Source organism: Staphylococcus sp. TCBT05 (assembly GCF_055179755.1).
This window is the reverse complement of the sequence record NZ_JBUQDQ010000038.1, coordinates 115,343-173,013: the sequence shown is the minus strand read 5'-3', so window position 1 is coordinate 173,013 and position 57,671 is coordinate 115,343. Positions and strand designations below refer to the sequence as shown.

Below are 57,671 nucleotides of genomic sequence, written 5' to 3'. Positions count from 1 at the left end.
TTTTTATCTATTGAAATTTGACTTAAGACACGCGCTTTTGCATCCTCTAAACTTAAATCATTACGTTCCATTAAACGCTCGATTTGTATACTTTCAGATGTATATACCAACCAAACTTCATCGACAGTATTCTGCAATTCATTTTCATAAAGTAATGGAATATCCATAATTACATTATAACCTTGTTCTAAATAGGCCTCTTTTTCTTGTTCCATAATTTCATGGACGATTGGATGGACGATTTCATTGAGTTCTAATCTCTTTTCAGGATAATTAAAAATAAGTTCTCCAACATATTGTCTATCCATCTCACCATTCTCTAAAATCGCTTCCTCACCAAAGTGCTCACGAATTTGAGCGAGACCTGTCGTTCCTTTTTCTACTGCCTTTCGTGATGCAACGTCAGCGTCGACAATTTTAAAACCATGTATAGTTAATAATTCAGATACAGTTGATTTACCTGTAGCAATACCACCAGTTAATCCTATGACTTTTGGCATAATACTCACTCTTCCTTTACTTTTGGCATGTCGGACAAAAATGACTGTTTCTCGTTGCGATAACTTGTGTTTCTATATCAGTACCACATACTTTACATTGCTTTTGTTTATATACATTTAAATGTAGTTGCATCGTACCTTTACTACCATCTGCATGTAGGTAATCTGATATGCTTGTGCCTCCATTTTTTATACCCACTTCTAGGACTTCTCGAACATAATAAAACACCATTTCTCGCTCTTGATGTTTTAAATCTTTTGATAACCTAGCAGGATGTATACCAGCCCTAAATAACGCTTCACAAGCATAAATATTTCCACAACCTGAAATGACTCTATGGTCTAGTATCATCTGTTTAATTGGTTTATTTTGATACAGTTTCTTATCAAACCATGACAAATAATGACTTAACGCACCATCTTCAAATGGTTCAGGCGCTATTTCTAAAAATGAAGGATAGGCATCAAATGAGGCCACATTTCTAATTTCTCCAAATCGTCGTATATCTGAATACACAAGCAACTTGCCATTTGCTAGTTTAAACACAACATGCCAATGCTTTCTATAATTCGTGTTTGTAATATCTTCTATTTTGTCTACAACAAAGAATCCACCAGCCATACCTAAATGACTGATTAAAATACGATGCTCATGCTGTTTTTTAAGATAGAAAACAATATATTTACTTCTGCGTTCTACCTTCTCAATTATAAATTGTTGCGTGAACATTTGGAACGTATCTAATTCCATTCCTTTGATAATCGTTTCTTTATTTGCTGCCTTACCTTCTTTTACTTTATTTGAAAAGTGTACACCTACAATTTTCTGATCGACAACAAATGGTTCAATTCCTCTTTTTACGTGTTCAACTTCTGGTAATTCCGGCATTATTGTACCAACTTTCTATTTTGCATCATACCACGTCTTGCCATAACTAGATTCTACTTTCAATGGCACATCTAAATCTAATGCATTATCCATAATATCTTCTATAAATTTCTCAAATTCTGATACTTCATTTTCAGGAATTTCGAAGATTAATTCATCGTGTACTTGCAATAATAACTTCGCATGAAAATCTGTATTATCAATTGCTTTAGCAAAATTCACCATCGCTAATTTAATAATATCAGCAGCACTACCTTGAATTGGTGTATTCATTGCTGTACGTTCAGCGAAACTTCTTAAATTAAAGTTACGGCTCGTAATATCTGGAATATAACGACGTCTATGCAATAGTGTTTCCACATAACCATTCGCTTTACAATCTTTAACAATATCTTCCATATATTGTTTCACGCCTGGAAAGCTATCTAAATAATCATCAATAAATTGCTTTGCTTGCTTTCTAGTAATTCCTAAACTTTGACTTAAGCCATAATCACTAATGCCATATACTATACCAAAGTTTACAGCTTTCGCCTGTCGACGCATCATAGCATCAACCTCATTAGGTTCCACATTAAATACTTTCATTGCTGTTGCAGTATGAATATCTTCATCATTGATGAATGCTTGCATCATACTTTCATCTTGTGTGATATGTGCTAAAACACGCAATTCAATTTGCGAATAATCCGCAGAAAATATAACGTTATTTTCATCTGTAGATTTAAATGCTTTTCTAATTTTCCTACCTTCTTCTAGGCGTACAGGAATATTTTGTAAATTCGGATCAATTGAAGATAATCTACCTGTTTGAGCTAGGGTTTGATTAAATCTTGTATGAATGCGCTGATCTTTACTAATTACTTTCTGTAATCCTTCAACATAAGTTGATTGTAATTTAGCCAATTGTCTATATTCTAAAATATACTCGATGATAGGATGTTCGCCCTTCAATTGTTCCAATACATCAACAGCCGTAGAATAACCCGTTTTTGTTTTTTTAATAACTGGTAAATGTAGATTTTCAAATAATACTACGCCTAACTGCTTAGGTGAATTGATATTAAATGATTCTCCTGCCGCATCATAAATATTTTGAATTAATTCATCTAATTTACTTTGAATTTCGCTTTCCATCGTTTGTAAATCATTTACATCGGTATAAATACCAATTTCTTCCATTTGACTTAAAATTTCTGCCAATGGTAACTCTAAATCAAATAGTAATTCTGCTTGATTATACTCAGTCAGTTGTTCAAGCATTAATGGATATGATTGGTTAATTGCTTCAGTAATGGTAGCGATGTAATGATTAAGCACATCATCTTCTGGTATCGAACGTTTCTTACCTTTACCATAAATAGCAACACTCTCTTTTACATAGTGTTGACCATAATGAGTTACGACAGAATTCACATCGTCTATCGTTCTCGATGGATCAATGATGTAACTTGCCAACATTGTGTCAAATGTAATATTTTTCAAATCGATATTTAAACGATGCGCTGTGATATACGATTTTTTAGCATCATAAACCACTTTTGCAGTTTGACCATTTTCTAACCATTGAACGAGTTCTTTATGTTTATCTATGTCATTTGCATCAATTACTACATGATGTGAACCATCATAAAATCCAAATTTCATAATATCATCTTTCAAATAGTTTGTACCATCAAGTTCAAAATGAATATTCGCTTCCTCTAATGTAGCAAAATCTATTTGATCAAAATGATCTACTACTGAAATATCCTTTTCTTCGACATTACTATTATCGCTATCCACATCAATTTGTTCTAGTAATTGTTTAAACTCTAATTTCTTGAACAATTCTACTTTGGCTGTTTCGTCTAATTCATCAGGTAGCTTTGTATCACTAACCTTCACTTCTATAGGACTCTCACAATTAATCGTAGCCAATGCCTTACTCATAATTGCATCATCTTTACTATTCTCTAGCTTTTCTTTTAATTTCTTACCTGATACTTTATCAATATGTTCATAAACATTCTCAACAGTAGAGAATTGCTTAAGTAACTTGATTGCTGTTTTTTCACCTACGCCAGCAACGCCAGGAATATTATCTGATGTATCTCCCATTAAACCTTTCATGTCTATGATTTGGTTTGGAACTAAACCGTCATATTTTTCGGCAATAAAGTCTGGTGTATAGTGATCTACATCTGTCACTCCTTTTTTCGTATAATAAATTGTAACATTATCCGTTGCCAGTTGTGTTAAATCTCGGTCACCAGTAACAATGATTGTTTGAAAACCTGATTGATCAGCCTCTTTACTCAAAGTTCCTATAATGTCGTCAGCTTCGTAATTATCAAGCTCATAACGCTTAATTTGATAAGCATCTAATAGCTGTCGAACATATGGAAACTGCTCACTTAATTCTGGTGGGGTCTTTTGACGACCGCCTTTGTATTCTCCATAAGTTTCATGTCTAAATGTCGTCTTGCCAGCATCAAATGCCACTAAGAAATGTGTAGGTTGTTCTTCTTTAATTATTTTCTCAAGTAACATCGCAAAACCATATAAGGCATTGGTGTGTATACCTGCCTTATTTTGTAAAAGTGGTAACGCATAAAATGCCCTAAAGCTAAGACTATTACCATCTATTAAGACTAGTTTATTCAATATATTAACCTCCAACACATATTTACCTACTATTTTATCACAAATACAGACTTAAACCGTATTGATTCGCAGCAATTTAACATAACAAAATGCGCCATTTAATTATCATAATAAAAAGGACTAATCTTTTATGAGATTAGTCCTAAAATACATGCGACAGTGGTTGTTATCACTTCTGCGCTATAATCAAATTATTTAATAATGATGATATTATACAGTCATCATTGGTCTTGATTTGTTTCAAAAAAGGTCACTCTAAACGTAGAACCTTCGTTTAACTTACTAAACACATTAATTCTACCATTGTGTGCTTCCATAATATGTTTAGTGATAGATAAACCTAAGCCAGTTCCACCTGAATCTCTACTTCTCGCTTTATCAACTCTATAAAACCTTTCAAAAATATGCTTCTGATCTTCCTCACTTATTCCCATGCCAAAATCTTGCACTTCTAAGATGCGTTTATTCATGTCTTTATACACTTTAACAATGACTTGACTTGAATCTAAAGAATAACTTATTGCATTAGACAGAAGATTAATAGCCACTTGAGAAACCTTGTCTTTGTTAGCATCTATTACGATATCTGGTTCAATTTCATCAATAATGGATATATTTTTATCTTCTGCTATGGTTTGCATATTTTGAATCGTTGATTGTGCAATTTCAGAAAGACTAACTGGTTCTGTTTCAATTTCTGTCTGCTGTTCTACATGTGACAACTCGAGTAAATCAAACACTAAAGTTTCGATACGATCTGATTCTTTAGAAATAATATTTAAGAAATCAGTTAATGTTTGTTTATCATTCATCGCGCCATCTAATAAAGTTTCTGCAAATCCTTTAATTGATGTAATTGGTGTCTTTAGTTCATGAGAGACATTTGCGACAAATTCACGGCGTAAGTTTTCTAATTTTTTCAGATTTGTAATATCATGTAGTACTAGCACCATGCCATAGAGATGCTTTTTTGATTTCGATAATATCGGCACACAAGCAGTATCAAAATATTTTTGATGTACTTGATTTAAAGTTAGTTCTACTTGATCATATACTGGCTTTTCAACTCTAAACGCCTCAGTAATTAAGCTTTGAATTTTACCATCAATAAAATCGCCATAACTTTTATGTTCTACTGCTTCATCCGGTGTGAACACCTCATAATAAGCGCGGTTAGCTACGACAATTTCACCGTATTTATCAATCATCAAAATTGAACTTGGAATATTTTCCACTGTAGTTTTCAATCTGTTTGACTGTAATTTTTGCTTATGATTTAACAGTTGTAACTTACGAGCCAATTCATTCGTTGTGACAAACAACTCTCTTGTTTCTTTTACATTACTTTCTGGAACACGCACATGATAATAGCCTTCAGCTAATAAATTGGTTGCATAAGTCACTTCATTAATCGGCCTAATATATGTACGATTAATACTTCTTACAACAGCAAACATAATAACTAATACGAATAAGCCAATCAAACCAATATATTTCCAAATCTTAATTTGCAAATCTAAAATATAATTATTAATACCACTAATATAAATCTGTTTATCTTTAATATCCGTATGGAACGTAAATCGACGATCATTATCCACTTTATCGTAAATCAAAGTGGATGGATTCGCTTCATTAAAGATTTCTTTATTAATCTTTAATCCTTTTTGTGTAGTGAAAAGTACACCATCTTCATCTTTTATTTCGACAGTTAATTTTTCATTTTTCGCAATATTAACTATCTCAGATTTCTTTTCTTGGTTGTACAAACTTAATAAGTGTTGAGCTTGATGTTCCAAATCTCCATTTTGGCTATTTGAAACCGTATTATAAACAACATGTGAAATAATTGCACCCAAAGCTAAAAAGCTTAGAATCACAATCGTACACAATAGAAATAAGAGTCGTTGATGGAATTTCAACATTATACCTTAGGTCTTTCCAATTTATACCCTAAACCACGAACTGTTTTTATTAGTTTAGGCTGCTTTGGATTTTCTTCTAACTTATCTCTTAAATGACTAATATGTACGTCCACAATTCGAGAATCACCCGCAAATTCATAATTCCAAACTGAGTTCAGCATATGTTCACGTGTGATAACACGTCCTTGTCTTTCGATTAAATACAATAATAGCTCAAACTCTTTAGGGGTTAATTCTAATAATACGTCATCTCTATATACTTCAAAGTACTCCGGTCTAATTCGAATAGAACCAATGATAATGTCTGATTCATCATTTTCTACTGTCTTCGCTTCGTTAATCATTGCAGAGCGTCTTAAAATAGCTTTTACACGTGCTACTACTTCTCTTGGTGAGAATGGCTTTGTCATATAATCATCTGCACCAAGTTCTAGTCCTAACACTCTATCAAATTCATCATCTTTCGCCGTTAACATAAGTATTGGCACAAGATTTTTATCTGATCTTATTGTTTTACATACTTCAATACCATCTTTTTTTGGAAGCATGACATCTAATACGACTAACTCTGGGTTTGTAGTGTTAACTTTTTCCAATGCTTTTTCACCATCATAAGCAACATCTACTATGTATCCTGCTTGTTCTAAATTATATTTTAACAAGGTTACAATAGATTGTTCATCATCTACTACAAGTACTTTTTGTGACATAATGTACCTCCAAATTTATGTTTACAAGTTGATTATAACTTAATTTTAAATAAAAATAACATAGTTCTAACGATATTTACATAATCTTTACATTGAGCTAATATTAGCAAATTATTAAGCTAGTATAAAGTTCAGATAATTATAATATAAACTCTCTGTTATGCTATTTTTGATTATTGTCTTTTATTATTCCTTAAAATCATCTTCATAAAACCTTAACATTAAAAATTGATTATTTTATTCCAGATAAATGTACCCACTTTTCAAATAGCACCATCTATAACCACTTATCCAGCGTATAGTTTCAAACAGTTATTACAATTAGATTACTATAATGCTCAAGGTATTATATATCAGATAAAAAATTTATATAGGTACGTTACTTTACCTTCAAACTAATAGCATATTGTACACTTCAACAAGACAAGGGTTAATATAATGTGCTGTAGTCTACGGAATAACTAACCATTTTCAAAAAAAACGCCAACTTCTATCTCACAATAGAAATTGACGTTTTACATTTAGACAGAGTTAATTATACTCCAATCTCATTATTTAAATTATAAGTTTTTAATTAATTCGTCACCAAATTCTGAAGTAGAAACCTCTTTAGCCCCATCCATTAAACGAGCAAAGTCATAAGTAACTACTTTAGAAGCGATTGTTTTTTCGATTGATGCAGTAATCTTATCTGCAGCTTCTTGCCAACCTAAGTGTTCTAACATTAATGTAGCACTTAAGATTTCTGAAGAAGGGTTTACTTTATTTAAATCTGCATACTTTGGAGCAGTACCATGTGTAGCTTCAAAGATTGCATGTCCTGTTTCATAGTTAATATTTGCACCAGGTGCGATACCAATACCACCAACTTGTGCTGCTAATGCATCTGATACATAGTCACCATTCAAGTTCATTGTAGCTACTACGTCGTGATCTGCTGGACGTGTAAGAATTTGTTGTAAGAAAATATCAGCAATTGAATCTTTGATGATAATTTTGCCATCTTTTTCAGCTTGTTCTTGAGCAGCGTTCGCTTTATCTTTACCTTCTTCTTCAACAATTTTGTCATATTGTTGCCAAGTGAACACTTTATCACCAAATTCATTTTGCGCTAAATCGTAACCCCATTGTTTAAATGCACCTTCAGTAAACTTCATGATATTACCTTTATGCACTAATGTTACTGATTTACGGTTATTATCTAATGCATATTGAATCGCAGCACGTACTAAACGTTCTGTACCTTCTTTAGAAACTGGTTTCACACCAATACCTGATGTTTCAGGGAATCTAATATTTTTAGCACCCATTTCGTCTTGTAAGAAATCGATTAATTTCTTCGCTTCTGGTGTACCTTCTTTAAATTCAATACCAGCATAAATATCTTCAGTATTTTCACGGAAGATTACCATATCTGTATCTTCAGGACGTTTAACAGGAGAAGGTACTCCTTGGAACCAACGTACCGGACGTAAACATGTAAACAAGTCTAATTCTTGTCTTAAAGCAACATTTAATGAACGAATACCTCCACCAATTGGTGTAGTTAAAGGACCTTTAATTGCTATTAGATATTCACTGATTGTATCTAAAGTTTCTTGAGGCAACCATTCGCCTGTTTCATCATATGCCTTTTGTCCTGCCAATACTTCTTTCCATTCAATTTTCTTTTCACCGTTATAAGCCTTTTCAACAGCAGCGTCGATAACACGACTTGCAGCTTTCCAGATATCTGGTCCGATACCGTCACCGATAATGAATGGAATAATTGGATTATTTGGTACTGTTAAACCTTCGTTTGTTTTAATTACTTTTTCTCCTGCCATGTGTAAAACCTCCGTTAATTTTAATTATTTAGTGATTGAATCCTATGCTAACTAAATTACAACCAATGTTGCAAATAAATAGTAAAACAAATTACTTAATTACTATGAACTTATCTATTTTCAATTGGTTCATAAGTTCTATTTGTTTCACCAATATAAGATGCTCTAGGACGCATAATTCTATTATCTCTGTACTGTTCTAAGATGTGTGCAATCCAACCAGATGTTCTACTTACCGCAAAAATAGGTGTGAATAAATCATGTTCGATGTTCATACTATGATAAACAGTAGCACTGAAGAAATCGACATTAGCGATTAATCCTTTTTCTTTTTTCATTTTGTCAGCAATTTTAACTGAAATATCAAACAATTGACTTTGTCCTGTTTCTGAAGTAATCTTTCTACTCATTTCTTTCAGGTATTTCGCTCTAGGATCTCCATCTTTATAAACACGGTGACCAAAGCCCATTACCTTTTCTTTATTTTTAATCTTGTTATCTATGTACTCATCAACCTCGTCAATTGATTTCACTTCAGATAACATGCTCATTACACGCTCATTTGCACCACCATGTAATGGGCCTTTTAACGAGCCAACAGCGGCAACAATACCTGAATACATATCTGATAATGAAGATACTGCACATCTAGCAGTAAATGTTGACGCATTTAACTCATGGTCAGCATGTAATACGAGCGCTTTATTAAACGCTTCAATTTCAATATCAGTTGGCAATTCCCCTCGTAACATATATAGGAAGTTTCCAGCATAGTTTAAATCTTTATTTGGTTTAACAATTTCTTTATCTTGTCTCACACGAGCATAAGCTGTTACTAACGAAGCGATTTTAGCTTGTATACGTACGGCTCTTTCCATTGTTTGAGACTCATCTTCGTCTTCAGCATGTGAATCGAAGTGTGCAATATATGATACTGAAGTTCTTAAAGCAGTCATTGGGTGTACATTGCCAGTTGCATATTCTTTAAAATGATTATAAACTCTCGGATTTAAAGTCATATACTCATAGAGTTTATCTTTAAGTTCTTGTAATTCTTCTTTATTAGGTAATCGATAATGCCATAATAAATAAATTACTTCTTCAAATTCAGCATTTTGAGCTAAGTCATCAATATCATAGCCAGCATATGTAAGTTGGCTATCAATAATAGAACTCACTTTAGTCTCAGCTGCAATTACCCCTTCTAAACCTTTTTGTAACTCTGCCATATATAAATTTCCCCTTTTCTATTTCATTATGAAATGGCTTTCACAAATCATTATATCCAATCCTGTCATTTTTGTGAACAACTTAGGATTGATTTAAAACATCTTCAATTCCATAACATAAGAAATATTCATTTATTTATATGCCTATAATTGCTAAAACCTATAAATGGTTATATATCCATTTTAATATGTAAGTTGACACACATCAATTTTTATAACTTTTTAATTCGTTATCATGGTTAATAACAAATTATTAATGTATTTTTAAACTTCTGCTTCATTTAATGTTTATAAAAATAGTTGTTTTATTTTTAATAGCATAGGATAATAATAGTTAGCTAAATAAAGGAGTTATTAATATGGGGAAAAATCAATTACAAAGAGAACTAAGTAATCGTCACATTCAGCTTATTGCAATTGGGGGAGCAATAGGAACTGGACTATTCCTTGGAGCTGGGCAAACTATTGCATTAACCGGACCTTCAATATTACTAACATATATCATCATTGGTTTTATGTTATTTATGTTTATGAGAGGTTTAGGTGAAATTTTAGTAGCAAATACGAATTTCAAATCGTTTGCCGACGTTACTAACGAATACATAGGTTCATTTGCCGGATTCGTTACAGGTTGGACTTATTGGCTTTGTTGGATAATAACAGGTATGGCCGAGGTAACAGCCGTAGCAAAATACGTCAGTTTCTGGTTCCCAAATGTTCCAAACTGGTTAAGCGCTTTGTTTTGCGTACTAGTGTTAATGTCTTTAAATTTATTAAGTGCCAAATTATTCGGTGAATTAGAATTTTGGTTTGCGATTATAAAAATTATTACAATTATCGCGTTAATTGTTGTTGGTGCTATCATGATAATCATGGCTTATAAGACACAATTTGGTCATGCTTCTCTAACTAATCTATACAACAATGGTATCTTCCCTAAAGGCATGAGTGGTTTTGTTATGTCATTCCAAATGGCACTTTTCTCATTTGTCGGAATCGAACTTATAGGGGTTACCGCTGGGGAAACAAAGGATCCTAAGACTACCTTACCAAAAGCAATCAACAGTGTACCTTTACGTATATTAGTATTCTACGTTGGTGCTTTAGCAGTAATTATGTCTATTATTCCTTGGGCACAAATTAATCCTGAAGAGAGTCCTTTCGTGAGATTGTTTGCATTAATAGGTATTCCATTTGCTGCTGGTATTATTAACTTTGTAGTATTAACAGCTGCAGCATCTTCATGTAACAGTGGTATCTTTTCAAACAGTCGTATGTTATTCGGACTTTCAAAGAAAGATCAAGCACCACCAATTTTAAGTAGTACTAATAAAAATGGTGTTCCACATATTGCGATTTTCGCATCATGTGCACTATTATTAATTGCAGCATTACTAAATTATATTATTCCAAATGCTACTTTAGTGTTCACATACATCACTACGGTATCAACTGTATTGTTCATCGTTGTATGGGCATTAATCATTGTGGCATATATTAATTATCATCGTCGTAATCCTGAAGCACATAAAAAGGCCACTTTCAAATTACCTGGTGGTAAATACATGGGCTACGCGATATTGGTATTCTTTGTATTAGTATTTTGTCTATTATTTGTAAATGCTGATACTAGAATCGCGGTGTTCTTAACACCTATTTGGTTCATTATTCTATGTTTAATGTATCTTAGATATAAAAAAGTAGAAAAATCTCAATAACAACCATTTACGAGTTGCATAAATACATAGATAGCCATTAAAGCATTGATTCTAGAGTATTTAAAAATTTAGCGGGCAACTTTGTTATTATTGTTATTTAACTTAGTAGTTTGAAGGTTTTTGTCTCAAACGCAATAAAAGAGAGCTATTCCGTGATGGAATGGCTCTCTTTTTATTTAACAATTTTTTTGTTTATATTGGGAAAATTTCAATTTGTATTGAGTCATTATACTTATCACATATACAAAACATAACTACACTAGAAAATAAAACAATTTGTGCGATACCATTTTTAGGGATAAGCATTGCAGTTTGCACTGGTATAGTTAATTGCTACCTATCATAATTTTTATACATAAGGTAACTCGCTAATTTGGTTTAATGAAGTTTATTAAATCATACGGTAGTGTCTTATTTTTGTAGTATTCACAAGTAAGAACTGCATATGGCTTGCAAGGCATCTGAGATTGTTGGATGCGTGTCGAGATCTTGGTTCGATCTAGATCCAGCCCCTAGGTGAGCGAGCAGTAACAATACAGAATATTAATACATATAACAAGCCCATCAAAGATCAAAAATCTATGATGGGCTTAATGCTGGGTATTCATGTCCCAGACGCTAATTATTAATTTATGTCAATCAGAAATTATAGTACGTTAGCGTATCCTTCAAAAATCTTACCGTGATTTGCATCTACAGTAACTAATACATCATTTTGAATTTCAGATGTAGCATTTTCAACGCCTACTACTGTTGGTATACCTTTCTCTAAACCGATGATAGCACTTGGAGAAGTAATACCATTCTCTTCAGTAATTAAACCAATTGCTTTTTCAATATAAGGAACCAATGTTTCATCTACAGAAGAAGTTACAATGATTGAATCTGACAGGTCTTTACCTTCTAATTCACTTGCATTATTAACAACTAATGTATGACCAACTACTGAATTTCTACCAACACCTTGTCCTTTAGCAATTTCGTCACCAACTAGATGTAATTTCATCATGTTTGTTGTACCTTGTTCACCTGTAGGTACACCCGCAGTGATAATGATTAAATCACCATTTTTAACACGTTCTGTTTCTACAGCAGTAGCAACAGCATTGTTTAATAGTGCATCAGTTGTCTTACGACCTTCTTTAACAACTGGGTGAATACCCCATACTAAAGCACATTGGCGTGCAGTTTCTGCATTTGGCGTAACAGCAATAATATCTGATTTTGGACGGTATTTAGAAATTGTGCGTGCAGTTGAACCACTTTCAGTTGCAGCTACAATTGCTTTAACGCTTAAGTTTAATGCAGTATGTGCAACAGATACACCAATTGCATTAACTAGTGAAGTCTCTACTAATTTTGTACGGTCAGATAATAATTTCTTATAATCTTGAGCTGCTTCAGCTGAAACCGCAATGTTTCTCATTGTTTTAACAGCTTCTTCTGGATATTGTCCTGCAGCAGTTTCACCAGATAACATAACTGCGTCTGTACCGTCATAAATAGCATTGGCAACGTCACTTGCTTCGGCACGTGTCGCACGTGGATTACGTTGCATTGAATCTAACATTTGAGTTGCGGTAATAACAGGCTTACCTAATTTATTACATTGTCTAATTAAATCTTTTTGAACCATTGGAACTGATTCTGGTGGAATTTCAACACCCATGTCACCACGAGCAACCATTAATCCGTCTGCAACTTCCAAGATTTCTTGAATATTATCAATACCTTCTTGGTTTTCGATTTTAGGAATAATACTAATATTTGTATTATTTTGTGCTTCTAATAATTTACGGATATCTAACACATCGCTTGGTCGACGAACGAAACTTGCAGCGATAAAGTCAACACCAACACGGATACCGAAGTTAATGTCATCTGCATCTTTATCTGTGATACCTGGTAAACTTACTTTAACACCTGGTAAGTTAACACCTTTTTTATTTTTTAGTTCTCCAGTATTTAATACGTCACATAGAACTTCGCCATTTGCTTTGTCAATTTTCTTAACTTGTAATTCGATTAAACCATCATCTAATAAAATATATGAACCTTCTTCAACATCATTGATTAGGTTGTCATAAGTTACTGAGAATTTTTCAGGCGTACCTTCTACTTCTGTCATGCTTACGATAACTTCTGAACCTTTTACAAGTTCAATCACGCCATCTTTCATGTTGTGCGTACGAATTTCTGGGCCTTTAGTATCTAATAAAATAGCTACTGTTTTACCTAATTTTTTAGATACTTTGCGGATTGTATCAATACGTGCTTTATGCTCATCATGATCACCATGTGAAAAGTTTAAGCGTGCAACGTTCATTCCTGCTTTAATTAATTTCTCCAACATTTCTTCTGATTCAGATGCTGGCCCTATAGTACAAACAATTTTAGTCTTTCTCATTATTAATGCCTCCCAGTATTTTTAAATAGATAATTCATTTGTTAATTCAAATGTTTCATAATCAAATTCATGATCATTCGATTTGAATATTTCATCAAATGGTGTGTCAACTAACACATTATTACGGATACCTACACCGACTGCAGATTTACCTTGTAATAATAAGTCAACTGCATACCCTCCCATACGTGAAGCTAACACTCTGTCAGCACCACTTGGGCTTCCACCACGTTGAATATGTCCTAGTACAGATACACGTGCATCGACGTTAATATATTTCGTTAATTCTTTCGCACAAGCTTCACCAGACATACAGCCTTCTGCTACCATTACGATTGAATGTTTTTTACCACGTTTAATACCGTGGTCAATTTTTTCTGCAACATCTTTGATGTCAGTTTCTACTTCTGGTACTATAATTGTTTCTGCACCAACAGATAAACCAGCCCATAAAGCTAAATCTCCACAGTCTCGCCCCATGACTTCTATGATGAAAGTACGTGCGTGACTTGATGCTGTGTCACGAATCTTATCAACACATTCGATAATAGTGTTTAGCGCAGTATCAAAACCAATTGTAAAGTCTGAACCATTAATATCATTATCAATTGTTCCAGGCACACCAATTGTTTGAATTTCTTGGCATTCTTCACTGATACGTTGAGCACCTCTGTAACTTCCGTCACCGCCGATAACTACAAGCCCTTCAATACCTCGTTTACGTAAATTTTCTATACCTTTTTTACGTACTTCAGGTTCTTTGAATTCAGGACATCTTGCTGAATACAAGAATGTACCACCACGTTGGATTGTATCACCTACTGAACCAAGTTCCAATTTCTCGATTTCATCGTTCAACAACCCTTGGTAACCTTGGTAAACACCATAAACTTCAATGTTATTGTAAATCGCTTTACGAACGACAGCTCTAACCGCTGCATTCATACCTGGTGAATCTCCACCACTTGTCAACACTGCAATTTTTTTCATGACGACATACCTTTCTAACTTGAATTTCTTACTCTAAAAATACCATAAATTTGTGGTACGTGCCATTAAAATAAGGCATTATGACTAATGTAAACGTTTTTAATCGAGGTATAGAATGAAATCATTATAGAAAGCGTTTGCTCATTTTTCACTATTATCAAATTTTTAATCCTAATATGTATCTACCTTTTTGTACTGTATTTTAAACAGTTATCCAAGTTTAATAATGCCAATCATAATAAGTATTGAACATTATTCAGCATATTTAAAATTAATAAGTAATTCATTAATTGATTTGCTCATTTTTACATCATTTTAATATGGCATTATAATGCAATACGTAATATTTTGGTGAGCCAACAATACGAAATAGGGAATAAAAAGAAGCATTCAGATAAATTGAATCCAATCACCTGAATGCTATTTTTCTAAATTTTATGTCCCAAATTTCTGTTTATTACTTTCGGCAAAATTATCTGTGATTAAACAAATCATCGAGCCCATTGTGTCGTATTTACTCAGTAAAAGAACCAATATTTCTAAACTTCTGATATCGATCTTCTATAAGTGCTTGTTCATCCAATTCCGTCAATTCAGTAAGGTGCTTTTCAAATGCTGACTTAATATTCAATGCTTGAGCTTTTACATCTTGATGCGCTCCACCGATTGGTTCTTTAACGACCTCGTCTGCAATATTTAATTCATGTAAATCATCAGCTGTGATTTTCATTGTTTCCGCAGCAATTTTTGCTAAATTACTATCTTTCCACAATAATGCAGATGCCCCTTCTGGTGATATAACTGAATATGTACTATTTTCAAGCATTAACACACGATTTGAAATACCTAAACCGAGTGCGCCACCACTTCCGCCTTCACCGATAACAATTGATATAACAGGTACAGAAAGTGCTGCCATTTCGACTAAGTTTCTAGCAATAGACTCACTTTGTCCTCGTTCTTCTGCAGCTTTTCCTGGATAAGCACCCTTAGTATCAATAAAAGTAAAGATTGGGCGATTAAATTTTTCAGCTTGTTTCATTAATCTCAAGGCTTTACGATAACCTTCTGGATGAGCCATCCCAAAATTTCTATAAATATTGTCCTTAGTATCTTTACCTCGTTGTTGACCAATAACAGTAACAGGTTGATCGTTGATATAACCGATTCCACCTATCATCGCTGGATCATCACGGAAATTTCTATCCCCATGCAATTCTATAAATGAATCAAATATATAAGGAATATAATCCAGTGTTGTCGGTCTTTCTTGTAGACGTGCTAATTGAACTCGATCCCAAGGTTTTAAATTTGTATAGACCTTCTCTGTCTCACGTTCAAGTGATGCTTCAAGCATTTCGATTTCCTCTTGCAAATCTACATCGTTTTTTTCTTGTGATTCTTTTAATGATTCAATTTTATTTTTTATTTCAAAAAGTGGCTTTTCAAAATCAAGCATTCTTTTTCACCTCTTGATGCAGTTTCAAAATACTAGACAATGTTTGTCTCATTTCTTTTCTATGTACAACCTTGTCTAACTGCCCATGTTCTAATAAGAACTCAGCAGTTTGGAAATCATCAGGTAGCTTCTCATTTATTGTTTGTTCTATTACACGGCGGCCTGCAAAACCAATCAATGCTTTAGGTTCGCTGATATTAATATCACCAACAGATGCAAAGCTCGCAGAAACACCACCAGTAGTTGGGTTTGTTAAATATGAAATATATAATAAACCTGCATCGGCATGTCGTTTCAATGACACACTAGTCTTACCCATTTGCATTAATGAGATAATACCTTCCTGCATTCTGGCTCCACCACTTGCTGAAAATAAAATAAATGGAAGTCGATTATCGGTACAATATTCAATAATTCTACATATCTTTTCACCAACAACTGACCCCATGCTACCCATTCTAAAGCGAGCATCCATAACAGCAACGCCATAAGCAACACCATCAAGTTTAGCTGTTCCAGTTACTACAGCTTCATTGAGTTCAGTTTTTTGTTGGTCTTTTTGAATTTTTTCTTCGTAGCTTGGAAAGTCTAATGGGTTTGCAGAGGTCATGCCTTTATCAAACTCTACAAATGTACCTTCATCCGCAATTGCTTCAATTCGCTCATATGCTGTCAATGCAATATGATGATCACAGTTAAAGCAAACATTAAGATTTTCAGACAATTCTTTAGTATACATGATTTTCTTACATTTAGGACATTTCGTCATTATACCTGCTGGTACGTCACTTTGTTTTGAATCAGATACAGTTACATACTTTTTCTTTTTACTACTTCTATTGAAAAAATCTTTAAACATTGGTAAACCTCCACATAACCATTGCTACTTTCCCATATATAACCATTTAATACGTTTGAAATAAGCAATTATGATTATTATTTATCTAAATCTGTTAATTTCATTGTCTTATCATAAATTGATTCAGGATCGACATCAACTCTTGCGACACCTGATTCCATTGCTGCTTTTGCAACTTCTCTTGCAACAGACGGTGCAACGCGTTTATCAAACGGTCCTGGAATACAATAATCTGCATTCAATTCATCAGGCTCAATTAAATTAGCAATCGCTTCTACGGCTGCTTGTTTCATTTCTTCGTTGATATGTGTTGCTTCTACATCTAAAGCACCTCTAAAGATACCTGGGAACGCTAATACATTGTTAATTTGGTTTGGATAGTCAGAACGACCTGTTCCAATCACTTTTGCACCTGCTGCTTTAGCAATATCCGGTTTAATCTCAGGATTAGGATTTGCCATTGCGAAGATAATTGGATCATCTGCCATAGATTCTACCATTTCTTTTGTTAATAAATCGGCCACAGAAACACCAATAAATACATCTGCATCTTGAATGATGTCGTTTAAGCTACCATCTTTTTTATCTCTGTTAGTCCATTTAGCAACATAAGCCTTAGTATCATTCATACCATAGTCTCGACCTTCATAGATCGCACCTTTAGAATCGCACATAATCATATCTCGTACGCCATAAGAATATAATAGTTTAACGATTGCAATGCCTGCTGCGCCTGCACCATTTAATACAACTTTAATGTCAGATAGGTCTTTATCAACTATTCTTAATGCGTTAATCATACCAGCGACAGTAACGATAGCTGTACCATGTTGATCATCGTGGAATACCGGGATTTTAGTTTCTTTTTTAAGGCGTTCTTCTATCTCAAAGCAACGTGGCGCTGAAATATCTTCTAAGTTAATACCGCCGTAGTTTGGTTCTAAAAGTTTCACTGTATTCACTATTTCGTCTGTATCCGTAGTATTTAAAGCAATTGGTACACCGTCAATTCCTGAAAAGCTCTTGAATAGTACAGCTTTACCTTCCATAACTGGAATACTTGCTTCTGCACCAATGTTACCTAAACCTAATACAGCCGTACCGTCAGTTACTACTGCTACAGTATTTCCTTTCATAGTATATTCAAATACTTTACGAGGGTCCTCATGTATTTCCTTACATGGTTCAGCTACACCTGGTGAATACGCTAAACTCAACTCTTCTTTATTTGTAACTTTAACTTTAGGTGCTACTTCTAATTTACCTTGATTTTCTCTATGCATTTGTAAAGCTTCGTCTCTTAATGTCACGTGAATCTACCCCTTTACATTCATTTAATATAATGATTCGTCATATATATTTTTATTACACTATAACGCAAATTACAAATGATATCGTTACCAAATCGTAAAAAATTTGGCGGGTTATTGATTGTAATAAAAACATATAGATATTTATTATTTAATCGTTTGATTTTTTAATTTTTTAAAAATTAAAACTGATGGTCAATATTACTCAACCATCAGTCAACTATACCATAGTTTAAAGGGTGAATAAAGTTAAATTATTCTTATATCCCATGGTGATAGCTTTTTCAACAACAGTGCAATTTGGTTGTTTTCAATAGAAATATGTCCAATTGTTTTTAATTGTTTTGTTGATTCATCATAATAATTTACCGGTATCTGATTATGTTCAGTCTGAGACAATATTTGTTGAATATCCGTAAGGTCATTTACATTTCTGATGACTATTTGTTGTGCATGGTTTAATTTCTCTGATTCAAAATGCTCAATACTTTCAATATGTTGAATAATTAACTGACGTTTATTATTACGTTGTTCGAATTTACCTCTTACTACATAGGTTGCACCATCAGCTATGTCGGTTTCAAACCTTTTAAAGGTATCTGGAAACATCACACCATCTAGCGTATTGATGCCATCATTGAGGACTACAAAGGCCATATTTTGACCCTTTTTAGTACGTATTCTACGACTACTATCAATTTGTATAAAAATCGGCTGATTGTCTCTAGCATTATTTAATTTAAAAATACCTAAATATTGTTTTTGTTCAAACGCCTTTTCAACAGGGTGGGTGGAAACGTAAAATCCCAGGTATTCCTTTTCATAATCACTTAATACTTGATCTTCGAGTTCCTCTGTTTCTGCATAGGAGGCTTTAGGTGTTAACACGTCAAATATAAATCCATCTTGTTCAACATTAGATACATCATCTAAAACTTGATCAATTGATTGAAGTAGCGTCGCCCTATTTTTACCTAAATCATCAAAAGCACCAACTAATATTAATGCTTCGAATAACTTTCTTGTCTTGATTCGCTTTGGAATTCTTCTTGCAAAATCAAAAAAATCTTTAAATTGTCCATTAGCATGGCGTTCATCGACAATCAATTTCACACTTTGATATCCCACGCCTTTAATCGCACCAATAGACAAATAAATACCTTTTGTTGTTGCTTTATAGAACCAATGACTATAATTGATATTTGGACTTAGTATATTAATATTTTGCTGTTTGGCTTCATCGATAATTTGGGCTGTTTTCTTTTCACTCCCAATCGTATTACTTAAGATATTTGCATAGAAATAGTTCGGATGATGTACTTTTAAATAACTCATGATATAAGCAATTTTTGAGTAACTCACCGCATGCGCACGTGCAAAACCATAATCAGCAAATTTCAGTATTAAATCAAAAATTTGTTTACTTAAACTTTCATCATAGCCATTTTGCAGCGCACCATCTACGAAATGCTTACGTTCTTTTTCTAATACTGCACGATTTTTCTTACTCATCGCACGCCTTAAAATGTCCGCTTCACCATAATTAAAGTTTGCAAAAGTACTAGCGATTTGCATTATTTGTTCTTGATAGATAATAACTCCAAAGGTCTTTTGTAAGATTGGAGCTAAATCTTTATGCAGATATATAACCTTTTCTGGGTTATGTCTTCTAGATATATAAGTTGGAATTTCTTCCATAGGACCTGGTCTATAAAGTGAAGTAACTGCAACAATATCTTCAAAATGTTCTGGTTGTAATTTTTTCAAAACATTACGTATACCATCTGACTCAAGTTGGAATATACCTGTTGTATCTCCTCGCGATAATAATTCAAAGACCTTTGGATCATCAAAAGGGATATCTTCTATATTGATTGTAATATTTTTGTCTTTTTTCACTTGATTCACAATTTGATGAATAATAGATAAATTACGCAAGCCGAGGAAATCTATTTTCAATAAGCCTATACGCTCTGCTTCCGTCATCGTCCATTGTGTTAATAAACCATTATCACCATTAGTAAGTGGTACATACTCATATAAGGGATGATCATTTATTATAATTCCCGCAGCATGTGTTGATGTATGTCGAGGAAGCCCTTCTAACTTTTTACTTAAGTCAAACCAACGCTCATGTCTATGATTTCTATGTACAAATGCTTTAAATTCAGGTATTTCATATGCTTGATCCAAAGTAATTCCAAGTTTATGAGGTATAAGTTTAGAAATTTCATTTAATGTTATTTCATCAAAGCCCATGATTCTACCAACATCTCTTGCCACAGCTCTTGCTAATAAATGTCCAAATGTAACGATACCCGCCACATGGTGTGGACCATATTTATCTTGTACATATTGAATCACTTCATCTCTTTTTGTATCTTCAAAGTCTATATCGATATCAGGCATTGTCACACGTTCAGGATTTAAAAAACGTTCAAATAGCAAGTTATATTGAATTGGATCTATCGTTGTTATATTTAATAAATAACTAACTAATGACCCTGCTGCAGAACCACGCCCAGGCCCTACAAAGATATCATTCGCTTTAGCAAAGTGTATTAAATCACTTACGATTAAGAAATAATCTTCAAATCCCATACCAGTGATAACATCATATTCATGCTTTAATCTTTGTTGATACTCAATAGATTGCTTATCGTTTAGTGTCAGTTTATCTAATTGACTTGATAGCATAGACCATAAATAAGCTTTAGAACTTTGTCCATTCGGCGTAGCGAATTTTGGTAATAGTGATTGATGATATTGTAATTCTGCAGTGCAAAGTGTTGCAATTTTTTGTGTTCGATGCCATACATCCTTATCAATTTCTAATGATGAAACTTCTTCATTATTGAATAAATGTTCATTATAATCTGGCGCAGCATGAACTAAATCAATTTTAGTATTATTTTTGATTGCTGATAATGCAGCTATAGTTTCATTGTCTTCTCTATTTAAATATCGCGAAGATTGCGCCCATACAATTGGCAATTCAAATGTTGTTATGCTCTCTTGGTTCACATAAACATTTTCAAATTCAACTAGCGTTTCTACAATATTTTGATGTGCTTCATCTACTTTTTTTAAAATAATAATAAAATCCGCTGCATATTTCTTTAACCATTCAACTGGCGTTTCTTCTTTATCTTTCATTTTAATGGCTGAAGAAAGCATGTAAAGGTTCTGCAGGCCTTGTTCATTCTTCGCAAGTACAACGGTTTCTAATGAAGTTAAACCATCAGTTAAATATATCGTCATACCAAAAATAGGTTTGATATTTGCTGCAATACAAGCATCATAAAATTGCGGTAAACCATATAATACATTTGTATCTGTTATCGCTAAAGCAGAATACCCCTCTTTAACGGCTTTAGTAACCACATCATTAATTCTCAAACTAGAATTTAATAAGTCGTAAGTTGTGTGAATATTTAAATGGGCAACCATCAGCAAATACCTCCTAAACTGTTATAATTTATTATTTAATGCGTCGGCTAATTCATTAAATCGATCCCAATCAGCAACTGATACACCAGAAGCATTTGGATGACCACCGCCTCCAAAGTCGCTAGCAATATCATTGATTACAATACCTTTAGAGCGAATGCGACATCTGATTTCAGAGCCTTCATCCACACCAAACACCCAAATTTTCAAGCCTTTAATGTCAGCAATCGCATTGACAAATAATGATGCTTCATTTGGTGCAATATCAAATTGCTCTAGTACCTCTTTTGTAATGATGACCTTACAAAAACCTTTATCATTTAAATCGAAATTTTGTAAAACATAGCCTTGGAATGGCAATAAGGCTGGATCCTTTTCACCTAATTTATTCAGTTCTTCATTATGACTAAACGGAAACTGTAATAAGTGACTAGCTACTTCTAGCGTATGCGACGTTGTATTATTAAATAAGAAACGTCCTGTATCTCCTACGATACCTAAATATAGCAATCTAGCTGTTGCGGCATCTATCAATGATATATCGTTAAAATGATTTATAAAATCAAATATAATTTCACTTGTAGAAGATGCTTGATCATTAACATAATTTAAGTCACCGTATTGATCCACTGCGGGATGGTGATCAATTTTAATAAGGTACTGACCTAAATCAAATCGTGTATCACTAATACGTGGCGCATTTGCAGTGTCACAAACAATGACTAATGCTCCTTGGTAATCTTCATTTGTTAACGTATCAAACGTACCAATAAAGTCTAATGATGGTTCAGCTTCTCCAACAGCATAAATATTTTTCTCTGGAAACTTTAACTTCAAGTAAGACTGTAAACCTAATTGTGAACCGTATGCATCAGGGTCTGGTCTAACGTGTCTATGAATAATTACAGTGTCACTTTCTTGTATTTTATTCATTATTTCATTAAATTCTGTTGTCATTTCTCTCTCTTCCTTTTCTAAAATGGATTTTTTCTGCATTAATCTATCATTTGGCAAATAATCATCGCTTTAGCAACTTGTTGTCCTTCATTCGACATCTTAACCTCTAACTTCGCGAAGTTTCTACCAACATCTAACATGTCATACTGTACCGTTAATTCTGATTCGATTTGTACTGTTTTAATATATATAATATTCAAACTCTCAATCATCACTTCTAGTTTTTTTAGTTTTCGAATTTCGTATCTAATTGTTTCTTCAATAATTGCAACAAAAACAGCTTTACTTAATGTACCAAATTGGTTCGTTAATAAAGGTGTTATCTGAACTTGTATGCCTTCTCCACCAATGGTAATGTGCTTAGCAATTTGGTCGTTAATTGTTTCCCCTACTTGAGGTTGTCTGCTCAATAATTGCATTGCAGTTAATACATCTTTTCTCGTAATAACCCCTATCAACTTTTTACTTACCGTTGTTACAGGCAATAATTCGATACCTTCCCAAATCATCATATGCGCACAATTAGCAACCGTGGTCGACAATTGAACATTGATTGGTGATTTAGTCATATAATTAGCAATCGTATCTTGTTCATCCATCTTAATAATTTCCTTACTGGTTACGATACCAACTAAACGCCAATCTTCATCAATCACTGGAAAACGAGTATGACCAGTTTTCTTAGCTTTATCTTTATAATCAGCCAAAGTCATATGATCAAATATAACTGTATCACCTTGTACGGACTTTACAATATCTTCAACGACCAAAATTTCCTTACGAATCATTTGGTTATACATAGCTCTATTGATAATATTTGCTACTAAGTAAGTATCATAATTCGAAGAAATAATCGGTAAATCATGTTCGTCAGCATATTTAATAATCTCATTCGAAGTGCTAAATCCACCAGTTATCAACACGGCACTTCCTCTTTCCAATGCTGCTAACTGGACATCCTTTCTATTACCTACAATAAGCAAGGTATGTGCACTTAAGTACTTAATTACATCCTCTATCTCCATCGCGCCGATTGCAAATTTTGACAATGTTTTTATTAATCCATTACGCCCGCCTAATACTTGTCCATCAATTATCTTTACTATTTCACCAAAGGTCAATTGTTCGATTTGCTCTCTTGATTTCTTTTCAATACGTACAGTACCTACTCTATCAATCGTTGCAACCAGCCCTAGTTGTCCTGCGTCTTTGATTGCACGGTAAGCAGTCCCCTCCGAAACATTTAAGTCCTTTGCTATTTTACGAACAGAAATTTTCTGCCCGATAGCGAGTGATTCAATATAAGATAATATTTGTTCATGTTTTGTCATGTGAATAACCTCATTTATTTTTGAACCGTTTCTCTGATATTATAACTTTTTATATATAAAAATGCGATGTAACAATTCAAAATATAGTGATTTATAATAAATTTTAGTCTCCTTTGGAGTAAAGTTGGCATTAAAATTCTATTTTGCCATATTTATATGTAAATTATTATAATTTAATTGCAATTATGATTAGTCTTTTATTAAAATACTATTTAAGGAGGGATGAACGAATGTTCAAAAATATTTTACTCGGTGTAGATACAACACTTAAAAATGAAAAAGCTTTAGAACAAGTTTCAAAATTATCAGGCGAAGGTACTATTGTAACGATTTTAAATGCAATTAGCGAACAAGACGCACAAACTTCAATCAAATCTGGTGTACATCTAGATAAACTTGTTGAAAAACGTAGTGAAGGTTTAGAAAGTACACGTAATGCCCTAGATGATTATGGCATAAACTATGATGAAATTATTGTACGTGGTAATGCCAAGGAAGAATTAGTCAAACACGCAAATAGCGGTAAATACGAAATCGTCGTCTTAAGTAACCGAAAAGCCGAAGATAAGAAAAAATTCGTCTTGGGTAGCGTAAGCCATAAAGTTGCTAAACGAGCGAACATCCCTGTACTCATTGTAAAGTAATATTAAAAAGTCTGAAGTTCTACAAAGTTCTTCAGGCTTTTTATTTTTGTTGATCATACCTCATATTATAAATAAGCTTCCCTGCAACGTTAGCACAGTTACGGTAACTCTTTACATACAACCCCTTTAACGACACATAATATCCATTACTTAAAAAATCCAATAACCATAAATTATTGTTTAAGTAACGTTTAGGAATAATATTCTATTTTCTTTAGACACAAAAAATAAGCTATGGAGAAATCGTATATATACGATTTCTCCATAGCTTATTAATTAATTAAAATTTTACAGCTTCACCAGGTTCTAATATTTGTACTTCACCAACTGAGACTGCTGCTTTAAACTCGTTTGGATCCTGTTTGATTAAATCAAATGTATTATAGTGAATTGGAACCGTCACTTTCGGTTTAATAAATTCATTTATTGCATAACTTGCATCGTCGATACCCATAGTGAAATTATCACCGATGGGTACGAAGCAAATATCTACTGGATGACGATCCGCAATTAATTTCATATCACTAAATAGACCTGTATCACCTGTGTGATAAATCGTCTTACCTTCAATTTCTAATACTACGCCCATTGGCATACCTAAATAAACTGGTATTCCATTATCATCAGTTAGACTTGAACTATGAAATGCTTGTACAAATTTCACGCTACCAAATTCAAATTCAGCTTTACCACCAATATTCATCGGTCTGACATTTTCCACATTTTTATTTGTAGTAATATAATCAGCTAGTTCAGCAGATCCAATAACAGTAGCATGATTTCTATTGGCTAGTTCAACAGTGTCACCAAAATGATCACCATGACCATGCGTTAAAATAATATAATCAACCTCTAACGTACTAGGATCTAAATCTGAAAGCTCGTTTCCTGTAATAAATGGGTCAACGATTACCTTCTTACCATTAGCTTCAAAATATATTGTTGATTGTCCATGAAAAGATAATTTCATAATAGTTAAATCCTCCCAATTGTCTATTTGAAATTACTATACCACGTGAACGTATTTTTATAACACAAGTCTAACCTAAATGCTCACTATATAATGTAGATTTTCCTGAAAAAACATTAAAGTTTTGAATTCCACAAGAAACTAACATAAAATTGTAATGAGCATGAATACAGGAGGATGATTTAATTTATGAAATTAGAACAAATTACAACCGAATTACAGCAACAGCAAGCTGATGCAGCATGGATTACCACACCATTGAATATTTTTTATTTTACAGGCTATTTAAGTGATCCTCATGAGCGTTTATTAGCATTATTAATTAAGAATAATGGTGATCAAATTTTATTTTGCCCACAACTAGAAGTTGACGAAGTAAAGAACTCTCCTTTCGAAGGTGAAATCATTGGTTATTTAGATACTGAAAATGCTTTAGATAAACATCATGAAACGTATAATAAATTGCTAATCGAAGCACATCACTTAACAGTACACCGTCAACGTGAATTAATTGATGCATTTAATGTCAATCAATTTGGTGATATTGATCAAACAATCAAAGCACTACGCAACGTTAAAAGTGACAGTGAAATCACAAAAATTAAAAAAGCATGTGAACTTGCAGATAAGTGTATTGAAATTGGCGTAGCATACTTATCAGAAGGTGTTACAGAGCGTGAAGTTGTCAATCATATTGAAAATGAAATTAAGCGTTATGGTGTAAATGAAATGAGTTTCGATACGATGGTCCTATTCGGCGATCATGCAGCGTCACCACACGGTACACCTGGAAATCGTAAGCTTCAACAGGATGAATTTGTGTTATTTGATTTAGGTGTCATTTATGATAATTATTGCAGTGATATGACACGAACAGTCCAATTTGGAACTCCAAGTAAAGAAGCGCAAGCTATCTATGATGTGGTATTAAAGGCTGAACTAGAAGCAATCGCCGCAATTAAACCTGGTGTCACGATTAAAGATGTTGATGCAATTGCTAGAAATATTATAAGCGAAGCGGGTTATGGCGAATATTTCCCTCACAGACTTGGACATGGTTTAGGCTTAGAGGAGCATGAATATCAAGATGTATCTAGTTCAAACAACAATCAATTCGAGGCTGGTATGGTAGTCACTGTGGAGCCTGGTGTATATGTACCTGGTGTTGCAGGAGTACGTATTGAAGATGATATCTTAGTTACAGAAGACGGTTATGAAATTTTAACAGGATATGAAAAATGATTAAAGAAGCTGTAGTAGAAACGATTCAACAAGTTGAAGAAGCTATTGCAAATGGCGCTAACCGTATTGAATTATGCGATAATTTAGCAGTGGGTGGTACAACACCAAGCTATGGTATGACAGAAATTGCGGCTGAAATTTGCCATATCAATCATGTTGAACTGGCAGTGATGATTAGACCACGTGGTGGTAATTTCGTCTATAGTCTATATGATATTGAAATTATGCAGCGTGATATCAAAGCATTAAAGTCACTCAATGTAGATTATTTTGTATTTGGATGTCTAACAGAAGATTACACACTTAATGAATGGCAAATGAAGACTTTAAAGCAACTTGCCGCACCGGTTCAATCAGTTTGTCATATGGCTTTCGATGAGATTCACCAACGAGGTCAAATCAAAGCATTACACCAATTAATCGATTTAGGATTCACACGTTTATTAACTCATGGCGGTCCTGCTGGAACTAATATTTTCGATAATTTAAATCATTTAGGAAAATTAGTCGTCAATTCTGGCGGAAAAATTGAAATTATGCCTGGAGGAGGCGTAACGAAAGATAATGTTCAATCTTTACTCGACGCTTTCCCCTTCCAAGAAGTACATGGTACTAAAATAGTTTAAGGGTATCCTATAAACTATTTGCAAAACGTCTTAAAATAACTCATAACAACAAAAAAACAGGTCATCACTAACGATTGTATATAACCTCTAAGTGATGATCTGTTTATTTATTATCAATCCATGTCAATTTATTATAAAGCTTATTTTAAGGCTGCATCAATTGCACTGTATGACATATCAAATGCCTCTGCCACGCCTTTGTTTGTCAACTGTCCATTAATAGTATTTAAACCTAATGCCAATGCTGGGTTATCTTGTAGAGCCTTTAAATAACCTTTACCAGCAAGCTGTTGTGCATATGGTAATGTAGCATTATTTAATGCAATCGTTGATGTTCTTGGAACTGCACCTGGCATATTTGCCACAGCATAATGGACAACACCATGTTTTTTATATGTTGGCGCATCATGTGTAGTAATATGATCCGTAGTTTCAAAAATACCACCTTGGTCAATGGCAATGTCAACAATTACAGCCCCGTCTCTCATACCTTTAACCATTTCTTCAGTTACCAAGTTTGGTGCTTTTGCACCTGGTATTAATACTGCTCCGATAACTAAATCACTATCTTTAACACAATTCTCTATATTTAAAGGATTTGACATGATAGTATGCACTCTACCATCAAACAAATCATCAATTTCTTGTAAACGTTTTGGATTTACATCTAAAATTGTAACATCTGCACCAAGTCCTAATGCAATTTTAGCTGCATTTGTTCCGGCTTGTCCGCCACCAATAATAGATACACGGCCTTTAGATACACCCGGTACGCCACCTAATAAGATACCCATACCGCCTTTATATTTTTGTAAGAACTCTGCACCAATTTGAGCTGACATACGTCCCGCTACTTCACTCATTGGTGTCAATAGTGGCAATGAGCGATCAGGTAATTGCACAGTTTCATACGCAATACCTACCACTTTATTGTCTAATAACGCTCTTGTTAATTTTTCTTCGTTTGCCAAATGTAAATAAGTGAATAAAATTAGCCCCTCTTTAAAGAATTGGAATTCTTCTTCCAATGGTTCTTTAACTTTCATCACCATATCTACGTCCCATACTTCGGATGGTTCCTTAACAATTTTAGCCCCTGCTTCTGTATAGTCAACATCTTCAAAATATGACCCCAAACCTGCAGATTGTTCAACTATTACAGTATGTCCTTGTTCAACTAAAGCGTGAACACCACTTGGTGAAAGACTCACCCTGTTTTCATTATTTTTTATTTCTTTTGGAATACCAATAATCATTACATCCACCTCCAAATTTATAGTAACGCGTATCTTATGAAAGCGCAATCATAGTTTAGGGAATTTTTACAACATTTAAATTGTGTTAATATTCTGTAAATGGTGGTATACTATAACCAAGAAGAATTAAGGAGGTAATTGTGATGCTAACTTATAAAAATATTTTAATTGCTGTAGATGGATCACATGAAGCTGAATGGGCATTTAACAAAGCTGTAGATGTTGCAAAACGTAACGACGCGAAACTAACAGTCGTAAATGTAATTGATTCTAGAACTTACTCATCATATGAAGTATATGATGCACAGTTCACTGAGAAATCTAAGAACTTTTCCGAAGATCTTCTCAACGGCTATAAGGAAGTCGCTACAAACGCAGGTGTCGCAAATGTGGAAACACGCTTAGAATTTGGTTCACCTAAAGCTATTATTCCTAAAAAATTAGCTGCTGATGTAGATGCAGATTTAATTATGTGTGGTACATCAGGACTCAATGCTGTTGAACGTTTTATCGTAGGATCTGTATCTGAAGCAATTGTTCGCCATTCACCTTGTGATGTATTAGTCGTTAGAACTGAAGAAATCCCAGAGGACTTCCAACCACAAGTAGCAACTGATGAATTCAGATCACAATACCAAGCTCGTTAATATTGATTGTATATTACTTTGTTGGTCATTAGACGCGCAGTAATATAATCTCAAATATTTTCTAGATAAATGCCTAAGTTATAATTACTTAGACAAATGAAAATCGACAATTTCTATTGATATCACATAGAAGTTGTCGATTTTTTATTCATTAAAGATATAACTTAAATCACCCTACTAATTTCAAAAGCTAACATTCAAACTAAAAATTTCACGTCACCTACACTGTAAATTTCTCAAACCTGAAGTTGCATTAATATGAAAATTATCATATTAATCCAATTGATAAATTATCTTCATGTTCACTTCATAAATCTACTTTATGATAGATTTAACTTAAAAATGAAAGGATGAAGCGCATGCGCAATTTAAACAAATTAATCATTTCTAGTATTACAATTGGTATGATCTCAATTACAACTCTAAACTCCCCTACATACATAGATGCTCAATCTCAACAAAACCATTCAGTTGAACATTTGAAATGGATAGATACAACAACCATACCTCACAATCAATCATACAAAGGCACAACTGTTGGTGGTTTATCAGGTATCTCGTACGATGCTAAAAACAACAATTGGTATCTAGCAAGTGATGACCGTTCAGAAAAGAGTCCGGCAAGATTTTACGAAGCAAAAATTAATTATAATCAACATGGCTTTAAGCACACAAAATTCACTAATGTACATACATTTAAACAACCTGATGGTTCAAGCTATCCAAATAAAAATAAATACCAACACCAAGAGAATCAGGCAGTGGCAGACATAGAATCAGTTAGAATAGATCCAATAACACAAAACATATTATATACGAGTGAGGGTGACCGTTCCTTAGGCTTAAACCCCTTTATAAGAGAAGCTGATTCAACCGGTCAGTTTCTTGCTGACATACCTATTACAAACAATATAAAAATGGATAAAGATAATAAACATGGCTTTAGAAATAACCTTGCGCTAGAAGGCAGCACATTTTCAACAGACGGGCAGTCAATTTGGACTTCAATGGAAGGTTCACTGCTACAAGACGGACAAATATCAACTACACGTTCTGGATCGTTTTCACGAATTACTCAATATAATCGTAATGGTGAGTTAATATCAGAATATGCATACCCTCTCGATGCTGTACCTGGTAATCCTGGTGCAAATAAGACAGCAGAAAATGGCATTTCCGAAATGCTAGCGATTAATAATCATGAATTTTTAGCATTGGAACGTGCAAGTGTCCAATCAGCTGACGGAGCATACCATAATTATGTACGTATTTATAAATTTGACACTAAAAATGCTACTGAAATAAAAAATATGGACTCAATTAAGGATAAAAAAATCAAACCTGTTCATAAACAACTAGTTGCCAACCTAAATGAACAGGACATTGGTAAGATTGACAACATTGAAGGTATGACATTTGGCAAGCAATTACCAAATGGCAATGACAGTCTAGTACTTGTGACAGATAATAACTTTAATCAATCACAAAAAACTGAATTAATTGCTTTTGAAGTTCAACCAGAAGATAAATAAAACTAATTGTGTAATTTTAACAATTCAATATTTATGATAAATTTATAATTTCACAAAAAAGTAGTCACCCTATAGACAATATAGAGTGACTACTAATATGTTATGAAGCGTTTATCATATTAATTTTCTCTAGGTAACTATTATTTAACGTTACCAAATTCAACAACATCTCTTGCAATCATAACTTCTTCATTTGTAGGAATTACAATGACTTTTACTGGAGAATGTGGATAGTTGATAAAGCCTTCTTCACCGTGGATACCTTCATTCTTCTTAGCGTCCCAGTAAACTCCCATAAATTCCAAACCTTCTAATACTTTGGCTCTTACTGGATCAGAATTTTCACCGACACCTGCAGTAAAGACAATAACATCTACGCCATGCATACGTGTCGCATATGAACCAATATATTTATGAATTCGAGATGCAAATACGTCTAATGCAAGTTGCGCTCTTTCTTTACCTTCTTTAGACTCTTCAATGATGTCACGCAAATCACTAGAAGTTCCAGAAATACCAAGTAATCCTGATTCTTTGTTCAATGTGTTTAATACTTCTTCAGCACTCTTACCTGTTTTTTCCATAATAAATGGAATTAAAGCAGGGTCGATATTACCTGAACGCGTACCCATAGTTACACCTGCTAATGGTGTGAATCCCATTGATGTATCTACAGATTCCCCGCCATCGATAGCAGCAATTGATGCACCGTTCCCAATATGACAAGAAATAATACGCAATTCTTCTAATGGTTTACCTAGTATTTCAGCTGCACGTTGAGATACATATTTATGGCTCGTACCATGGAAACCGTATTTTCTAATGCCGTATTCTTCATAATATTGATATGGCAAACTATAAAGGAATGATTTTTCAGGCATAGTTTGGTGGAATGAAGTATCAAATACAGCAACATGTGGAATTTCTGGTAACAATTTACGGAAAGCACGAATTCCCATTAAGTTTGCAGGGTTGTGTAATGGTGCCAATTCGCTTAATGATTCGATTTGCTTTTCTACTTCATCAGTAACATATACTGATTCAGGGAATAGCTCTCCACCATGTACAACACGATGACCTGTACCATCTATATCATAAATACTGTCGATAATACCATGCTTTTTAAAGCTTTCTAACATAATATTTACGGCATCTTCATGATTCGCGATATCGTTTACTTCTGTAATTTTTTCTCCATTGACTTCAATAGTAAAAATAGAGTCCTTTAAACCAATTCTTTCGATAAGTCCTTTAGTAACAAGATTTTCGTCCGGCATTTCAATAAGTTGAAATTTCAATGATGAACTACCAGCGTTAATGGCCAAAACTAATTTTGACATAAACATAATGCCTCCAATTTTAATTAAGTTTTTTATATCCATATCTATTTAATCATTAATACAGGTTGAATTCAAGAGTATTACAGTTTAATTTTCAGGGTGATTTTGCTCCATCCATGCATTCAAATCTTGTAAAAATGCCTGGAACTGTTGTGGGTTTTTAAAGTCAGGTATATTGGCAAGCAATACTTCTACAGGTTTCGTGATTTGAGCTTCTTTCTTCTGTAGCACTAATATTGATTTACGTGCATTTTCATTTTTAAACAATGTTGCAGGTAAATTTAAAAATGCTTGCATTTCTGTTTCTGTTGCAATGAAATTCTGTAACTGTTTCACATTATCACCTTCAAAGATATTGCTCGGTACTACTAAGAAAGCGTAACCTGATTGTTTCAATGCAGTTACTGCTTGTTCTATTAATAAATGATGAGAATAACTATGCCCCTCTTTAAAGCCCAGTGCCATTTCTTGGCTTCGATCATCAACTGGATAATAACCAATAGGTAAATCCCCAATAACGACGTCTGCATCTTCAAAAGGCAGTGGCATAATTGCATCTTGTGGGTAAACATCAAATGGTATTTCTAAGAAATTAGCTAAGTGAACGCTCACTCTTGATAATACTGGATCTACTTCAACTAAATGATGCATTAATGTATGATCAGATAACACTTCATGTACTGAAGCACTTAAATGACCTGCTCCACTTGCGATATCTGCGATGTGCATTTCTTCATTTTTCTTTAAAAAACGTTGTGCTAAAAATCCAAGAATCAAACCAATAGAGTCAGGTGTGATTTGGTGGTTCGCTTGTATATCTTCTTGTTGTAGTAAGCTTAGATAAGAAAATTGAAATGCCTTTCTACGATCTTGTAATGTAGCCTGTTCTAAAAGGTCTCTATTATTTCTATATATATCTTCCATAGCTAGCCCTAAGTTTTCAATAAAGCTTTGACCATTTTCCTCATTTAATGATTTTGCCTTTTCGTCAAGCGCTTTAAATAATTTTTCCATTATTGTTACTGTTTCTTCTTGTGCCATTTAATAGTCCTTTCTAAAAAAACTGTCCATAATTCGTTTGAAATAAGTTAATAACTAACTCATATTACCAAATAATTATGGACAGTATGCTTTATAATGTCAATGATACTGTTTGATTGTTAAACTACAGTTACTAAGTTAAAAGTTTTTCAATCACACATTTATTAAATTATAAGTTTTTATATGCTGCTAATGCAGATTCGAAATCAGGGAAATCAGTTCCTTCTGGAACGATTTCAGTATAAACAACTTTATTATCTTTATCTAAAACGAATACTGAACGTGCTAATAAACGTAAGTCATCCATTACTACACCATAATTTTTACCAAATGAAAGATCTTTATGGTCACTTAAAGTAACTACGTTATCTAAACCATTAGCTGCACACCATCTTTTTTGTGCAAATGGTAAATCAGCAGAAATCGTTAATACAACACCTTCTTCTTGTGCTGCTTCTTCGTTAAATTTACGTGTTTGTTGATCACATACACCTGTATCTATAGATGGCACAACACTAATTAATTTCTTTTGGCCATCATAAGTTGATAAATTCACCGCATTTAAGTCGTTGTCTAATACTGTAAAGTCCGGAGCCACATCTCCTTCGTTTACTTGTGAGCCTGATAATGTCATTGGTTCTTGTTTAAATGTAATTTGCGTCATTTGTACGCCTCCTATAAATAAGTGCTTTCCTTTACATTATAACTTTTTATAGTCTTGAAATAAAATTTTCTGATTTAAAATCGTTTATAATTACTTTAAATAATACAAATCATTCATTTTTTCAAAATAAATGTCACTTTATCATTATCCCAATTATATAATAACTCATATTGAATAACGATTAATGCGTTCATTTTACGCAACATCAAACTCCAACTATCTTACAAGATTTTTTATGTTAATTGAAATAATTTAATACATATAAACAGTGCTACTAACAACAAAGACCGCATCATTAACAATACATGTTAATGATGCGGCCATCCCCTATTTATATTGAATTGATATCATTAGAACTTATGACATTTGTGTAATATAATCATAAATATTTTTAATAATTAAAATGGCAGTTACAACTATAAATAATCCTTTTACATAGCCTACACCTTTTTTAATAGCAAATTGTGCGCCAACATAAGACCCTGCAATCATGCTTACTGCCATAATCAAACCATAAAAATAATCAACTTCATGTAGACAAATAAACAAGATGAGTGCACCTAGGTTCGAAGCAAAATTAAGTACTTTTGCATTACCAGCTGCACCTAAAAAATCAAAGCCAAACATTAATAAAACAAATAACATAAACGAACCGGTACCTCCACCGAGGAAACCATCATAGAAACCAATTAAACACATAAGTGAAACAAATAAAATGGCCTTACCTAGACTAAGTTTCGTAAATGTTCGTACACTGCCCCAGTCCTTTTTCACTAATGTGTATATCATCACTAATGTTAACACTACAATTACAACCGGCTTTAAAAGTTCAGCAGGTAGAAATGTAGCAACACTTGCCCCAATCATTGCCATGACAAAAATAATCGGGAACAGTTTAGCAACTATCTTTAAATCTACTTTACCAGAGCGCAAAAATCTAAATGCGCTCGTCATCGAACCAAAGGCACTGGCTAATTTATTCGTACCCAACGCCATTGAGGGTTGCATTCCGACTGCTAATAATGCAGGGATAGAAATCAGTCCACCACCGCCCACAACAGCATCTATAAATGCTGCTAAAAATCCTAATAATATCACTATAATTACTATTGATACATTCCACTCTAACATTTGATTACCCCTTTATATTCATGATTTCAAAACAGTTTACACTTTAGCTACCTAAGCTTGACGTACATATTTCATGAATTAAAATAAATCGTCTGCCAGTGCTTGTGTTTCTGTATCTTTATCACTTTGATAATCTTTAGTTATAGTTAGTGTTTCAATACCATCCACCGCTTCTTGAACAAGTGGTTCAAAATCAAAGCCATCTTCATACTTTTCAACTTTATCAAAATCAGGTTCAGTAACAGGATTCTTTGGCGTGAAAATCGTGCAACAATCTTCAAATGGTTGAATTGACACGTCATAAGTGCCAATTGCTTTAGCCTTTTTAACAATTTCTTCTTTATCCAAAGTTAACAATGGACGTAATACAGGCGTAGAAGTGACATGATTAATTGCATACATACTCTTTAACGTTTGACTTGCGACTTGCCCTAAATTCTCACCATTTACGATAGCATTAGCATCAATTTGATGTACTAATTTATCAGCAACACGCATCATCATTCGTCTTGTAGACGTCATTGTATAACGTTCATGAACCACTTTATTTACTTGTTTCTGTAATGTGGTGAATGGCACAATATGCAATTTGATAGGACCCACATGTGCAGATAAGATACGTGTCAGTTCAATAACCTTTTCCTTTGCTTTCTCACTTGTAAACGGCGGACTATGAAAGTGAATCGCTTCAATCGTAACACCGCGGCGCATGACTTCCATACCTGCAACCGGAGAATCAATACCACCAGATAACATCAATAATGTCTTTCCACCAGTGCCAACAGGCAAGCCGCCCGCCCCTGGAATAACTTCATCATAAATATACACTGCGTCTAAGCGTACCTCTACCTTTATCGTATGGTCTGGGTTGCGAACATTGACAGATACATGTTCAGCCCCTTGTAATACAGCGCCACCAACTTCTCGTTGTATTTCATAAGTATCATATGGAAATTGTTTATCTGAACGTTTCACGTCAATCTTGAAAGTGTCACCGTCATTATATCCTTTAGCAAATTCAATTGCTTGCTCCTTAATAGCATCCATAGTTTTGTCTATTTTTAGGACTGGACTGATAGAATATATGCCAAAGACTTTCGATAGCCTTTGACTCATTTCTTTAATATCTGCACCTTCTTCTAGTTCGATATACATTCTATCTCTATTAGCTTTCACTTTATACCCTTGTAATGGCATTAATGAACGCTTTACATTTGAACGTAATTGATTGACGAACATCTTACGATTTGCACCTTTTAATGTTAATTCGCCATACCTTACTAATAAATGATCATATATCATTTTAACAACTCCCTTACTTCTTCATATACTGCTTTAAATTTATCTTTAAAGGTTTCAATATCATTGTCTGTCGTATTAGCGCCTAATGATATTCGAATACTTCCTTCGATTTGAATTGCTGGTATACCCATTGCCAATAGTACTTCATTTAAACTTGATTTCTTAGACGAACATGCACTTGTTGTTGATAACATAACATTGTGTTTAGAAAAGGCATTCACTAATACTTCACCTTTAACACCTGGGAACCCAATATTTATGATATGTGGTGCAGCTGCACTTGGTGAATTAATGATTACATTGGGAAAGTTCTGTATATAAGCCTTGATCTGTTCATTGTATTGATTGAGTTGTCTATTTAATGATTGCGTGTGCTGTACAGCATATTTCAAGGCTTTAACAATAGAAATATCGACTGGTAAATTAACTGTCCCACTACGCAAGCCATATTCCTGACCTCCACCTTGCATGACAGGTATGATTTCATGTCTATTACGAACAAATAGTACACCTTGTCCTTTTAGACCATTAAACTTATGCCCACTTAAACTCAAAGTATCCACACCATCAAAAATTAACGGCACTTTGCCGACTGCTTGCACTGCATCTACATGTAAATGTGCTTTAGGATATGCACTGACAATATCTACAATTTCTGTAATTGGTTGTATTTGTCCCATAATATTATTGACATGCATACAAGTCACTAAGCCTACCTTATCATTCATTAAACTCTGTAAATGTTTAAGGTCTATTTGACCTTCTTTAGTAACATCAACATATTTAATCGTAAAGCCTTCTTCTTCTAAAGCACGGACCACTTCTAATACTGAAGGATGTTCCAAAACCGAGGTTATAATTTCATTTGCAAATAATTTTTTCTTACGTGCAACACCTTGTAGTGCAATATTATTTGATTCTGTCGCGCCACTTGTAAAAATAATATCAAATTCATTATCTAAATTAAACAATGATTTGATTTGTGCCTTAGCTTGATTTAATAATTGTTCTGCTTGTAAACCAGCCTGATGTGGACTATTAGGATTAAAATATAGCGATTGATTCACCTTTAAAAATGTATCTAAAACATCTTGATTTGGTTTGGTCGTAGCAGCATTATCAAGATATATCACAACGTTATCCTCCTCAATTAATTTATTACTTATCATGGAATTGGTAATATTTATAACCTAGAATATAATTTATCTTACAAATTAAACATTACCTAAATGATTTAAAGTTCCTTAATATTTAATAGTACATTTATAAATGTACTTACCCTTTTAGCATTATACTCGTATTTCCAAAAAAGAAAAGACACGAAATAATAAAATCATTTCGTGTCTTTCATCTACCGTTCTACATTTAAAAATAATTAACCAGTCACTTGAGACTCAATGTGCTTTGTAACACCAGGCTCAACACTTTCTAAAGCTTGTTCTGAAATTTCAATTGAACGTTTATATCTATTATTTTTAAATAATCGTTCTGCTTCATTCAAGCTCTTATCTACGCCTGAATTATCTTTACGGTAACGATTACCATATTCGATTAATTTCTCTGCATAAACTGCATTTACCAAGACATCTGTAGCTTCGTCTTCAAATTTATTCATTTGTAATACGACTTTAGCTACTTTATCCTTTAACTGCTTCACATGAATTGGACGCACACTGAACTTTTTATTGACCTCTCTTACTTCGTAGTCAATTTCATTTTTCATAATAATAAATCTTTCAGGTACACTTGGTAAATTAGATGCAAGTAGCTTTCGATATACTTCTTCTTTTTTACTTTGGACGCGTAAGATATTTTCTTCGGCTTCAGCCTCATCTTCACGTAATTGAATAAGATGGTTTTGTAATTTTTCTTGTTTGTCATTAATAACTTCAACATGTTCTTCAATGTATTTCAAGTTATCTTGAACTTCACTATATCTTACAGCAGTCTTTGACATTTCCTTTAATATTTCATCATATACAGAAATTAGATTCTGAATTTCATTTTCAAACTGTCGTACATTTTGAACATCACTTTCGTTAATATAGTAATTTTCACGTACATATTCAATTTCAGTTTGTAATGTATAATTCATTTCCTTTGCTCTAAATAAATTATCTGTAATGACTTCTTTTGTTTCTTCTACATCATTTTTCGCTTTCACTTCATGTTCAATCAATTCATACATTTCGTCTAAACGATCATTAATACTGTTTAACTTATCGTTCGCGTCATCCAGTTCTAAACGACTAATCATAGGCTCAACAAAACTCAATTCCGTTTTTAAAGTTTGCAAATTACTATCGACCTTCACGTGATCAAGATCATAACCTTCAACCTTCAAGTCTCTACAGCCATATTTCAAATCTTGGAATTGACCTGGTAATTCTTTTTGAGCTTCCCTAATCAAGTCAGGGATTTCAGTCATGTCCTTTTTCAAGTAATTCATATCTTCATTTAATAATTTGATATGATCGTGAGCTTGATTATAATTGCCTTCTTCCTTTAAAGCTTCATACTGTTCCATTTCAGGCACAAATGATTCAATTTCTTGTTCTAACGGTTCTGCAGCTTCTCCAAATTGGTGTCGGTTTGCTAGAACATCTCGTTTCATCTCACGATAATCCACTTTGCATGCTTCATATAATTTGTCGTTTTGTTTATGTACAGATTGAATTTGTTCAACATCAGCAGTTACTTTTTTATAATTCTCTTCGTATTGATCCATTAACTCATGCGCTTCATCTATTTCTGTTTGAGCTTGTGAAAATTTAAATTTATATAATAGACCTTCTGCGTTATGGATTTTTTCGTCAAGTGGTTTCAAGTATTGCTGTTTGCTGTCTTCTGACGTTTTGTTTAGGCGATCATATGTAGATTTTGTTTCACCTGTTAATGTTAAATTTGATAACTGAGATACACTTTCATCGTATGGTAATTTTTCTACCTCAGCCTTTCGTTCTTCAGCCTTTTCAATCATTTGGCTTTTATTAGAACGCATATAGAATAATACACCGATAATAATCAGTACTATAACAATAATTGCTAAAATGATATACAACGCCATATGTTCTTCTCCTCCTATTTTATCACTACCTATTATAACGTACTTACCCACTTCATTAAAATAGAAATAGATGAATTGTTAAGAATTTATTTTATTTTAATAAGCAAATCAAACTCAATATTATAAATTTTATAAGTCCGATTGATAAAACCCTTCCAAATCATTTGATTGATTACTATTAAAACAGTCTTTATACTAAATGAAAAGTAAAAAGTGAGGTAATAAAGATGACCGAAGTAAAAGAAACAAATTATAGTTTATTAAGAAAGCAAGTTGCAAGTTTAATTGAAGATGAATCAAATGTCATTGCAATACTCAGTAATGTCTCTGCATTGTTAAATGATAATCTGGACCAAATTAACTGGGTCGGTTTCTATTTAATGGAAAATGGTGAACTCATCTTAGGTCCTTTCCAAGGTCATCCTGCTTGTGTCCATATTGCTGTGGGCAAAGGCGTATGTGGCACTGCAGTTGCCGAAGACAAATCACAATTAGTTGAAGATGTTAATGCATTTCCTGGTCATATTGCATGTGATGCCAACAGTAAATCAGAAGTGGTAGTACCCATACACAAAGATGGTGCAGTGATTGGTGTACTAGATATTGATGCACCTATTATTGGTCGATTTACAACAACTGATCAAACCGAATTAGAAGCGATTGTCAAAGTGATTGAACAACAAATTTCATAATCAAACATGCTCAGTATTTAGTTTAAACTTGGATTAACTATTGACAGATTGATATAGCGTGTTAAAATGTACTTTGTGTGAATAAACGAAAATAGCAGTTGTATATTAGTTGGCTCTATGTTGTTCCCGATGCGGGCGTGCCGTGTAACCGTAGCTATAAGGCGAGGACACATAAAACAATATATCCAAGTAAGCATGCAACACTCTTTTTTGTTTTTTCATAACAACAAAAAAGAAAAAGGAGGAGTCTTATTATGGCTCGATTCAGAGGTTCAAGTTGGAAAAAATCTCGTCGTTTAGGTATCTCATTAAGTGGTACTGGTAAAGAATTAGAAAAGCGTCCTTACGCACCAGGTCAACACGGTCCTAACCAACGTAAAAAATTATCAGAATATGGTTTACAATTACGTGAGAAACAAAAATTACGTTACTTATATGGAATGACTGAAAGACAATTCCGTAACACATTCGAAACTGCTGGTAAACAACATGGTGTACACGGTGAAAACTTCATGCAATTATTAGCTGCTCGTTTAGATGCAGTTGTATATGCTTTAGGTTTAGCTCGTACTCGTCGTCAAGCACGTCAATTAGTTAACCACGGTCACGTTGAAGTTGACGGTAAACGTGTAGATATCCCATCTTACACATTAAAACCAGGTCAAGAAATTTCAGTACGTGAAAAATCTCAAAAATTAGATATCATTGCTGAATCAGTTGAAATCAATAACTTTGTACCAGATTACTTAGAATTTGATGCTGACAACTTAAAAGGTAAATATATCCGCGTTCCAGAACGTAGTGAATTACCTGCTGAAATCAACGAACAACTTATCGTTGAGTACTACTCAAGATAATATCTTTTATCTTGCAAACCCAAGAACATTCATTTGTTCTTGGGTTTTTTTATTAATCAATGTGCTCCCCCTTTCTTCTCTCACTAAATATATTGTTATAGAATCAACCAACCACATTGCAAATCATACATTCTATAATATAATTATTTTATTAAACATTTTACATTTTATAATCATTTCTTTATTCTATAATTAAAGGAGTGATATGCTTGATTATTAGAGCATTAGAAGAAACAGATTTAGAATTTGTCCATCATTTAAATAATGAATACTCTATTATGTCATATTGGTTTGAAGAACCTTACCAATCTTTAAGCGAACTACAATCATTGTACAAGAAACATTTACATGATGAATCAGAAAGACGTTTTATTATCGAAGTCGATAATACACGCATAGGTATTGTTGAATTAGTAGAAATCAACTTTGTTCATAGTAATTGTGAGATACAAATTATTGTTGATCCTGACTTTAGTGGTAAGGGGTATGCTAAAAGCGCCTTTAAAATGGCCATTGATTACGCGTTTTTAGTATTAAATTTACATAAGGTATATTTATATGTTGATATCAATAATGATAAAGCAGTACATATATATCAGTCACAAAACTTTGCTATTGAAGGGACATTATTAGAACACTTCTATACACGCGGTGAATATAGTGATTGTTATATCATGGGCTTATTTAAAAAGAATTGGATCAACCATTTCGACAATGATTTATCACATATCAAATAATTATAAAAAGGTCTAAAACTAGATTATCACTTACGATAATCATATGTTTTAGACCTTTAATTCATTTTACAGTAATTCAGGATTATCAGAAACTAAACCTTGAAGTGGATAACGTAAAAGTTTCTCAGCTTTATAGGTATCATTTACTGTGTATGCATAAACATTTAAATCATACCGATGCGCCTTATGGATAAAATGTTTTGACACAACAGATTGGTGTGCATTTACAAAGGAAGCATATTCTGAAATCTTTTTAAATCGAGGCTTTTTGTACCAGTGCTTTTTACGATTAATCAACACCCCTAGTTTATATGGCACGTCTTTAGCGGCGAGCGCTTTAATAAACTTCTTATTAAAGGACTGTATCGATATTTTATCACTGTCTATATTCCACTGTTGCAATTTATTGATTAATATATTTTCAATATCAAGATATTGTTGGGGTTGCTTTACTTCTATCATTAACCCCTTGGATGACCGTGCAATAAGTTCTAATACATCATCTAATACTAACAACTTTTGATTTGCATATTTGATTTCTTTCCAAAAACCGTAATCATATTGTTGTAATTCTTCTAAAGTATTATTTTTTATTTTCGCCGTACCATTCGATGTACGATCGATGGAAGGATCATGAATCACAACTAATTGATCATCTATTGTTTTATGTATATCAATTTCTAATATATCCACTTCATTTGATTCTAGTGCTGCTTCAAATGCAACACGCGTATTTTCTGGGTATTGCGTCGATAATCCCCTATGCGCAATAAGTTTAATGTCATCCAAACTTCTCGGTTTTTGATCGGTCATTGTAAAGCGCCTCTCTTCCTTTATTTCATATTATAATCTAAACTATAAATTAACACATTTAAACTGGAGGTCAATTATAATGGTAAAGCATGATTTTAACGTCACAACTCACTGGTCAGGTGGACGTGAGTCTGTTGGTGATCTTAATGGAGATGTATTAACAGAACAAATATCAATACCTGCTGGCTTAGGTGGTAACGGAACAGGGACAAATCCAGACGAATTACTAGTTTCTGCTGCTGCATCTTGTTACATTATTTCACTTGCTGCGGTATTAGAACGCGCAGGCTTTGAGTCAATTGAAATCGAACAATTTTCAAGTGGGACTGCCCTATTCGAAAATTCAAAATTTAAAATGGATACAATAACTCATTACCCTATTATTAGTGTTAAATCTACGCAAAAAGAACAATTAGCAAAGAAATTAGATAAATTATTAAAAATTGCTGATAATAATTGTATGATTTCGAATTCAATTCGCGGAAACGTTAACGTAAAAATACAACCTAAAATAAAATAATTTAAATTTTTTTATTTTCGATATAGAAATTGAATACAAAAGCAATGTATGCCCTTACATTACTTTTGTATTTTGTTAATTTTCAAAAAATTGTAATTTTTAGACTTTTATATTGTCTGAAAATTTGCTAAACTTATTAAATCTTACTCAATGGGGGAATTACAATATGAAATACTATCATCCTTTGTTATTAACGCCCGGCCCAACACCTGTACCGGACCAAATATTACATGCAACACAATTACCAATGGTCGGCCATCGATCTAGTGATTTTGAAACAATTGCCGAAGAAGCTTTTCGAGCATTGAAACCCGTTTTTGGTTCAGAAAATGAGGTAATGATATTAACATCAAGTGGTACAAGTTCTTTAGAAGCAAGTATGTTAAATTTAGCTAATCCAGAAGACGATATCGTAATTATTGTATCTGGTGCTTTTGGTAACCGCTTTAAACAAATTGCAGAGACTTATTATGAAAACGTACATATTTTTGAAGTTGAATGGGGTAAAGCAGTAAATGTTCCAGATTTCATTGACTTCTTAAAATCTTTAAACAGAGATATTACAGCTGTATTCAGTCAATATTGTGAGACTTCAACTGCAGTATTACATCCAGTAAATGAATTAGGTCATGCCTTAAAAGACTTTGATGAATCTATTTATTTCGTTGTAGATGGCGTAAGTTGTATCGGCGCTGTTGATGTTGATTTAAAACGTGATCAAATTGATGTCCTAATTTCAGGAAGTCAAAAAGCAATCATGTTACCCCCTGGTCTAGCATTTGTAGCTTATAACAATCGAGCCAAAGCAAGATTTGCAGAAGTTACTACGCCTAGATTTTATTTAGATTTAAATAAATATTTAAAATCTCAAGCTGATAATTCAACACCGTTCACACCTAACGTAGCTTTATTTAGAGGTGTAACTGCATATGCTCAATTAATCGAAGAAGAAGGTTTAGATCAAGTTGTCGCACGTCATTATGCTATTAGAGATGGATTAAGAGCAGCGCTTAAAGCATTAGATTTAGATTTACTTGTAGAAGATGCTTATGCGTCACCTACTGTTACAGCATTTGTGCCTAAGACGAAAGATGAATTAAACTTTATTAAAAATGAACTTAAAAATCGCTTCTCTATAACAATTGCTGGCGGACAAGGCCATCTTAAAGGTGAAATTTTAAGAATTGGCCATATGGGTCAAATTTCACCATTTGATATCTTACAAGTCGTTTCTGCACTTGAAATCATCGTATCAGAATTTAGAAATGAAGCGTACATTGGTACAGCAATTACTCAATATATGGAGGTTGTAAAAGCATATGTATAAAATTTTAGTATCTGACCCTATTTCACCTGAAGGTTTAAAAAGTTTAACAGATCATAAAGACTTTGAAGTTGTTACAAATACTGAACTTTCCGAAAGTGAGTTAATTGAAAAAATAGCTGACTTTGAAGGTTTAATCGTTCGTAGCCAAACGCAAGTTACTGCAGATGTTATCGCTGCTGCGCCAAATCTAAAAGTAATTGCAAGAGCTGGTGTTGGTGTCGATAATATTGATATCGATGCTGCTACTAAGCATGGTGTTATCGTTATTAATGCACCAGATGGTAATACAATTTCTGCTACAGAGCATTCTATGGCAATGATTTTATCAATGGCCAGAAATGTTCCACAAGCGCATAAGTCTTTAAAAGAAGGTAAATGGGATCGTAAGACATATCGCGGTACTGAATTATACAATAAAGTATTAGGTGTCGTTGGTGCTGGACGTATTGGTTTAGGTGTTGCTAAACGTGCGCAAAGTTTTGGCATGAAAATTTTAGCTTTTGATCCATATCTTTCTGAAGATAAAGCAAAAGAACTCAATGTTATTCGAGCTACTGTAGACGAAATTGCTGAACAAGCTGATTTCGTAACTGTTCATACACCGCTTACCCCTAAAACTAAAGGTATTGTAGGAGAAGCATTCTTCGCTAAAGCCAAACCAACATTACAAATTATTAATGTGGCACGTGGTGGTATTATTGATGAAGAAGCATTACTTAATGCACTGAACGAAGATAGAATTCAAGCAGCAGCACTAGATGTGTTTGAAACTGAGCCTGCAACTTTATCACCATTAGTTAAACATGATAAAGTTGTCGTTACACCTCATTTAGGTGCTTCAACTGTTGAAGCACAAGAGAAAGTTGCCGTTTCAGTAGCGAATGAAATTGTCGATATTTTCGAAAATGGTAATGTATTGAATGCAATCAATGCGCCAAGAATGACTTACAATGAAATTAATGAAGAATTAAAACCATATATCGAATTAAGTAAACTAACAGGTGAAGTAGGTATTCAATTATTAGAAAAAGCGCCTCGCGAATTGCACATTAAATACGAAGGTGATTTAGCACTTGATGATACGAGCTTAATTACACGTACACTTGTTTCAGGTGTTTTACGTCAAGATTTAGGTGAACGTGTTAACCTAATCAATGCGCTTGTATTATTGAATGAACAAGGTGTTTCATATAATATTGAAAAGAATACCAAACATCGTGGTTTCAGTAACTATATCGAGTTAACTTTAATCAATAAGGATACACAAATTAAAATTGGTGCCACTGTACTCAATGGTTATGGCCCACGTATTGTGCGAATTAATGATTATCCAGTTGACTTTAAACCGGAACAACACCAACTTGTTATCAATCATACAGATAAACCAGGTATTGTTGGGCGTACGGGTCAAATTCTTGGTGAGTTTGATATTAACATTGCATCGATGCACCTTGGTCGAACAAACTTAGGTGGCAATGCATTAATGGTATTATCTATTGACCACCCTGTAAACCAAGATGTTATTGATGCCCTATTCCAAATTGAAGGTTTCAATAACGTACGTAGCGTTGAATTAGATATTCCACAAGATACGAATTATAATATTTAAGTCAAAAACCAAATCATACAGAAATAATATTTTGTAAAAATTTGGCTCATAAATACTAGATTAACAGCCCTCAGATTTTCTGAGGGCTGCTTTTTATTCAATCTTTATTGTCTATCCAAATGAATTCTAAACAATACATCACTTATAATAAGTGAAATTAATTGTAAATTAAAAAACATCCTTTATATCGAACGCATTGCAACGCCTTCAATAAAGAATGTAATATGAGATATTAATCGTTAATCATTGTTAGTAATTGTAATTATTTATAATAAAATATTTCTAATTTCTCCGACATGATCAACTATATATTCTGCACCATAAGATTCTAACTCTTCCCGTGCATTTTGACCTTTTAATCCAGTCAGTGGTCCTATAAATGTTGCACCAATTTTTTTAGCACTTAATAAATCCGCTAAGGAATCCCCTACTACAAATACATCGTCCTTATTTACACGATTCTCTTGATTTGTAGCATAATGTTTATAACGGTCTAACTCATTACCTTCTAAAGTTGCTAAGTAACTAAACGGATTAGGCTTTCCTAGTGGCTTTAAATCTGGATAATGATCTTCAGCGATTAGCACTTCACTTGCTGTAACTATATGTTGTTCTTCAAACAATGCTTTAATTCCAAGTGTTTCAAATGGAACAATCGTTTCAGTTCGTGGTCTCCCTGTTGCGATTGCAATATGATAGCCTGCATTTTTTAAATCTTCAAGTAATGATTTAATTTCAGCAACTGGTCTTAATACGACTTCATCATATATATAGCCATTTTTAAAGTTCGAACGCTTTGGTTTCTTTTCAACTTCCTCAAATAATTTATAACCTAAATACCATTCTTGGTAAATCTCTTGTGCAAATGTCCAAAACGCACTTTTCAATTCAAATAATTCCGTTTCAGTTGTGTTTAAATGTTCACTTGCATATGTAACTAATGATTTATAGATATTGTCCTTTCCAGAACTCACACCATCTAAAAATGCTAAAGGTGCAGAAAAATCAAGTGTTACATTTGAGATATGTTCACCGACAAATGCCAAAGTATTTTGATTAAATTGTTTAGGGTTTAATACGTCCGATAGCTGGTCATTTGATAATCCCTGACACAATTTTATAAAATGAATCGCTACAACAATAAATAACATATCCCAATTAGAGTTAAGTCCTAACGACTTTAATTTAGTTAATATTTCATCATTGTAAAAAACAATATTTCTTATTTCAGTGATTTGACTATCAGTTAATCCTTCAAATTGTACCGATGGATCTAAACCTATGTAATCTTTACTCATCAACATTTCATAAACTGTTAATGCTGATACATCAAAACACCTTTCTTCACTTAAAAATACACCATCTACATCAAATAATACCGACTTCATCCTACCTACTCTCCTTTAATCAGAAAATTCTGATACTAGTATATCGTACTATTTACATATAAAAAGCGCAAATGTATTTCTTGAATTTATTCAAATTTTTATGGAAATTTGAATACTTTGCAATTTAGCAGAGTGCATTTTCATTAAAGCTTATAAAAATAAAAATTATAACAACTTTAATGTAGCATAAAGTACCTATCTTGCTTTGATTTTGTCGACTATGTGGATAATTCTATTAACTATTAAGCATGCGTATGAGTGAACGATTAAACTTCTAACTAATTATTATCAATTTTTTAAATAATTCAAAATAAAAAACTGACGTCAAAATAAACATTCATTTGACGTCAGACTTTGTATAACTATTTACTTTCTAATTGTGATTCTATTTCATCAGCTACTTGCTGTACTTGAGTACCGATGATGACTTGTGTATTATGTTTACCACTTTGAGTCACACCTACAGCACCTGCATGTTTAATTTTCGTCTCATCGACTAAAGTATTATCATGTAATTCCATACGTAAACGAGTAGCACAATTGGTTAAGGTCATGATATTTTCTTTGCCACCTAAACCACTCAGAATATCACTTGCTATCTTAGTATACTTATTCGTTGTCACAGTACTCGTTTCACTTGAGTCATCGCTGTGCTCAACATCACCTGTTGTTGCTTCGTCTGATGTAGGGTCAGGCAATAAGTTATCACCTCTACCAGGTGTATTTAATTTTAATACCTTAATCGCAAATCTAAATATTACATAATACAATACAAAGAATAAAAGGCCTTGTACAATTAACATATATGGATGATTTGCCACTGGATTAATTAACGATAACACATAGTCAATTAAACCTGCACTAAATGCAAATCCAGCAGTCCAATGGAATAAAGCGGCAATAAACATTGATAAACCTGTTAAAAAGGCATGAATGACAAATAGTATTGGCGCTACAAACATAAATGCAAATTCAATTGGTTCTGTTACACCTACAAAGAATGCTGAAATAGATCCAGCTAACATTAAACCATAGACACGTTTCTTTTGCTTTGATTCTGCTGTATGATACATTGCCAACGCTGCACCAGGAATACCAAACATCATTACCGGGAAGAAACCTGCCATGTATCGACCCGTCACACCATGTACTGCACCGTCTCCTGTTTGGAATTTGGCAATATCATTGATACCTGCAAGGTCAAACCAAAATACTGCATTCAATGCATGATGTAATCCTGTTGGGATTAATAATCTATTAAAGAAACCATATAAGAATGCGCCAAATGGTCCAAGGTTAATAATCCATGTTCCAAATGCTACGATAAGTGAGAAGATAAATGGCCAAACGAACAACATTATCACAGCTAGTATAATACTGAAGAATGCTGTTAATATTGGAACTAAACGCTTACCACTAAAGAATGATAAAGCCGCTGGAAGTTCTGTTTTACTAAATTTGTTATACGTATAAGCAGCAATCAAACCTACAATCAATCCAATAAATACGTTTTGATTATTCATTTGTTCAAATGCACTATCAACTGCAGATTGCTTTACTCCTAATAACGGTGCCAATTTCTCAGGACTCAAAACAACTGTAGTTAAGAAGAAGCCCACAGCCGCAGCTAATGCGACAGCACCATCATTTTTCTTTGCCATTCCCAATGCAACACCTATTGCAAACAAGATTCCTAACTGCTCTAATATTGTCGAACCGGCGCTTGAGAAAAATTTCGCCACTGTTGGCAACAGTCCCATTGCAGTAAGCGCATTACCGATCCCCACAATAATTGCAGCAGCAGGTAATACTGCTACCGGTAGCATCAATGACCTACCTAAGCGTTGAAAGAAACTAAACATATTCATTCCCCATTTCAGTTTAAATTTCAAAAAAATAAACACCACGCGCACAATTAGCCCACATGGTGTTTATATACGTTCAACTTATAGTTATTGTACAGTAATATAATAACATAAATCTTTAAGTTATCGGATTTTATTATCAATTTTTTTAGCTAATAAAAAATTTTTTTATTTATTAGCTACATATGCATCCAACTCTTGCTGTAATTGTCTTGTAGCTTTTTCTAATTCTGTAGTTAAATAGTCTAATTTTTCATTACGTTTCATATCTTTTGGTAAGTGCTTTGTTTCGATAGGTTGACCAAACTTAATCACCGCTTGTCCAGTAATCAAACCTTTAATTTCACTCGGACCTACATACGCTGCTGGTAAGATAGGTGCTTGTGCCATCATCGCAATTGTAACTGCACCACGCTTTAATGGTTCACCTTCAGCATATTTTTTACGTGAGCCAGTAGGAAATATACCGACTGTTTTATTTTGTTTTAATAAATTAATTGGTTTTTTAAGTGTACTCGGTCCTGGGTTTTCTCTATCTACAGGAAACGCATTTAATGAAGATAAAAATCTACCAAACCATTTATTCTTGAATAACTCTTTTTTAGCCATGTAATGGATTTGGTTAGGATGTATTGCCATGCCTAACATAATGACTTCGTTATAACTTTCATGTGTACATGTTACGACATACCTATGTAATTGTGGTATATTTTCACGACCTTGAACTTCTAAACTATTGCTTAATTTCACAATAATTAATTTCAAGAGACCACTGATAAATTTATACATTTCTCCACCTACTTTTTATTTGCTATTTATCACCTACTGATTTTATCACTTAGTTTAAACACGTACAAGCTAATTTGTAATTCAGTCTAAAGTATGAAGTGAATTTACTAGCAAATCATTGCAAAACCTTTCATAATAGAGTATGTGAATGGATTGGAGGTAACATATGTCAGATAATAATAATGATAATAACCCAAGAAGCGAACACACTTTTAAACAAACGCAACAAGATTCGAACGGCTCTTATCATAAAGCATCGAACCCACGTTCATACAATAAACCAAGATTCCCTTGGTTTAAGACCATTGTCGTGGCACTTGTCGCAGGTGTCTTAGGTGCACTCATTGTTCTTGGGATAGGTAAATTTATGGACCGCACAATATTAAACGATGACGGTTCAAATGTCCAAGAATCATCAAGTAGTCGTGGTGGAAATACCTTAGATGGTAAAAGTGACAAATATGATTCCGTAAATCAAATGATAACAGACGTTTCACCCGCCATTGTCGGTGTCATTAATATGCAAAAGGCTCAAAGTCTTGATGATTTATTAAAAGGAAAGTCTTCCAAATCAGAAGAAGCTGGTGTTGGTTCTGGTGTAATCTATCAAAAAAGTAATGGCTCTGCCTATATTGTGACTAATAACCATGTTATTGATGGCGCAAGCAATATCAAGGTACAACTACATAACTCTAAGCAGGTTGACGCTAAATTAATCGGCAAAGACGCACTTACAGATATAGCAGTATTAAAAATTGATGACGTTAAGGGAACAAAAGCGATTCAATTTGCTAATTCTTCAAAAGTAAAAACTGGAGATAGTGTATTTGCTATGGGGAATCCATTAGGTTTAGAGTTTGCAAACTCAGTCACTTCTGGAATAATCTCTGCAAGTGAGCGTACAATCGATACACAAACATCAGCAGGCACAAACAAAGTCAATGTATTACAAACAGATGCTGCCATTAATCCTGGAAACTCTGGTGGTGCACTTGTTGATATCAATGGTAATTTAGTCGGTATCAACTCGATGAAAATTGCTAACGAACAAGTCGAAGGTATTGGCTTTGCAATTCCTAGTAACGAAGTTAAGGTTACGATCAAAGAATTAGTTAAAAATGGTAAAATAGAGCGCCCATCAATTGGTATTGGCTTATTAAACCTAAGCGAGATTCCGGAACAATACAAAGAACAATTAAACACCAAACGTTCCGAAGGTGTCTATATCGCTAAAGTTGATGACGACAATGGTTTGAAAAAAGGAGATATTATCACTGCTATTGATAATAAATCCGTCAAAGAAGATACCGATGTCAGATCCTATTTATATCAAAATAAAAAACCTGGCGATTCTGTGACATTAACAATTGAAAGAGACGGTAAAGAAAAATCAATCGATGTTAAACTTAAAGAACAAAAATCACAAACAACTCAATCTTCAGATGATACAGAATCCAATCGTGAAAGTGGATCAAGTATTTTTGAATAAATACTAACCACATTCAATATTATTCAGTTATTAAATTAATTATCCATTCAAATAAGCGGTCAACCAATACTATCGACGATTGGTTGACCGCTTTTAAAGTTTAAAAAATTATTGGTAATTCACCATAAAGTATTTCTTTTTACCACGGCGAATAATTGTAAATTCATTTTCTATTTTATCAGCTACTGTTAATTCATACGCAGTGTCTTGCTGTCTTATGCCATTAATATAGATTGCACCATTATTAACATCTTCACGTGCTTGACGTTTAGAGCTTGAAATACCAGCTTCAACTATCGCATCTACAATATTTGTTGTAGTGTTGCTTAGTGTTACCTGTGGTACATCCTTAAACCCTTCTTTTAATTCTTTTGCAGATAATGATTGTAAATCACCTGAGAACAATGCTTGTGAAATGCGAATTGCATCGTTTAATGCATCTTGCCCATGAATAAAGCGTGTTACATTTTCAGCTAAAGCTTTTTGAGCTTCTCTTAAATGAGGTGCTTCTGCAAGTGATTGTTCTAATTTTTCAATTTCCTCTTGCGTTAAGAATGTGAAGTACTTCAAGAATTTGATAACATCATCATCTGTAGTATTTATCCAGAATTGATAAAATTCATATGGGCTCGTCTTCTCTGGGTCTAACCATACTGCGCCGCCTTCTGTCTTACCGAATTTTTTACCATCTGATTTTACCACTAATGGAATTGTTAAACCATAAGCTTCTGTTTGGCCATACATACGACGCATTAATTCTATTCCGCTAGTAATATTTCCCCATTGATCAGATCCACCAACTTGTACTTTACAGTTATAAGTTCGATTTAAATGACCAAAATCAATGGCCTGCAAAATCGTATAAGTGAATTCAGTATATGATATACCATGTTCTAAACGTGTTTGAATTGAATCTTTACCTAACATGTAGTTAACCCCCACATGTTTACCATAATCTCTTAAGAAATCAATCAATGAGATTTGACCGAGCCAATCTTTATTATTAACTAATTTTGCTCCCTGCTCTGTATCAAATTCAAATATTTTATGCATCTGTTTGCTGATACCTGCAACATTTAATTCAACTTGTTCTTCTGTTTGTAAAGTTCTTTCTTCAGATTTACCAGATGGATCTCCAATCATACCAGTACCGCCACCAATAAGGACAAGTGGACGGTGTCCATGTTCTTGGAATCGGCGTAATGTTAAGAAAGGTAGTAAATGACCGATGTGTAAACTATCAGCCGTTGGGTCTGCTCCACAATATAATGTAACTTGCTCCTTATTCAGTAACGTTTCGATGCCACTTTCATCTGTTTGCTGATAGATTAAGCCTCTCCAAGTTAAATCATCAATTAATGCATTTGCCATTTAAACAACCTCCTATTTATTTATGATATTGGTTTAGAATTTAGATAGTTTTCTACTTGTACATGTTAAAAATAAAAATAAAAACGCCCTTACAAATTAATGTAAGGGCGCAATTGCACGGTACCACCATACTTAAGTCAAACAACTTTATTAATGATACGTTCATTAACTTAAACGTTTGGATTACATTCTTAATTAGGTGTATTCATATAACGTACAACATTAGTTCACAGCGACCACTAATTCTCTGAAGATGTATCCTTATACTACTTGTCCTAAATCCAAAAACCATATCGAATTGATACTAATTATAATTAACTCTATTTTAAAAGTCAATATGTTAAATTATGTTATAATATTGCATAACAAGGAGGTACAAAATGAAATACAAAACCTATGAAACGAGTCAACATTATCTTACATCACAACCACAACTCAATCGTTTTGAATCTATTTACAAAAAAATAAAGCGTTTTTTCATAGGTCTGTTTAGTATTTTTACTTGTACCTTTATTATTATGTTGGCAATATTTGTATTTTATTTCCAACATTTAACACAAGAGTCCATTCATATGTCGGATAATAAATTACGTACAGAACTATTGACGATTAACGGAACTGAAGATATCGATTATCATAGTAAACATATACTTTATGAATATAGTCATTCACAAAATCCATTAATTGTCGGTCCCAATGAGGTAAATCATAATATTATAAAAGCATTAACCTCATCAGAGGATAGTTTATATTTTAAGCATAACGGCATTTTACCGAAAGCAATTTTACGGGCAATCGGTCAAGATATCTTTAATATGGACAATTCTACAGGTGGCAGTACCATCACACAACAATTAGTTAAAAATCAAGTACTCTCTAATGAAAAAACATACAGTCGTAAAGCAAACGAATTAATCTTAGCATTGCGTGCAGAAAAAGTGTTAACCAAAGATGAAATTCTCTATACTTATCTCAATATTGTTCCATTTGGTAGAGATAGTCATGGTGCCAATATTACTGGAATAGCCTCTGCTTCGTATAGTGTCTTTGGTAAATCTTCTGCAAACCTAAATGTTGCTGAGGCAGCTTATTTAGTTGGTATGCTACAAAGCCCTTACTTCTATACGCCATACAAAATTGATGGCACTTTAAAAAATGATCAACAAATTCAAATTGGACTAAACAGACAGCATTATGTATTAAAGCGAATGTTAGTAGAAGGTAAAATAGATAAAAAAACATTTACTGCAGCTGAACATTTCGATATTAAAGCTCATCTCATAACAAAATAAAGCGAGTCGCCTATTAAGAACGACTCGCTTTTAATCATTATTAGAACAATCCTACCGCACGTCCATCATCAGTTACATCCATATTCAGTGCTGCAGGTTGCTTTGGTAAACCTGGCATCGTCATTATTGCACCTGTCAACGCAACAATAAACCCAGCACCTGTTTTTGCTTCTAATTCACGAATTGTAATTTCAAACCCTTCTGGCGCACCTAGTTGAGTAGCATCATCAGAGAATGAATATTGTGTTTTCGCCATACAAATTGGATAATGATCCCAACCATTTTGTTTGAATTGTTTTAGTTGCTTTTCTGCTTTTGCAGAAAATGTAACCTTCGCACCGCCATAAATTTCTGTAACAATTGTTTTTATTTTATCTTCTAATGGCTTTTCTAAATCATATAAATGCTTAAAAGATTGTGGTTGATCAATGATTTCTAATACTTCTTTCGCTAAATCTGTACCACCTTTGCCACCTTTTTCCCATACTTCAGTCAATGCCAATCTCACATTATTTGTCTGTGCCCAATTTTTTACAAATTCTATTTCTTGATCAGTATCATGTATAAACGCATTCAAGGCAACTACTGGTTCTAAACCATATTTTCGAACATTATTAACATGTCTTTCGAGGTTCACAATTCCTTGTTGTAAAGCTTCGATATTTTCTTCTTTTAAATTATCTTTCGCTACGCCACCATGCATCTTAATAGCACGAATTGTTGCTACAACAACAACTGCTTCTGGTTCAAATCCTGCTTCACGCGCTTTGATATCTATAAATTTTTCAGCTCCTAAATCTGAACCAAAACCAGCTTCAGTCACCACGATATCTGCTAAGTCACGTGCTGTCTCTGTAGCTAATATAGAGTTACAACCATGTGCAATATTAGCAAATGGACCACCATGGACAAGTGCTGGCGTACCTTCAATTGTTTGTACGAGATTAGGTTTAATCGCATCCTTTAAAATCATTGCAAGTGCACCTTCAACCTTTAAATCTGCAACTGTTACTGGCTGACGTTCTCTTGTATATCCTATTGTAATTTTACTGATTTTATTCTTTAAATCTGCGATATCAGTAGCAAGACAAAGGATAGCCATTATTTCAGAGGCTACAGTTATATTGAAACCATCTTCACGTGGGACACCTTGTGCAGGGCCACCTAATCCGACAATAACATTACGTAAAGCACGATCATTCATATCAAGTACACGTTTCCATTCTATACGTCGCTGATCTATACCTAATTCATTACCTTGATGTAAATGGTTATCTATAAATGCTGACAATGCATTGTTAGCTGTCGTAATAGCATGGAAATCACCATTAAAATGTAAGTTTATATCTTCCATAGGTAATACTTGAGCATAGCCACCACCAGTAGCCCCACCTTTAATACCAAATGTTGGCCCCAAAGCTGGCTCTCTTAAGGCAACCATTACATTTTTATTTAATTGGTTAAATGCATCTGCTAATCCAACTGTAACTGTTGATTTCCCTTCCCCAGCAGGTGTTGGACTCATTGCTGTAACCAATACGACCTTCCCTTTTTGTTTATTCTTTCTAATTTTATTAATATCAATTTTCGCTTTATAGTGACCGTATGGTTCTAATGCATCGCTTGGTATACCTGCTTTATCAGCAATATCTCCTATAGGTTGTAATGTTGCTTGATTAGCAATTTCTAAATCTGATAAATGTGCCAAATTCATTCGCCCCTTTAAATATTAATTTCACTTTTTGTGCATTGATTAAAGTAACTGATGTATATTTAAGTCCTTATATACTTATATTAACCAACTTGAGAAATATTGTCGACAATTATAGATAGCGCTTTCAATTTTGTGCGCTATAAAATTATAAAATAGCATGTTTATATTTTTTTAAAACTAACCGAAACACAGTAGAAATATATTTTAATTGAACTAATAATCTTAACTTAAATTCGTAATATCTTAATTTTAGAGGACTTCATTTCATCAAGTTTAACGATTATATTTTAAAGTAACTATTTATAATAAATTCAAAGATTAACATGAAAAAAACACCAATTTCTAAAAATCATGTTAGAAATTGGCGCTTTTTGTTTAATTTATATTATTATTCTTGTCGTAATAACAAAATAACATGCATTTTGATATAGAAATATGAAAAATCAATTGTTGTATATTGATGATTTTTGACTAACGTAGTTGTGATAACAATGTACTACTTATCAAAAGCACACATCACGGTTATTGTATTTAAAAATTTAATAATTAAACTCTTTTTACAGGTTAGCCATTAGTCTTCCATTGTACTTAAATCACCTTCTGGTAAGTCTAACTCCCAGGCTTTTAATACACGTCTCATTATTTTACCTGAACGTGTTTTAGGTAATTTATCCTTAAAGTCAATTTCTCTAGGAGCAGCATGCGCAGCCAAACCTTCTTTAACAAATTTACGGATATCTTCCTTCAATTCATCTGTCGGTTCATATCCAGGTCGTAATGCGACAAATGCTTTAATAATTTCACCTCTTATTGGATCTGGTTTTCCAATCACACCTGCTTCAGCAACAGCCTCATGTTCAACTAATTTAGATTCCACTTCAAATGGGCCAACACGTTCTCCAGCAGTCATAATGACATCATCAACTCGACCTTGGAACCAGAAATACCCATCTTCATCTTGATATGCAGAATCACCTGAAACGTACCAATCGCCAATAAAGTAAGAATCATATTTTTCAGGATTATTCCAAATTGATACCATCATTGATGGCCATCCCTTTTTCATAGCTAAATTACCCATACGATTAGGTGGTAACTCATTACCTTGATCATCAACAATTGCCGCTTCTACGCCTGGCAGTGGTTTACCCATGGAACCTAACTTTAAATCCATAGATGGATAGTTAACAATCATATGTCCACCTGTCTCAGTCATCCACCAAGTATCTAACACACGTTTATTATAAATTTCTTTTGCCCATTTGATTACTTCAGGATTTAAAGGCTCTCCAACTGATAAGATACTCTTCAAGCTTGATAAATCATATTTCTTAACAATATCATCACCCGCACTCATTAACATTCTTAGTGCTGTTGGTGCTGTATACCAAATCGTCACTTTAAATTCTTCAATCATTCCATACCAAGCCTCAGGAGAAAATCTTCCACCCGCAATACAATTTGTCACTCCATTTAGCCAAGGACTAAAGATACCATATGATGTACCAGTTACCCATCCTGGATCGGCAGTACACCAGTA

Annotated in this window: 45 protein-coding genes (2 of these 45 running past the window's edge); 14 read left to right on the top strand and 31 right to left on the bottom strand. The window is 33.5% G+C overall.

The window, feature by feature from the left end:
- From coaE to ACY191_RS07885, 7 genes are all read right to left on the bottom strand, one after another.
- Positions 1-500: the 5' portion of a dephospho-CoA kinase gene (gene coaE, locus ACY191_RS07915; protein ID WP_229367277.1), read on the bottom strand. Its footprint begins 121 nt before the window's first position; the window shows 500 of its 621 coding nt (coding positions 1-500); the start codon lies at positions 498-500; its stop codon lies off the left edge, out of view.
- Between the two features lie 16 nt (positions 501-516).
- The gene (gene mutM / locus ACY191_RS07910) at positions 517-1,389 is read right to left on the bottom strand and encodes a bifunctional DNA-formamidopyrimidine glycosylase/DNA-(apurinic or apyrimidinic site) lyase (RefSeq protein WP_042738450.1); all 873 of its coding nucleotides are present in this window, start codon (positions 1,387-1,389) and stop codon (positions 517-519) included.
- Positions 1,390-1,404: 15 nt separating this feature from the next.
- Positions 1,405-4,035: a DNA polymerase I gene (polA, locus tag ACY191_RS07905; protein ID WP_463269997.1), complete on the bottom strand. Its 2,631-nt coding sequence runs from the start codon at positions 4,033-4,035 to the stop codon at positions 1,405-1,407.
- A 221-nt stretch (positions 4,036-4,256) separates the two neighbouring features.
- On the bottom strand, positions 4,257-5,960 hold the full coding sequence (gene pnpS, locus ACY191_RS07900) for a two-component system histidine kinase PnpS (RefSeq protein WP_042738448.1): 1,704 nt from the start codon (positions 5,958-5,960) through the stop codon (positions 4,257-4,259).
- The gene (locus tag ACY191_RS07895) at positions 5,960-6,670 is read right to left on the bottom strand and encodes a response regulator transcription factor (protein ID WP_229367279.1); all 711 of its coding nucleotides are present in this window, start codon (positions 6,668-6,670) and stop codon (positions 5,960-5,962) included. The genes pnpS and ACY191_RS07895 overlap by 1 nt, the downstream gene beginning before the upstream one ends.
- Positions 6,671-7,230: 560 nt before the next feature.
- The gene (icd, locus tag ACY191_RS07890; protein ID WP_042738446.1) at positions 7,231-8,496 is read right to left on the bottom strand and encodes an NADP-dependent isocitrate dehydrogenase; all 1,266 of its coding nucleotides are present in this window, start codon (positions 8,494-8,496) and stop codon (positions 7,231-7,233) included.
- Positions 8,497-8,606: 110 nt separating this feature from the next.
- Positions 8,607-9,725 carry a citrate synthase gene (locus ACY191_RS07885; protein ID WP_042738445.1) on the bottom strand — a complete coding sequence of 373 codons (1,119 nt, stop codon included), beginning with the start codon at positions 9,723-9,725 and terminating at the stop codon, positions 8,607-8,609.
- A gap of 359 nt (positions 9,726-10,084) precedes the next feature.
- Between ACY191_RS07885 and ACY191_RS07880 the strand changes: the two genes are divergently transcribed.
- Positions 10,085-11,443 (top strand): amino acid permease, encoded by a 1,359-nt coding sequence (locus tag ACY191_RS07880; RefSeq protein WP_042738444.1) that lies wholly within the window; start codon positions 10,085-10,087, stop codon positions 11,441-11,443.
- Positions 11,444-12,089: 646 nt separating this feature from the next.
- Here the strand turns inward: ACY191_RS07880 and pyk are convergent.
- The 8 genes from pyk to ACY191_RS07840 form a co-directional block, all read right to left on the bottom strand.
- Complete coding sequence (gene pyk, locus ACY191_RS07875) at positions 12,090-13,850, bottom strand: pyruvate kinase (protein WP_042738443.1); 1,761 nt, start codon at positions 13,848-13,850, stop codon at positions 12,090-12,092.
- Positions 13,851-13,871: 21 nt separating this feature from the next.
- The gene (pfkA, locus tag ACY191_RS07870) at positions 13,872-14,840 is read right to left on the bottom strand and encodes a 6-phosphofructokinase (protein ID WP_042738442.1); all 969 of its coding nucleotides are present in this window, start codon (positions 14,838-14,840) and stop codon (positions 13,872-13,874) included.
- A 514-nt stretch (positions 14,841-15,354) separates the two neighbouring features.
- Positions 15,355-16,299: an acetyl-CoA carboxylase carboxyltransferase subunit alpha gene (locus ACY191_RS07865; protein ID WP_229367280.1), complete on the bottom strand. Its 945-nt coding sequence runs from the start codon at positions 16,297-16,299 to the stop codon at positions 15,355-15,357.
- A complete protein-coding gene (accD, locus tag ACY191_RS07860; protein WP_042738440.1) occupies positions 16,292-17,158 on the bottom strand; it encodes an acetyl-CoA carboxylase, carboxyltransferase subunit beta in 867 nt (288 codons plus the stop codon). The genes ACY191_RS07865 and accD overlap by 8 nt, the downstream gene beginning before the upstream one ends.
- A gap of 77 nt (positions 17,159-17,235) precedes the next feature.
- The gene (ystJ, locus tag ACY191_RS07855) at positions 17,236-18,468 is read right to left on the bottom strand and encodes an NADP-dependent malic enzyme (protein WP_042738439.1); all 1,233 of its coding nucleotides are present in this window, start codon (positions 18,466-18,468) and stop codon (positions 17,236-17,238) included.
- Between the two features lie 249 nt (positions 18,469-18,717).
- Entirely contained in the window at positions 18,718-21,918 is a 3,201-nt protein-coding gene (locus ACY191_RS07850; protein ID WP_229367282.1) for a DNA polymerase III subunit alpha, read from the bottom strand.
- Positions 21,919-21,939: 21 nt separating this feature from the next.
- Positions 21,940-22,875 carry a DHH family phosphoesterase gene (locus tag ACY191_RS07845; RefSeq protein WP_107580085.1) on the bottom strand — a complete coding sequence of 312 codons (936 nt, stop codon included), beginning with the start codon at positions 22,873-22,875 and terminating at the stop codon, positions 21,940-21,942.
- A gap of 38 nt (positions 22,876-22,913) precedes the next feature.
- A complete protein-coding gene (locus ACY191_RS07840) occupies positions 22,914-24,206 on the bottom strand; it encodes a DRTGG domain-containing protein (RefSeq protein WP_042738436.1) in 1,293 nt (430 codons plus the stop codon).
- 230 nt (positions 24,207-24,436) lie between these two features.
- On the opposite strand from ACY191_RS07840, the gene ACY191_RS07835 reads away from it, so the two are divergent.
- Positions 24,437-24,850, top strand: coding sequence for a universal stress protein (locus tag ACY191_RS07835; protein ID WP_042738435.1), 414 nt, complete (start codon positions 24,437-24,439; stop codon positions 24,848-24,850).
- A 280-nt stretch (positions 24,851-25,130) separates the two neighbouring features.
- Here the strand turns inward: ACY191_RS07835 and ACY191_RS07830 are convergent, their stop codons facing one another.
- Entirely contained in the window at positions 25,131-25,820 is a 690-nt protein-coding gene (locus ACY191_RS07830; protein WP_042738434.1) for a metal-dependent hydrolase, read from the bottom strand.
- Positions 25,821-26,009: 189 nt separating this feature from the next.
- Between ACY191_RS07830 and ACY191_RS07825 the strand changes: the two genes are divergently transcribed.
- Together ACY191_RS07825 and ACY191_RS07820 are read left to right on the top strand one after the other, a co-directional pair.
- On the top strand, positions 26,010-27,062 hold the full coding sequence (locus tag ACY191_RS07825) for a M24 family metallopeptidase (RefSeq protein ID WP_229367283.1): 1,053 nt from the start codon (positions 26,010-26,012) through the stop codon (positions 27,060-27,062).
- The gene (locus ACY191_RS07820) at positions 27,059-27,688 is read left to right on the top strand and encodes a copper homeostasis protein CutC (protein WP_229367284.1); all 630 of its coding nucleotides are present in this window, start codon (positions 27,059-27,061) and stop codon (positions 27,686-27,688) included. Before ACY191_RS07825 ends, ACY191_RS07820 begins: the two co-directional genes overlap by 4 nt.
- Before the next feature lie 140 nt (positions 27,689-27,828).
- Here the strand turns inward: ACY191_RS07820 and ald are convergent, their stop codons facing one another.
- Positions 27,829-28,944: an alanine dehydrogenase gene (ald, locus tag ACY191_RS07815; protein WP_042738431.1), complete on the bottom strand. Its 1,116-nt coding sequence runs from the start codon at positions 28,942-28,944 to the stop codon at positions 27,829-27,831.
- 143 nt (positions 28,945-29,087) lie between these two features.
- On the opposite strand from ald, the gene ACY191_RS07810 reads away from it, so the two are divergent.
- Positions 29,088-29,591, top strand: a complete 504-nt coding sequence (locus tag ACY191_RS07810; RefSeq protein ID WP_042738430.1) for a universal stress protein — start codon at positions 29,088-29,090, stop codon at positions 29,589-29,591.
- Positions 29,592-29,950: 359 nt separating this feature from the next.
- Complete coding sequence (locus ACY191_RS07805) at positions 29,951-31,123, top strand: esterase-like activity of phytase family protein (protein ID WP_042738429.1); 1,173 nt, start codon at positions 29,951-29,953, stop codon at positions 31,121-31,123.
- A 140-nt stretch (positions 31,124-31,263) separates the two neighbouring features.
- On the opposite strand, the gene ACY191_RS07800 is transcribed toward ACY191_RS07805, so the two are convergent.
- From ACY191_RS07800 to ezrA, 7 genes are all read right to left on the bottom strand, one after another.
- Positions 31,264-32,463 (bottom strand): acetate kinase, encoded by a 1,200-nt coding sequence (locus ACY191_RS07800; RefSeq protein WP_042738428.1) that lies wholly within the window; start codon positions 32,461-32,463, stop codon positions 31,264-31,266.
- Between the two features lie 87 nt (positions 32,464-32,550).
- Entirely contained in the window at positions 32,551-33,504 is a 954-nt protein-coding gene (locus ACY191_RS07795; RefSeq protein ID WP_107512808.1) for a class I SAM-dependent methyltransferase, read from the bottom strand.
- Between the two features lie 169 nt (positions 33,505-33,673).
- Entirely contained in the window at positions 33,674-34,168 is a 495-nt protein-coding gene (gene tpx / locus ACY191_RS07790) for a thiol peroxidase (RefSeq protein ID WP_042738426.1), read from the bottom strand.
- Positions 34,169-34,525: 357 nt separating this feature from the next.
- Positions 34,526-35,299: a sulfite exporter TauE/SafE family protein gene (locus ACY191_RS07785; protein WP_042738425.1), complete on the bottom strand. Its 774-nt coding sequence runs from the start codon at positions 35,297-35,299 to the stop codon at positions 34,526-34,528.
- 78 nt (positions 35,300-35,377) lie between these two features.
- Positions 35,378-36,601, bottom strand: a complete 1,224-nt coding sequence (gene thiI / locus ACY191_RS07780; protein ID WP_042738424.1) for a tRNA uracil 4-sulfurtransferase ThiI — start codon at positions 36,599-36,601, stop codon at positions 35,378-35,380.
- A complete protein-coding gene (locus tag ACY191_RS07775) occupies positions 36,598-37,734 on the bottom strand; it encodes a cysteine desulfurase family protein (RefSeq protein ID WP_042738423.1) in 1,137 nt (378 codons plus the stop codon). Before ACY191_RS07775 ends, thiI begins: the two co-directional genes overlap by 4 nt.
- A 242-nt stretch (positions 37,735-37,976) precedes the next feature.
- Positions 37,977-39,668 (bottom strand): septation ring formation regulator EzrA, encoded by a 1,692-nt coding sequence (gene ezrA, locus ACY191_RS07770; protein WP_042738422.1) that lies wholly within the window; start codon positions 39,666-39,668, stop codon positions 37,977-37,979.
- Positions 39,669-39,895: 227 nt separating this feature from the next.
- On the opposite strand from ezrA, the gene ACY191_RS07765 reads away from it, so the two are divergent.
- The 3 genes from ACY191_RS07765 to ACY191_RS07755 all read left to right on the top strand — a co-directional run bounded on the left by ACY191_RS07765 (position 39,896) and on the right by ACY191_RS07755 (position 41,954).
- Positions 39,896-40,360 carry a GAF domain-containing protein gene (locus ACY191_RS07765; RefSeq protein WP_107512807.1) on the top strand — a complete coding sequence of 155 codons (465 nt, stop codon included), beginning with the start codon at positions 39,896-39,898 and terminating at the stop codon, positions 40,358-40,360.
- Positions 40,361-40,614: 254 nt separating this feature from the next.
- Positions 40,615-41,217, top strand: a complete 603-nt coding sequence (rpsD, locus tag ACY191_RS07760; protein WP_042738420.1) for a 30S ribosomal protein S4 — start codon at positions 40,615-40,617, stop codon at positions 41,215-41,217.
- 209 nt (positions 41,218-41,426) lie between these two features.
- Entirely contained in the window at positions 41,427-41,954 is a 528-nt protein-coding gene (locus tag ACY191_RS07755; protein WP_042738419.1) for a GNAT family N-acetyltransferase, read from the top strand.
- A gap of 66 nt (positions 41,955-42,020) precedes the next feature.
- Here ACY191_RS07755 and ACY191_RS07750 read toward each other — a convergent pair whose 3' ends face one another.
- On the bottom strand, positions 42,021-42,767 hold the full coding sequence (locus tag ACY191_RS07750; RefSeq protein ID WP_229367286.1) for a glycerophosphodiester phosphodiesterase: 747 nt from the start codon (positions 42,765-42,767) through the stop codon (positions 42,021-42,023).
- Between the two features lie 79 nt (positions 42,768-42,846).
- Here ACY191_RS07750 and ACY191_RS07745 point away from each other — a divergent pair, with 79 nt between their 5' ends.
- The 3 genes from ACY191_RS07745 (at position 42,847) to serA (ending at position 46,223) form a co-directional block, all read left to right on the top strand.
- The gene (locus ACY191_RS07745; RefSeq protein ID WP_042738417.1) at positions 42,847-43,287 is read left to right on the top strand and encodes an SACOL1771 family peroxiredoxin; all 441 of its coding nucleotides are present in this window, start codon (positions 42,847-42,849) and stop codon (positions 43,285-43,287) included.
- A gap of 166 nt (positions 43,288-43,453) precedes the next feature.
- Positions 43,454-44,614 (top strand): pyridoxal-phosphate-dependent aminotransferase family protein, encoded by a 1,161-nt coding sequence (locus tag ACY191_RS07740; protein ID WP_042738416.1) that lies wholly within the window; start codon positions 43,454-43,456, stop codon positions 44,612-44,614.
- A complete protein-coding gene (gene serA / locus ACY191_RS07735; RefSeq protein ID WP_463269996.1) occupies positions 44,607-46,223 on the top strand; it encodes a phosphoglycerate dehydrogenase in 1,617 nt (538 codons plus the stop codon). Before ACY191_RS07740 ends, serA begins: the two co-directional genes overlap by 8 nt.
- Positions 46,224-46,489: 266 nt before the next feature.
- Here the strand turns inward: serA and ACY191_RS07730 are convergent, their stop codons facing one another.
- The 3 genes from ACY191_RS07730 to ACY191_RS07720 all read right to left on the bottom strand — a co-directional run bounded on the left by ACY191_RS07730 (position 46,490) and on the right by ACY191_RS07720 (position 50,265).
- A complete protein-coding gene (locus tag ACY191_RS07730) occupies positions 46,490-47,611 on the bottom strand; it encodes an HAD family hydrolase (RefSeq protein ID WP_042738414.1) in 1,122 nt (373 codons plus the stop codon).
- 362 nt (positions 47,612-47,973) lie between these two features.
- Positions 47,974-49,473 (bottom strand): N-acetylglucosamine-specific PTS transporter subunit IIBC, encoded by a 1,500-nt coding sequence (gene nagE, locus ACY191_RS07725; protein ID WP_229367287.1) that lies wholly within the window; start codon positions 49,471-49,473, stop codon positions 47,974-47,976.
- 171 nt (positions 49,474-49,644) lie between these two features.
- The gene (locus ACY191_RS07720; protein ID WP_107527626.1) at positions 49,645-50,265 is read right to left on the bottom strand and encodes a lysophospholipid acyltransferase family protein; all 621 of its coding nucleotides are present in this window, start codon (positions 50,263-50,265) and stop codon (positions 49,645-49,647) included.
- Positions 50,266-50,431: 166 nt separating this feature from the next.
- Between ACY191_RS07720 and ACY191_RS07715 the strand changes: the two genes are divergently transcribed.
- Positions 50,432-51,754, top strand: coding sequence for a S1C family serine protease (locus ACY191_RS07715; protein ID WP_042738411.1), 1,323 nt, complete (start codon positions 50,432-50,434; stop codon positions 51,752-51,754).
- Positions 51,755-51,862: 108 nt separating this feature from the next.
- Here ACY191_RS07715 and tyrS read toward each other — a convergent pair whose 3' ends face one another.
- Entirely contained in the window at positions 51,863-53,125 is a 1,263-nt protein-coding gene (gene tyrS / locus ACY191_RS07710) for a tyrosine--tRNA ligase (protein WP_042738410.1), read from the bottom strand.
- 380 nt (positions 53,126-53,505) lie between these two features.
- Between tyrS and ACY191_RS07705 the strand changes: the two genes are divergently transcribed.
- A complete protein-coding gene (locus ACY191_RS07705) occupies positions 53,506-54,417 on the top strand; it encodes a transglycosylase domain-containing protein (protein ID WP_042738409.1) in 912 nt (303 codons plus the stop codon).
- Between the two features lie 40 nt (positions 54,418-54,457).
- On the opposite strand, the gene ACY191_RS07700 is transcribed toward ACY191_RS07705, so the two are convergent.
- A complete protein-coding gene (locus ACY191_RS07700; RefSeq protein ID WP_229367288.1) occupies positions 54,458-56,125 on the bottom strand; it encodes a formate--tetrahydrofolate ligase in 1,668 nt (555 codons plus the stop codon).
- Positions 56,126-56,702: 577 nt separating this feature from the next.
- Positions 56,703-57,671 carry the 3' portion of an acetate--CoA ligase gene (gene acsA, locus ACY191_RS07695; protein ID WP_107512578.1) on the bottom strand. 741 nt of this gene lie beyond the right edge of the window, so the window shows 969 of its 1,710 coding nt (coding positions 742-1,710); its start codon lies beyond the right edge, outside the window — the gene reads right to left on this strand; the stop codon is at positions 56,703-56,705.

Excerpts from the sequence above, each read along its gene's own strand:
- mutM (WP_042738450.1), bottom strand. The coding sequence starts at position 1,389 with ATGCCGGAATTACCAGAAGTTGAACACGTAAAAAGAGGAATTGAACCA.
- pnpS (WP_042738448.1), bottom strand. The coding sequence starts at position 5,960 with ATGTTGAAATTCCATCAACGACTCTTATTTCTATTGTGTACGATTGTG.
- ACY191_RS07895 (WP_229367279.1), bottom strand. The coding sequence starts at position 6,670 with ATGTCACAAAAAGTACTTGTAGTAGATGATGAACAATCTATTGTAACC.
- icd (WP_042738446.1), bottom strand. The coding sequence starts at position 8,496 with ATGGCAGGAGAAAAAGTAATTAAAACAAACGAAGGTTTAACAGTACCA.
- ACY191_RS07885 (WP_042738445.1), bottom strand. The coding sequence starts at position 9,725 with ATGGCAGAGTTACAAAAAGGTTTAGAAGGGGTAATTGCAGCTGAGACT.
- ACY191_RS07880 (WP_042738444.1), top strand. The coding sequence starts at position 10,085 with ATGGGGAAAAATCAATTACAAAGAGAACTAAGTAATCGTCACATTCAG.
- pyk (WP_042738443.1), bottom strand. The coding sequence starts at position 13,850 with ATGAGAAAGACTAAAATTGTTTGTACTATAGGGCCAGCATCTGAATCA.
- pfkA (WP_042738442.1), bottom strand. The coding sequence starts at position 14,840 with ATGAAAAAAATTGCAGTGTTGACAAGTGGTGGAGATTCACCAGGTATG.
- ACY191_RS07865 (WP_229367280.1), bottom strand. The coding sequence starts at position 16,299 with ATGCTTGATTTTGAAAAGCCACTTTTTGAAATAAAAAATAAAATTGAA.
- accD (WP_042738440.1), bottom strand. The coding sequence starts at position 17,158 with ATGTTTAAAGATTTTTTCAATAGAAGTAGTAAAAAGAAAAAGTATGTA.
- ACY191_RS07850 (WP_229367282.1), bottom strand. The coding sequence starts at position 21,918 with ATGGTTGCCCATTTAAATATTCACACAACTTACGACTTATTAAATTCT.
- ACY191_RS07845 (WP_107580085.1), bottom strand. The coding sequence starts at position 22,875 with ATGACAACAGAATTTAATGAAATAATGAATAAAATACAAGAAAGTGAC.
- ACY191_RS07840 (WP_042738436.1), bottom strand. The coding sequence starts at position 24,206 with ATGACAAAACATGAACAAATATTATCTTATATTGAATCACTCGCTATC.
- ACY191_RS07835 (WP_042738435.1), top strand. The coding sequence starts at position 24,437 with ATGTTCAAAAATATTTTACTCGGTGTAGATACAACACTTAAAAATGAA.
- ACY191_RS07830 (WP_042738434.1), bottom strand. The coding sequence starts at position 25,820 with ATGAAATTATCTTTTCATGGACAATCAACAATATATTTTGAAGCTAAT.
- ACY191_RS07825 (WP_229367283.1), top strand. The coding sequence starts at position 26,010 with ATGAAATTAGAACAAATTACAACCGAATTACAGCAACAGCAAGCTGAT.
- ACY191_RS07820 (WP_229367284.1), top strand. The coding sequence starts at position 27,059 with ATGATTAAAGAAGCTGTAGTAGAAACGATTCAACAAGTTGAAGAAGCT.
- ald (WP_042738431.1), bottom strand. The coding sequence starts at position 28,944 with ATGATTATTGGTATTCCAAAAGAAATAAAAAATAATGAAAACAGGGTG.
- ACY191_RS07810 (WP_042738430.1), top strand. The coding sequence starts at position 29,088 with ATGCTAACTTATAAAAATATTTTAATTGCTGTAGATGGATCACATGAA.
- ACY191_RS07805 (WP_042738429.1), top strand. The coding sequence starts at position 29,951 with ATGCGCAATTTAAACAAATTAATCATTTCTAGTATTACAATTGGTATG.
- ACY191_RS07800 (WP_042738428.1), bottom strand. The coding sequence starts at position 32,463 with ATGTCAAAATTAGTTTTGGCCATTAACGCTGGTAGTTCATCATTGAAA.
- ACY191_RS07795 (WP_107512808.1), bottom strand. The coding sequence starts at position 33,504 with ATGGCACAAGAAGAAACAGTAACAATAATGGAAAAATTATTTAAAGCG.
- tpx (WP_042738426.1), bottom strand. The coding sequence starts at position 34,168 with ATGACGCAAATTACATTTAAACAAGAACCAATGACATTATCAGGCTCA.
- ACY191_RS07785 (WP_042738425.1), bottom strand. The coding sequence starts at position 35,299 with ATGTTAGAGTGGAATGTATCAATAGTAATTATAGTGATATTATTAGGA.
- thiI (WP_042738424.1), bottom strand. The coding sequence starts at position 36,601 with ATGATATATGATCATTTATTAGTAAGGTATGGCGAATTAACATTAAAA.
- ezrA (WP_042738422.1), bottom strand. The coding sequence starts at position 39,668 with ATGGCGTTGTATATCATTTTAGCAATTATTGTTATAGTACTGATTATT.
- ACY191_RS07765 (WP_107512807.1), top strand. The coding sequence starts at position 39,896 with ATGACCGAAGTAAAAGAAACAAATTATAGTTTATTAAGAAAGCAAGTT.
- rpsD (WP_042738420.1), top strand. The coding sequence starts at position 40,615 with ATGGCTCGATTCAGAGGTTCAAGTTGGAAAAAATCTCGTCGTTTAGGT.
- ACY191_RS07750 (WP_229367286.1), bottom strand. The coding sequence starts at position 42,767 with ATGACCGATCAAAAACCGAGAAGTTTGGATGACATTAAACTTATTGCG.
- ACY191_RS07745 (WP_042738417.1), top strand. The coding sequence starts at position 42,847 with ATGGTAAAGCATGATTTTAACGTCACAACTCACTGGTCAGGTGGACGT.
- ACY191_RS07740 (WP_042738416.1), top strand. The coding sequence starts at position 43,454 with ATGAAATACTATCATCCTTTGTTATTAACGCCCGGCCCAACACCTGTA.
- serA (WP_463269996.1), top strand. The coding sequence starts at position 44,607 with ATGTATAAAATTTTAGTATCTGACCCTATTTCACCTGAAGGTTTAAAA.
- ACY191_RS07730 (WP_042738414.1), bottom strand. The coding sequence starts at position 47,611 with ATGAAGTCGGTATTATTTGATGTAGATGGTGTATTTTTAAGTGAAGAA.
- nagE (WP_229367287.1), bottom strand. The coding sequence starts at position 49,473 with ATGTTTAGTTTCTTTCAACGCTTAGGTAGGTCATTGATGCTACCGGTA.
- ACY191_RS07720 (WP_107527626.1), bottom strand. The coding sequence starts at position 50,265 with ATGTATAAATTTATCAGTGGTCTCTTGAAATTAATTATTGTGAAATTA.
- ACY191_RS07715 (WP_042738411.1), top strand. The coding sequence starts at position 50,432 with ATGTCAGATAATAATAATGATAATAACCCAAGAAGCGAACACACTTTT.
- tyrS (WP_042738410.1), bottom strand. The coding sequence starts at position 53,125 with ATGGCAAATGCATTAATTGATGATTTAACTTGGAGAGGCTTAATCTAT.
- ACY191_RS07705 (WP_042738409.1), top strand. The coding sequence starts at position 53,506 with ATGAAATACAAAACCTATGAAACGAGTCAACATTATCTTACATCACAA.